Annotated in this window: 54 protein-coding genes, 1 tRNA gene and 1 pseudogene (2 of these 56 only partly in view); 27 read left to right on the plus strand and 29 right to left on the minus strand. The window is 63.3% G+C overall.

Going from position 1 to position 56,081, the window contains the following annotated elements; all coding sequences use genetic code 11:
* The 5 genes in view from IVA88_RS11005 to IVA88_RS11025 are tightly spaced (at most 52 nt apart) and all read left to right on the plus strand, a layout consistent with a single transcriptional unit that may run on beyond the window.
* Positions 1-884: the 3' portion of an aminotransferase class V-fold PLP-dependent enzyme gene (locus tag IVA88_RS11005; RefSeq protein WP_247497310.1), read on the plus strand. 277 nt of this gene lie to the left of the window's left edge; only the last 884 of its 1,161 coding nucleotides appear in the window; the start codon falls outside the window, past its left edge; its stop codon occupies positions 882-884.
* Between the two features lie 29 nt (positions 885-913).
* Positions 914-1,810 carry an amino acid ABC transporter substrate-binding protein gene (locus IVA88_RS11010; protein ID WP_247497311.1) on the plus strand — a complete coding sequence of 299 codons (897 nt, stop codon included), beginning with the start codon at positions 914-916 and terminating at the stop codon, positions 1,808-1,810.
* A 52-nt stretch (positions 1,811-1,862) separates the two neighbouring features.
* Complete coding sequence (locus IVA88_RS11015) at positions 1,863-2,654, plus strand: amino acid ABC transporter permease (protein WP_247497312.1); 792 nt, start codon at positions 1,863-1,865, stop codon at positions 2,652-2,654.
* Positions 2,651-3,340 (plus strand): amino acid ABC transporter permease, encoded by a 690-nt coding sequence (locus IVA88_RS11020; protein ID WP_247497313.1) that lies wholly within the window; start codon positions 2,651-2,653, stop codon positions 3,338-3,340. The genes IVA88_RS11015 and IVA88_RS11020 overlap by 4 nt, the downstream gene beginning before the upstream one ends.
* A 27-nt stretch (positions 3,341-3,367) precedes the next feature.
* Positions 3,368-4,135 (plus strand): amino acid ABC transporter ATP-binding protein, encoded by a 768-nt coding sequence (locus IVA88_RS11025; RefSeq protein WP_276577889.1) that lies wholly within the window; start codon positions 3,368-3,370, stop codon positions 4,133-4,135.
* Positions 4,136-4,438: 303 nt separating this feature from the next.
* On the opposite strand, the gene IVA88_RS11030 is transcribed toward IVA88_RS11025, so the two are convergent.
* Genes IVA88_RS11030 through IVA88_RS11055 form a run of 6 tightly spaced genes read right to left on the minus strand, consistent with a single transcriptional unit; the run spans position 4,439 to position 9,356 of the window.
* Positions 4,439-5,449: an NAD(P)-dependent alcohol dehydrogenase gene (locus IVA88_RS11030; RefSeq protein WP_247497314.1), complete on the minus strand. Its 1,011-nt coding sequence runs from the start codon at positions 5,447-5,449 to the stop codon at positions 4,439-4,441.
* 23 nt (positions 5,450-5,472) lie between these two features.
* Positions 5,473-6,234 (minus strand): alpha/beta hydrolase, encoded by a 762-nt coding sequence (locus IVA88_RS11035; RefSeq protein WP_247497315.1) that lies wholly within the window; start codon positions 6,232-6,234, stop codon positions 5,473-5,475.
* Positions 6,235-6,243: 9 nt separating this feature from the next.
* Entirely contained in the window at positions 6,244-6,855 is a 612-nt protein-coding gene (locus IVA88_RS11040; protein ID WP_247497316.1) for a glutathione binding-like protein, read from the minus strand.
* 22 nt (positions 6,856-6,877) lie between these two features.
* Positions 6,878-7,654 carry an isocitrate lyase/phosphoenolpyruvate mutase family protein gene (locus IVA88_RS11045; protein ID WP_247497317.1) on the minus strand — a complete coding sequence of 259 codons (777 nt, stop codon included), beginning with the start codon at positions 7,652-7,654 and terminating at the stop codon, positions 6,878-6,880.
* 31 nt (positions 7,655-7,685) lie between these two features.
* On the minus strand, positions 7,686-8,357 hold the full coding sequence (locus IVA88_RS11050; RefSeq protein WP_247497318.1) for a TetR/AcrR family transcriptional regulator: 672 nt from the start codon (positions 8,355-8,357) through the stop codon (positions 7,686-7,688).
* 42 nt (positions 8,358-8,399) lie between these two features.
* Positions 8,400-9,356, minus strand: coding sequence for an NADP-dependent oxidoreductase (locus IVA88_RS11055; protein ID WP_247497319.1), 957 nt, complete (start codon positions 9,354-9,356; stop codon positions 8,400-8,402).
* 83 nt (positions 9,357-9,439) lie between these two features.
* On the opposite strand from IVA88_RS11055, the gene IVA88_RS11060 reads away from it, so the two are divergent.
* Positions 9,440-9,925 (plus strand): nuclear transport factor 2 family protein, encoded by a 486-nt coding sequence (locus IVA88_RS11060; protein WP_247497320.1) that lies wholly within the window; start codon positions 9,440-9,442, stop codon positions 9,923-9,925.
* A 104-nt stretch (positions 9,926-10,029) separates the two neighbouring features.
* Positions 10,030-10,602 (plus strand): TetR/AcrR family transcriptional regulator, encoded by a 573-nt coding sequence (locus IVA88_RS11065; protein WP_247497321.1) that lies wholly within the window; start codon positions 10,030-10,032, stop codon positions 10,600-10,602.
* A gap of 32 nt (positions 10,603-10,634) precedes the next feature.
* Here the strand turns inward: IVA88_RS11065 and IVA88_RS11070 are convergent, their stop codons facing one another.
* Positions 10,635-11,645: a saccharopine dehydrogenase NADP-binding domain-containing protein gene (locus IVA88_RS11070; RefSeq protein ID WP_247497322.1), complete on the minus strand. Its 1,011-nt coding sequence runs from the start codon at positions 11,643-11,645 to the stop codon at positions 10,635-10,637.
* Between the two features lie 52 nt (positions 11,646-11,697).
* On the opposite strand from IVA88_RS11070, the gene IVA88_RS11075 reads away from it, so the two are divergent.
* Both IVA88_RS11075 and IVA88_RS11080 read left to right on the plus strand, forming a co-directional pair.
* On the plus strand, positions 11,698-12,324 hold the full coding sequence (locus tag IVA88_RS11075) for a glutathione S-transferase N-terminal domain-containing protein (protein ID WP_247497324.1): 627 nt from the start codon (positions 11,698-11,700) through the stop codon (positions 12,322-12,324).
* Positions 12,315-12,390, plus strand: a tRNA-Ile gene (locus IVA88_RS11080). Before IVA88_RS11075 ends, IVA88_RS11080 begins: the two co-directional genes overlap by 10 nt.
* A 258-nt stretch (positions 12,391-12,648) precedes the next feature.
* Here the strand turns inward: IVA88_RS11080 and IVA88_RS11085 are convergent.
* Positions 12,649-13,344, minus strand: coding sequence for a TetR/AcrR family transcriptional regulator (locus IVA88_RS11085; protein ID WP_247497325.1), 696 nt, complete (start codon positions 13,342-13,344; stop codon positions 12,649-12,651).
* Positions 13,345-13,458: 114 nt separating this feature from the next.
* Between IVA88_RS11085 and IVA88_RS11090 the strand changes: the two genes are divergently transcribed.
* The 10 genes from IVA88_RS11090 (at position 13,459) to IVA88_RS11130 (ending at position 21,073) form a co-directional block, all read left to right on the plus strand.
* On the plus strand, positions 13,459-14,355 hold the full coding sequence (locus IVA88_RS11090; protein ID WP_247497326.1) for an NAD(P)/FAD-dependent oxidoreductase: 897 nt from the start codon (positions 13,459-13,461) through the stop codon (positions 14,353-14,355).
* Positions 14,356-14,387: 32 nt separating this feature from the next.
* On the plus strand, positions 14,388-15,143 hold the full coding sequence (locus IVA88_RS11095) for an alpha/beta fold hydrolase (protein WP_247497327.1): 756 nt from the start codon (positions 14,388-14,390) through the stop codon (positions 15,141-15,143).
* Positions 15,144-15,336: 193 nt separating this feature from the next.
* Positions 15,337-16,263, plus strand: a complete 927-nt coding sequence (locus IVA88_RS11100; protein ID WP_247497328.1) for an NmrA family NAD(P)-binding protein — start codon at positions 15,337-15,339, stop codon at positions 16,261-16,263.
* 93 nt (positions 16,264-16,356) lie between these two features.
* Positions 16,357-17,217, plus strand: a complete 861-nt coding sequence (locus IVA88_RS11105; protein WP_247497329.1) for a methyltransferase domain-containing protein — start codon at positions 16,357-16,359, stop codon at positions 17,215-17,217.
* Positions 17,218-17,366: 149 nt separating this feature from the next.
* A complete protein-coding gene (locus IVA88_RS11110; protein WP_247497330.1) occupies positions 17,367-19,133 on the plus strand; it encodes an amidohydrolase in 1,767 nt (588 codons plus the stop codon).
* Between the two features lie 166 nt (positions 19,134-19,299).
* Positions 19,300-19,428: a hypothetical protein gene (locus IVA88_RS32425; RefSeq protein WP_018455653.1), complete on the plus strand. Its 129-nt coding sequence runs from the start codon at positions 19,300-19,302 to the stop codon at positions 19,426-19,428.
* Between the two features lie 256 nt (positions 19,429-19,684).
* On the plus strand, positions 19,685-19,903 hold the full coding sequence (locus tag IVA88_RS11115; protein ID WP_247497399.1) for a hypothetical protein: 219 nt from the start codon (positions 19,685-19,687) through the stop codon (positions 19,901-19,903).
* 174 nt (positions 19,904-20,077) lie between these two features.
* Positions 20,078-20,257, plus strand: a complete 180-nt coding sequence (locus IVA88_RS11120; protein ID WP_247497331.1) for a hypothetical protein — start codon at positions 20,078-20,080, stop codon at positions 20,255-20,257.
* Between the two features lie 163 nt (positions 20,258-20,420).
* The gene (locus tag IVA88_RS11125) at positions 20,421-20,654 is read left to right on the plus strand and encodes a hypothetical protein (RefSeq protein ID WP_247497332.1); all 234 of its coding nucleotides are present in this window, start codon (positions 20,421-20,423) and stop codon (positions 20,652-20,654) included.
* Between the two features lie 122 nt (positions 20,655-20,776).
* Complete coding sequence (locus IVA88_RS11130; protein ID WP_247497333.1) at positions 20,777-21,073, plus strand: hypothetical protein; 297 nt, start codon at positions 20,777-20,779, stop codon at positions 21,071-21,073.
* Positions 21,074-21,190: 117 nt separating this feature from the next.
* On the opposite strand, the gene IVA88_RS11135 is transcribed toward IVA88_RS11130, so the two are convergent.
* From IVA88_RS11135 to IVA88_RS11170, 8 genes are all read right to left on the minus strand, one after another.
* Positions 21,191-21,469, minus strand: a complete 279-nt coding sequence (locus IVA88_RS11135; RefSeq protein ID WP_247497334.1) for a hypothetical protein — start codon at positions 21,467-21,469, stop codon at positions 21,191-21,193.
* 153 nt (positions 21,470-21,622) lie between these two features.
* On the minus strand, positions 21,623-23,458 hold the full coding sequence (ftsH, locus tag IVA88_RS11140; RefSeq protein ID WP_247497335.1) for an ATP-dependent zinc metalloprotease FtsH: 1,836 nt from the start codon (positions 23,456-23,458) through the stop codon (positions 21,623-21,625).
* A 37-nt stretch (positions 23,459-23,495) separates the two neighbouring features.
* Entirely contained in the window at positions 23,496-24,137 is a 642-nt protein-coding gene (locus IVA88_RS11145; protein ID WP_247497336.1) for an ETC complex I subunit, read from the minus strand.
* Between the two features lie 123 nt (positions 24,138-24,260).
* Positions 24,261-24,752 carry an Hsp20/alpha crystallin family protein gene (locus IVA88_RS11150; protein WP_247497337.1) on the minus strand — a complete coding sequence of 164 codons (492 nt, stop codon included), beginning with the start codon at positions 24,750-24,752 and terminating at the stop codon, positions 24,261-24,263.
* 100 nt (positions 24,753-24,852) lie between these two features.
* Positions 24,853-25,305 (minus strand): Hsp20 family protein, encoded by a 453-nt coding sequence (locus tag IVA88_RS11155; RefSeq protein ID WP_247497338.1) that lies wholly within the window; start codon positions 25,303-25,305, stop codon positions 24,853-24,855.
* 161 nt (positions 25,306-25,466) lie between these two features.
* Positions 25,467-26,438, minus strand: a complete 972-nt coding sequence (rpoH, locus tag IVA88_RS11160; protein WP_247497397.1) for an RNA polymerase sigma factor RpoH — start codon at positions 26,436-26,438, stop codon at positions 25,467-25,469.
* Positions 26,439-26,581: 143 nt separating this feature from the next.
* Positions 26,582-26,734: a hypothetical protein gene (locus IVA88_RS11165; RefSeq protein ID WP_247497339.1), complete on the minus strand. Its 153-nt coding sequence runs from the start codon at positions 26,732-26,734 to the stop codon at positions 26,582-26,584.
* 227 nt (positions 26,735-26,961) lie between these two features.
* On the minus strand, positions 26,962-27,513 hold the full coding sequence (locus IVA88_RS11170; protein WP_247497340.1) for a TetR/AcrR family transcriptional regulator: 552 nt from the start codon (positions 27,511-27,513) through the stop codon (positions 26,962-26,964).
* Between the two features lie 114 nt (positions 27,514-27,627).
* On the opposite strand from IVA88_RS11170, the gene IVA88_RS11175 reads away from it, so the two are divergent.
* The gene (locus IVA88_RS11175; protein WP_247497341.1) at positions 27,628-28,485 is read left to right on the plus strand and encodes an oxidoreductase; all 858 of its coding nucleotides are present in this window, start codon (positions 27,628-27,630) and stop codon (positions 28,483-28,485) included.
* Positions 28,486-28,871: 386 nt separating this feature from the next.
* On the opposite strand, the gene IVA88_RS11180 is transcribed toward IVA88_RS11175, so the two are convergent.
* Together IVA88_RS11180 and IVA88_RS11185 are read right to left on the minus strand one after the other, a co-directional pair.
* A complete protein-coding gene (locus IVA88_RS11180; protein WP_247497342.1) occupies positions 28,872-29,045 on the minus strand; it encodes a hypothetical protein in 174 nt (57 codons plus the stop codon).
* 187 nt (positions 29,046-29,232) lie between these two features.
* Positions 29,233-29,376: pseudogene (locus IVA88_RS11185) on the minus strand (adenylate/guanylate cyclase domain-containing protein); the annotation flags it as partial.
* A gap of 344 nt (positions 29,377-29,720) precedes the next feature.
* Between IVA88_RS11185 and IVA88_RS11190 the strand changes: the two are divergent.
* Positions 29,721-30,524 (plus strand): enoyl-CoA hydratase-related protein, encoded by an 804-nt coding sequence (locus tag IVA88_RS11190; protein ID WP_247497343.1) that lies wholly within the window; start codon positions 29,721-29,723, stop codon positions 30,522-30,524.
* A gap of 15 nt (positions 30,525-30,539) precedes the next feature.
* On the opposite strand, the gene IVA88_RS11195 is transcribed toward IVA88_RS11190, so the two are convergent.
* The 3 genes from IVA88_RS11195 to IVA88_RS11205 form a co-directional block, all read right to left on the minus strand.
* Entirely contained in the window at positions 30,540-31,337 is a 798-nt protein-coding gene (locus IVA88_RS11195; protein WP_247497344.1) for an adenylate/guanylate cyclase domain-containing protein, read from the minus strand.
* Between the two features lie 164 nt (positions 31,338-31,501).
* Positions 31,502-32,692: an adenylate/guanylate cyclase domain-containing protein gene (locus tag IVA88_RS11200; RefSeq protein WP_247497345.1), complete on the minus strand. Its 1,191-nt coding sequence runs from the start codon at positions 32,690-32,692 to the stop codon at positions 31,502-31,504.
* A 143-nt stretch (positions 32,693-32,835) separates the two neighbouring features.
* A complete protein-coding gene (locus tag IVA88_RS11205) occupies positions 32,836-33,420 on the minus strand; it encodes a HutD family protein (protein ID WP_247497346.1) in 585 nt (194 codons plus the stop codon).
* A gap of 285 nt (positions 33,421-33,705) precedes the next feature.
* Here IVA88_RS11205 and IVA88_RS11210 point away from each other — a divergent pair, with 285 nt between their 5' ends.
* Positions 33,706-34,518 carry a class I SAM-dependent methyltransferase gene (locus IVA88_RS11210; RefSeq protein WP_247497347.1) on the plus strand — a complete coding sequence of 271 codons (813 nt, stop codon included), beginning with the start codon at positions 33,706-33,708 and terminating at the stop codon, positions 34,516-34,518.
* A 24-nt stretch (positions 34,519-34,542) separates the two neighbouring features.
* Here the strand turns inward: IVA88_RS11210 and IVA88_RS11215 are convergent, their stop codons facing one another.
* Positions 34,543-36,099, minus strand: a complete 1,557-nt coding sequence (locus tag IVA88_RS11215; protein WP_247497348.1) for a L,D-transpeptidase — start codon at positions 36,097-36,099, stop codon at positions 34,543-34,545.
* A 280-nt stretch (positions 36,100-36,379) separates the two neighbouring features.
* On the minus strand, positions 36,380-37,816 hold the full coding sequence (locus IVA88_RS11220; RefSeq protein ID WP_247497349.1) for an oligosaccharide flippase family protein: 1,437 nt from the start codon (positions 37,814-37,816) through the stop codon (positions 36,380-36,382).
* Positions 37,817-38,119: 303 nt separating this feature from the next.
* Here IVA88_RS11220 and IVA88_RS11225 point away from each other — a divergent pair, with 303 nt between their 5' ends.
* Positions 38,120-39,187 carry an endo-1,4-beta-xylanase gene (locus IVA88_RS11225; RefSeq protein WP_247497350.1) on the plus strand — a complete coding sequence of 356 codons (1,068 nt, stop codon included), beginning with the start codon at positions 38,120-38,122 and terminating at the stop codon, positions 39,185-39,187.
* 16 nt (positions 39,188-39,203) lie between these two features.
* Here the strand turns inward: IVA88_RS11225 and IVA88_RS11230 are convergent.
* The 4 genes from IVA88_RS11230 to IVA88_RS11245 form a co-directional block, all read right to left on the minus strand.
* Positions 39,204-39,964 (minus strand): IS5 family transposase gene (locus tag IVA88_RS11230; protein WP_247497351.1). Its coding sequence is split into 2 segments (ribosomal slippage): positions 39,204-39,635 and positions 39,638-39,964, totalling 759 coding nucleotides; the frame shifts between segments, so codons are not numbered across the junction.
* A gap of 72 nt (positions 39,965-40,036) precedes the next feature.
* The gene (locus tag IVA88_RS11235; RefSeq protein WP_247497352.1) at positions 40,037-40,987 is read right to left on the minus strand and encodes a DUF6492 family protein; all 951 of its coding nucleotides are present in this window, start codon (positions 40,985-40,987) and stop codon (positions 40,037-40,039) included.
* Positions 40,988-41,082: 95 nt separating this feature from the next.
* Complete coding sequence (locus IVA88_RS11240; protein ID WP_247497353.1) at positions 41,083-41,877, minus strand: rRNA adenine N-6-methyltransferase family protein; 795 nt, start codon at positions 41,875-41,877, stop codon at positions 41,083-41,085.
* A 1-nt stretch (position 41,878) separates the two neighbouring features.
* The gene (locus IVA88_RS11245) at positions 41,879-45,343 is read right to left on the minus strand and encodes an AAA family ATPase (protein WP_247497354.1); all 3,465 of its coding nucleotides are present in this window, start codon (positions 45,341-45,343) and stop codon (positions 41,879-41,881) included.
* Between the two features lie 142 nt (positions 45,344-45,485).
* On the opposite strand from IVA88_RS11245, the gene IVA88_RS11250 reads away from it, so the two are divergent.
* From IVA88_RS11250 to IVA88_RS11265, 4 genes are all read left to right on the plus strand, one after another.
* Complete coding sequence (locus tag IVA88_RS11250) at positions 45,486-51,947, plus strand: non-ribosomal peptide synthetase (RefSeq protein WP_247497355.1); 6,462 nt, start codon at positions 45,486-45,488, stop codon at positions 51,945-51,947.
* A 142-nt stretch (positions 51,948-52,089) separates the two neighbouring features.
* Entirely contained in the window at positions 52,090-52,260 is a 171-nt protein-coding gene (locus tag IVA88_RS11255) for a hypothetical protein (RefSeq protein WP_247497356.1), read from the plus strand.
* Positions 52,261-52,503: 243 nt separating this feature from the next.
* Positions 52,504-53,235, plus strand: a complete 732-nt coding sequence (locus IVA88_RS11260; protein ID WP_247497357.1) for a 4'-phosphopantetheinyl transferase superfamily protein — start codon at positions 52,504-52,506, stop codon at positions 53,233-53,235.
* Positions 53,232-54,212: an LLM class flavin-dependent oxidoreductase gene (locus IVA88_RS11265; RefSeq protein ID WP_247497358.1), complete on the plus strand. Its 981-nt coding sequence runs from the start codon at positions 53,232-53,234 to the stop codon at positions 54,210-54,212. Before IVA88_RS11260 ends, IVA88_RS11265 begins: the two co-directional genes overlap by 4 nt.
* Positions 54,213-54,254: 42 nt before the next feature.
* Here the strand turns inward: IVA88_RS11265 and IVA88_RS11270 are convergent, their stop codons facing one another.
* Both IVA88_RS11270 and IVA88_RS11275 read right to left on the minus strand, forming a co-directional pair.
* Positions 54,255-55,280: a histone deacetylase family protein gene (locus IVA88_RS11270; protein WP_247497359.1), complete on the minus strand. Its 1,026-nt coding sequence runs from the start codon at positions 55,278-55,280 to the stop codon at positions 54,255-54,257.
* Between the two features lie 130 nt (positions 55,281-55,410).
* Positions 55,411-56,081, minus strand: the 3' portion of a protein-coding gene (locus IVA88_RS11275) for an SMP-30/gluconolactonase/LRE family protein (protein WP_247497360.1). The gene runs 271 nt beyond the window's last position; the window shows 671 of its 942 coding nt (coding positions 272-942); the start codon falls outside the window, past its right edge — the gene reads right to left on this strand; its stop codon occupies positions 55,411-55,413.

Raw genomic sequence — 56,081 nt, forward strand, 5'->3', positions numbered from 1 at the left:
ACGCTCTGCCGCTGAAGGCTGGCGACAACATTCTGATGATCCACGGCGATCATCCGAACAACGCATATGCCTTCCTCAACCTGCAACGCAAAGGCGTGGAAGTCCGATTCATTCCGATGACGGAAGTTGTCAACGCCGAAAGCTTTCGGCCGCTGATCGACGCGAGGACGCGCGCCATCTCGATGTCGCATGTGACCTTCCACGCGGGTCACCGGTTCGACATCGAAAGCGTCGGTGCGTTGTGCGCCGAGAAGAATCTCTATTTTGTCGTGGACGTCATGCAGGCGATCGGCGTGGTGCCGATTGACGCCAAGTCGATTGGGGCGAGTTTCATCGGTTCCGGAAGCCACAAAGGATTGCTCGTCCCGCAGGGGCTCGGGCTGCTTTACTGGGACAAATCCCTTAGCGAACTCGAACCGACCTATCTGGCGGCCGCCAGCCTTGCCGCAGTCCCGGGCGATCTCATCGCGCGTCCGGACCAAATGGATCCGTCTTCGGCAGCCAAGCGCTTCGAACTGGGTAACTTCAATCTGCCCGCCGTCCATGCGCTTGGCGCCTCGCTCGATATGATCGAGCAGATCGGGGTGCAAAACATCCAGAACCATTGCTTCGATCTCGGCGATCACTTGATTGAGCGCCTGGTTGAACTGGGAGTACGCCTCGTTGGTCCGCGCGAGCGAAAGAACCGCGCCCCGCATATCTACGTCATCGCTTTACCCGCGTCGGACTGGCTCGGCCATTTTGAGGAGAATGGTGTGCGTGTTTCGCCCGAACGTGATGGCATTCGCGTTTCGCTCGGCATGTTCAACACCGCCACCGATATCGATCGCCTGATCGATGTCATTCGCCGGCGAGGGCACAGGCGCCCCTCGGTCGCAGCCTGAATTCGACAATTAACGGGAAGGGATGAATCATGAAAAAGCTTGTGCAGTTGCTCGGAGTTCTCCCGACGCTTCTGGCCGTCAGCGCCAGTCCGTCCACGGCCGCCGATAGCCCGACGCTGGATAAGATCAAATCCAGTGGCGCGATTACGATCGGTTACCGCGAAGCGTCGATTCCGTTTTCCTATCTCGGGGCCGACCAGAAGCCGGTCGGCTTCTCACTCGATCTTTGCGGCGCCATCGTCGATCGCATCAAGGAAGACCTCAAGCTGCCTAGTCTGAAGATCAACTATACGCCGGTAAATTCATCGAACCGCATTCCCCTGATCCAAAGCGGAACGGTCGATATTGAATGTGGCGGTACTGCCAATGACAAGAAGCGGCAGGAACAAGTGTCCTTCTCAGTGGCGACGTTCGTCAGTCAGCCGCGGTGGCTGGTCAAGACGGATAGCGGCGTGAAGTCTGCCTCCGATCTCAAGGGCAAGACGATCGTGGTGACCCAGGGCTCAAATGCGATCGGCTTCGCGCAGGGCGTGAATGCAAAGGAACAACTCGGCCTCCGCATCGTCCAGGCCAAGGATCACGCCGAGTCATTCCTGATGCTCAATACCGGACGTGCGGCCGCATTCATGGAAGATGACATTCTGCTGGCGGGCCTCAAGGCGGCGGCGCCGAACCCGAACGCCGTGGCGTTCCTGCCTGAAGGATATTCTAAGATCTATTACGGGCTGATGTTTACGAAGGGCGACGCCGGGTTCAAGACCCTTGTCGATGACGTCCTCTCCAAGCAGATGGCATCGGGTCAGTTCGAAAAGACCTATGCGAAATGGTTCAACAGCCCGATTCCGCCGAAGAGCGAAAATCTTGCGTTCCCGCTCTCCGACGCGCTGAAGGATCGGATTGTCCACCCCAGCGATGCCGTCGATTGATGGACGGAGCTGATTGTCTCGCTCGTTCGCACCTGCAACCTGGGGGCTCGCGATGTTCGGAGTACTTTTTGAACAAACGGCAGACGGCCAGCGCTATATCGACTGGCTTCTGTCGGGCCTCGGCTGGACCCTGGCGTTGGCTTTCTTCGGCTGGTGGATAGCTTTTGGCATCGGAGTCGTCGTCGGCGTCGGTCGCACGGTCAAAAATCGCCTGTTCTCGACGCTCGCCCGGCTCTACGTCGAGATATTTCGAAACATCCCCGTCCTGGTGCAGATGTTCCTCTGGTACTTCGTTTTCCCGGAGGTGGTGCCGAGCGCCATTGGAAATGCGATCAAGGAGATGCCGCCGCCCTGGGCCTCTTTCTTCCCGGCACTGCTTTGCCTTGGGCTCTACACGGCCTCCCGAATCGCCGAGCAGGTTCGGGCCGGAATCGAAGCCCTTCCGCGGGGACAGGTTGAGGCTGCCAATGCGCTCGGCCTCGGGGGGTACCCTACCTATCGATACATCGTCGTCCCGCAGGCTTTGCGCCTCATTTTGCCGAGCCTGACCAGCGAGGTGATGGGCATCTACAAGAACACCTCTGTTGCCCTCACCATCGGTTTGATGGAGCTGACCGCACAGGCGCGTCAAATCAGCGAAGCGACGTTCCAGACCTTCTCCGCATTTGGAGCAGCGACAATTGCCTATCTCTGTCTCGCGCTGATTGCGTATCGGGGCATGACGCTGATCGACCGAGCCGTCCGCATCCCCGGCACCACGCCTGCCAAGCTGGCTGTCGATCCGGAACTCGCCGATGTCCAGCAAGCAGGCGCGTTGCCTGGCGCCATGGAGGCCGTGAAATGAATGCGCTCGATTTTTCGATCATTGCACAGTCCTGGCCGTACCTTTGGTCGGGCTTGCTGTTCTCGCTGTCGCTGACCGCGGCGGCCTTCGCGATCGGCATGGTTCTCGGGACCTGTCTTGCTTTGGTGCAGCATTTCGAGCTTCCGGGTCTGGCCCAGGTCGTGCGCGCCTACGTCGCGTTGATCCGCTCGATCCCGCTGATACTCGTGCTGTTCTGGTTCTTCTTCCTGGTGCCGATCGTCCTTGGTCATCTCAGCGGGAGCGGCCGACCGATTCCGATCAGCGCTACCTACACGGCCTTCATTACGTTCGGGTTGTTCGAGGCCGCTTACTACTCCGAGATTATCCGTGTCGGGTTGCGCGCGGTGAACAAAGGGCAATTCGAAGCATGTCAGGCGCTCGCTCTGTCCACCTATTACACCTACCGCCAAATCGTGCTGCCGCAGGTGTTCCGCGTGGCCAGCCCGATCATCCTGAGCCAGACCATTATCCTGTTCCAGGACACGTCGCTGGTCTACGTGCTTTCGCTCACGGATCTATTGGGGGCCGCGTCCAAACTCGCGCAGCTCAATGGTCGCCTTGTCGAAATGTATCTGTTCGTGGCGGTGGTCTATCTGGTCATCAGCTCTGCCGGCTCGCAATGCGTCGCGAGCCTCCGCAAGCGATACTCACTTGCCAGCCGATAATCATCTTTCAGGAATTGGGAGACGAGCATGCCTCATGAGAATGCCAGCAACGCCGGCCAGTCTGCGGCAATCATCGTCGTCGAGAATATGGTCAAGCGATTCGGCAGCTTCACCGCGCTCAATAACATCAATCTTGAGGTCGGGCGGGGCGAGAAGATCGTGCTTTGCGGACCTTCCGGCTCAGGAAAATCGACGTTGATCCGGTGCATCAACCATATCGAGAAGCACGACGGAGGCAGAATAGTCGTCGACGGCGTCGAGTTGACCAATCGTGTTGCCGATATCAACGGTGTGCGCTGTGAAGTCGGGATGGTGTTTCAGAACTTCAACCTGTTTCCGCACCTTACGGTAGCCGAGAATTGCATGCTGGCCCCGATGAAGGTTCGCGGCATTTCACACTCCGAGGCACGTGATCGGGCGCTTGGTCTGCTCAACAAGGTCCGTATTCAGGATCAGGCAGACAAATATCCCGCACAACTTTCCGGTGGCCAGCAGCAACGTGTTGCGATCGCGCGTGCGCTGTGCATGCAGCCCAAGATCATGCTGTTCGACGAACCTACCTCCGCGCTTGATCCCGAAATGGTCAAGGAGGTGCTGGAGACCATGGTCGATCTCGCGAGGGAAGGCATGACGATGGTGTGCGTAACCCACGAAATGGGTTTTGCGCGCCAGGTCGCCGATCGCGTCATTTTCATGGATCGGGGAAGCATCGTGGAAGAAGCCGCGCCGGAACCGTTCTTCCGAGCTCCACGCACGGAGCGAGCAAGGAGCTTTCTAAACCAGATCATCCACTAGAATATCTGGGTCGGACCCACTCGCCGACACAGGGCTCGACTAACGCTTGCTAGGGTTTCGCTAATTCAATTTGCCAAGCCATCGATTTCGCGCCACCAGAAATCCGGCAGAAACCCCGTGAACAAACGCGCACAAACGTGAATGATCTTGATCGGGAGCCACTGATTTTGCTCGAGTTTCCCGCCAGGTTGCCGCGCTCATAACGGTCTGGTTGCAGGTTCGAGTCCTGCCGGGCCCACTAGCGATTACAGGGGTGCAAGCAGTCGACCGCATCTCGAAACTGCATCTCGCTCCTGCTGATAATCAATCAAACGCTAGGACCAGTTTTCCCAGGTGCCCACCCCGCCGCAAGCTCTCCATCGCCTTTCGATAGTCTCTGACCGGAAAGCGCTCTGCGACCAAAGGACGTAACCCTTCCAGTTCAAACAGGCGGGCGAGTTGCTCGAAGCTCTCCCGGCTTCCGGCCGCCGCGACCAGGAATTTCGCGGCCCTGCGAATCGCCTCGAACATGTCGAAGACGACCATCCGTCCCGACGCATAGCCCACGAGGTGAATTGTGGCTCCTCCTGATGCAGCAAGCAGGCTGCTGGCTACTGTTTCGCCTCCCGCAACATTGACAATCACGTGGGCGCCGGCACCGCGCGTGAGTTCAAACAATTGCTGATGCCAGGAATGATCATCCGACACCAGAACGTCCGAAGCGCCGAGGCGGCGGAGGCTTTCCCGGTGTCGGTCAGTTCGAACCAGCGAAATGACCTTCGCCCCTGCCGACCGTGCAAGCTGGACCGCCGCGATCGAAACGCCGCCGGTTCCCTGCACCAGCACGTTATCACCGGGGTTCAAGCTCCCATTAACGAATAGGGACTGCCACGCCGTTACAGATGCAATCGGCAGCGTTGCCGCTTCTTCGAACGTAAGGTGCCGAGGAGCCATCACGAAGTCCTCTTCGGACGCGCACATTAGCTCGCGCAACACGCCGTTGCTTGGTCCACCCAAGCGACGAGCCGCTACCTCTCGGCGAATCGGGCCATACTTCCAGTCCGGAAGGTACACGGCACATACCCGGTCTCCGACACGAAAGCGTCGAACGGATTTGCCTGTGGCGACCACTTCGCCTGCACCATCCGAGATTGGTATCAGCGGCGGTCGGACCTCGATGTGATAGTCGCCATCGGCGATGGCGAGATCGCGGTAATTCAAGGCCACAGCCTTCATCGCCACCACAACGTCGTGGTCGCCCGGCGTGGGATCCGGCAGATCGATCTCGACCAGACTATCGAGCGCAATACGCTCGACATAGGCGTAAGCCTTCATCGTTCACCCCGTATCCTGCCGAACTAGGCGTTAGCGGCTTCGAGCAGCAGGTCCGCCGTCTCCTTCGGACTTACCACCATGGTGTCGTGGCCGCAGGGAATTGACCGGAATCGCCATTCGCCGCCGCGCTTGGCACGCTCAGCCTGTTTCGGGTAACCCATGATATCGGCAGGAGGGTTGGTCGCCAGGATATAGGTCTTCGGTAGTCCCGCAGCCCCTCCATTCACCAGTCGCAGGGGCTGCAGAAAGGTCTGAACCGGATGAGGGGTCATCATTCGCTTCAACCATTCGACGTCCGACGGCTCGCTCACCCCGATGAGCCCGGGGTCCGGCGCGCCGATCCACTCGCCGTCCTTGGCAAGGGAACGGAACCAGTCGCGCTTTTTCGCCGCCTCTTCCGCTGTGGTGCCGGGTGCATGCGACGCAAAATCGTCGCCGTCGCCGGGGACCGCCGCATCGAGATAGACGATGTGCTTCAGGCGCGAACGCAGGCGGTCGGCAACGCCGGTAACCACCATGCCACCGTAGGAGTGGCCGACCAGGATGACGTCGCGCAAATCGTTATATGTGATCACGCGAACAATATCCTCGATGTGGGTATCGAGCGAAGGCGGCGGCGACCGCAAATGTCCGCGCTCGCCCAAACCAGTCAGCGTCGGCGCGAACACCGCAATCTCGTTCCGCGGGTTCAGACAGGACGCCACCCGGCTCCAACACCAGCCGCCGTTCCAGGCGCCATGAACAAGGACAAAATTCAACCTACTCACCGTTTCCTCCTGCTGCATGTCTGTGACTCAATTTGCTTCGATGACCATTGCCGAGCGCATCGCCGGCAAGGCGGCGACACGATCGTGAAAGTCGTTCAGGACCGGGCTGAGAGGGATGCGAAGCATCCCGAGCCATCTCGTGAAAACAAAAAGGTAGAAGTCGATGCCCGTCCTGCGTCCGAGAACCCAGCCGCGGGCCGCCAGTTGCTTCTCGGCCACCGAGAGCGCGCGCAGAAGATATCGCGCCGTGTGCAGGCGGGCATTCTTCTGGTCCTGCTCTTCCTTTCCAACAAAACGCTCGGGCCGGAACAGTATCCTGAACAGCGGATGGACGGTCCCGCCCAGGAAACCGATCCAGTGCGATACGGCGACCCGCTCCTCGGCGCTTTTCGCGAAGCAATCCATTCGCTCATGCCTGAGGGAAAGATATTCGAAGATTGCGCCGGTCTCCCGCAGGACGATCGAACCGGCGTGGAGAACCGGCACCTGCCGAAGGGGACTGAGAGCGGCAAAGCTCTCGTCCCCTGCGCCCTCCGGGGTCATCTCCAGTCGGACGGGCTCAATCGGATGCTCGCACTCGACCAGCAATGCCAGAGAGGCGATCGAGCACGAAAATCTGGTGAAGTAGAACTTGTCCATTGGGTATGTCCCGACATGCCGATCAGGAGAAAAAGACGTCGGAGCGCGTTGCGAATTCCTCGACAGTTCGCCGAAACGATCGACTTAGATACTCGAATGGCCAAGGGCCGAGGCTCACGCGCGATACACCCGCGGAGGCAAGCTCCGCGACGGAGGGGCCGCCCGGCATCATCATGATGTTCAGCGGAAGATCGATCGAACGACTTAATCTTCCGATCAACGGCAGTTCGGTCAGACCGGGGACGAACAGCCCGCTGGCGCCGGCTGCGCGATAAAGAGCGCCGCGCCTGATCGCCTCATCGACGAGAGTGTCAGTTTGTTTCTTTTCGAGAAGGACCCCGTCAAATCGGGCATTGATGAAGAGAGGAACATCTCTCTGGGCGGCCACGGCGCGAGCGCGCGCGATCTTCTCGCAATGCTGCTCGGCTTCGACGAGAAGCCGCTCGCCTCGCGAGAGTCCGTCCTCGAGGTTGATACCGACCGCTCCGGCGACAATCACTCGGTCAACGGCATCGGCAACCTGCTGCGGAGAATCGCCGAAGCCCGCTTCGAAATCAACGGTCAGCGGCACGGACACCGAACGGCTGATGCTTTCGACTGCCGCAAGCAGCAAATGAAGCGGTACCTTCTGGCCGTCGTTAAATCCGACCGACTCGGCAAGCGAGTGGCTGCTGGTCGCAACCGCCGGGTGGCCGGCGGCCTCGCAGACCTTCGCTGACCAGGCATCCCATATGTTGACCAGGACCACCGGATTATGCTGCTGGTGAAGGCCCGCGAACCTGTCTGCCAGACTTTTCATGTTTATCTTTCTCATGTCTCACCTTGCCACTTCATGCATGCCCGCCGGTCTCCACAGGACAACTCGTCGAACATTTACCGGCTCCACTGCATTGGCCGATGAACTGCGCAAACAGGTCAGCAGCCCTGTTCAGAGTCTCGCGCGACGCGCCCCCGCGTGCCTCGACGGACAGCCAGAAAATCATGCCGAGACAGACCTGCGTAAGCGTCGCCGCTGACGCTTCCGACGTCGCAGCACGGACGCGATGCGCCACCGCCCGGGAGATCTCCATGCGCACATTTGCGATTGCAGCGCTCACGGCCGGCTGTCGATCGCGAGACGGCATCAGCGTGAGCAGCACACAACCGCGCTCCGCCGGCGGCTCGGGTGAATAGATCATCACGAGCCGTCGGAGCATGGCCTTTATCGAGTCTTCGAGCGAGGCTCTACAGAGCTCCTGCAATGCCGCACGGATCTCACACCCGTGGCGCTCGACCGCGGCGCAAATGATGCTTTCCCTGTCTCCGAAAGCAAGCCGTAAACTCGGCCGATTGATGCCCGCTCCCTGGCTGAGTTCGTCCATGGTAGCGCCTTCAAGACCGCGTGCCAGGAGCACATCTATGATGCCGTCCAGAGCCTTCGCACGATCGAACTTGCGCGGTCGGCCACGCAGTCGCCTTTCGGCACGCTCGTCGACGTTAAAGCTGTTTGATCCCTTGGGCATCGTTCGCTCGCGCGTTCGGCTGTCGATGTTCAGGAGCGCCTCTCAGACGGTCAGCACGACCTTTCCCACCGAGCGGCGCTCCGCAACTTTCCCCAAGGCCTCGGCCGCCTTTTCCAACGGATAGCTCGCCGTCACCTCGATCTTCAGCAAACCATCATCCACCATCCGAGCCAGTGCCTCCAAACCGGTGTGGTTGGGCTCGACAAGATACCAGGACGTCCTGACCCCGAGCTTCTCCCCTTCACTCCTCAGCTGGGGTGCCCAAGCGGCCTGCGCACTGATAAGAAGGCCGCCGCGACGAAGCGTCCTGAGCATCTGAAGACAGACCTCACCGCCGACGAGCTCGATCACAACGTCGACGTCTGCAATCTGATCTTCGACGGCGCAGATCGTGTAATCGATCGTCACGTCGGCACCTAGCTCCTCAAGGAACCGGCGCTTGGCGCCGCTTGCGACGGCGACAACGTAAGCGCCTCGCGCCTTGGCAATCTGGACGGCGAGGTGTCCGACGCCGCCCGCGGCGCCGTTGATCAGGACCCTGTCACGAGGCCCGACCTTGGCGATGTCGACCAGCATTTCCCAGGCTGTGAGTCCTGCAAGCGGGAGTGCGGCAGCTTGTTCGAAGCTCAGGCTCCTTGGCTTGAGGGCAAGGTGGCGCGCCGGCGCCACCAGATACTCCGCATAGGCATTTGCAGCACGGGGAAACCAAGGCATTCCGAACACCTCGTCCCCAACCCGGAAGCGCGTCGTACCATAGCCCACTTGCTCGACGATGCCGGAGACATCCCAGCCGGGGACGTAGGGTAGGCTGAGGGCTCGCATGTATGCCTTCCCTTGCGCTGTATAGACATCCACCGGGTTGATACCTGCGGCCTTGACCCTGACCAGCACTTCGGTCGGCAACGGCGTCGGCCGAGCAATCTGCACAAGCTGCAATCGATCCGGACCTCCCCACTCATTTTGCTGAATGGCGCGCATTAGGGATTCAGGATTGGGCAAGGCACTGCTCCACGTTTCGAATGTTGACAACGCTACGGACAGGTCCGTATCTTTGTCAAGTACCAAACCTCGGAGGATTGCACATGTTGATGACGATACCGCAAACGACCGGCCGGCTTGACGGCAGCGCCGACATCCTGACCACCGCTGAGATGAAGCAGATCGTCTCGGAGCTAGCCCGCGTGAAAAGCGAGCAAGACATCGAGGCGGCGCTGGCGATTTACCATCCAGAAGGCGTTCTGCAGTCGCCGCCGATGGGGGCGCGCTCGCAAGGAGCGGATGAACTCCGCCGCGGCCTTGAGATATTTTTCAGGTTCGCGCCGGACTATTCGGTGCAGCTCACCGGACAAGCGGCGGACGGTGACACCCTCTGCAGCTGGGGCACGATCAGCTTTACGCCCGCCTACAGCTTTCACGGAGCAAAGCCGAACGGCGCGCGCGTGACGACCCCGGTTTTCATCCTGTTCCGGTTCAAGGACCGCAAGATTGTGTGGGAATCCTTCCACTTCGACCTCGCCGACGTTGCTCACCAAGCCGGTGTGCCTGCCGAAGCTTATCGGCGGTCATGAGCGAATGGCGGCAAGTCGACGATGCTTGCCGCCAGCCGCCCTTGGTATTGCAGGGAACAAGCCGAGCAGCTAACACAGCCCTGCAGAATGACGGATTGGACAAAATGTCGTCTCCCCAGAAGCGTGGCCTTGCGGTTCGAGATAAGATCCTGAACACCGCGGACGAGTTGTTCTACCGCGACGGCATTCGCGCGATCGGCGTCGACACGATCGTCGAGAAATCCGGCGTTGCGAAGACGAGCCTCTACCGCTGGTTCCCCACCAAGGACGATCTGATCGCGGCCTTCCTGCAGCGGCGAGATATGTTGTTCTGGCAACAATGGGACAAGATCGCGGACAAGCATAAAGAGGATCCCACCGCTGAACTGCTGGCGCAGCTCCGCTGGATCAGTCAGTACGTGGCGAGCCCCGAATACCGCGGCTGCCCGTTCCAGATTGCCGCGACAGAATTCCCCGACCTTGGCCATTCCAGCCGGGCGATTTGCATCGGAAACAAGCAGGAGCTGCGACGACGTCTGCTCGACCTTGCTCGGAAGATCGGCGTCGATGAACCTGCTGTGATTGCCGATCAGCTTCTCTTGCTGATCGATGGTGCTTTCATCAATACCCTGCTCTTCGCCAAGTCGGGTCCGGCGAAACAGCTGGCCAAGGCCGGCGCTCAGTTGATTGGCGCATAATCGCAGCTTGCGGCCCTACCCTCCGCCTGATGCTACTTCCGCCCCGGGATTTTCAGGCGCGTGAGGCGATCGGCGATTGCATTCAGGAAATCCGCGGCTTCAAAGACCTGCGCGGGCGTCGCGACACCGCCGCCTCCAGCGTCGTGGCAAAGCAAACGTTGCGTCGTTTCTGCGACGATGGGAGCCGTGATGCCGTAAATGTCACGGCCGGTTACCACGGACTGCGCCCGGCCTGCGTGGCCCACGGCCTCAACTTCGATCATGAACTCGGTGCTGTCGAGCCCGCCGGCTTGCGCCGCGCCGGCAAACGTTGCAACGCTCATCACGGCCTCGACGTTCGGCACGCCCGAATGCCGCGGCAAGAGGATGATTTCGGGGGCGGGATAACAATCGATCACATCGGCCCCGCCTATCGGCGCCGGGAAATGATGACGGGATATCAGCGGGGCGCCTTCGGTCTTTACGAGGCTGCCGTTCTGATGCCGGAATTGCCTTCCCCGCAACCCGGAAGCGGCGAGCGCAGAGCCTCGCGTCATCCTCCACGAACTCAGATAGTATGCAATGCGGACCCGATTTGCCCCAGGCACCGCTCCAAGCGCAGCAGTCGCAAGGAGGTCGGAAAGCGCTCCGAAGAATCCGGTTGCCGGAAGGATGTAGCGATTGGCTGCAACGGCGGCCTCGTGCAATTCGCCACACAAGTGCTCTACCACCGGTGGCTCGCCCGTGATGTCGATGTAGTGAACTCCGCGTTCGACAGCCGCTTTGGCCAGCAAGGGGGCCGTGGCGCCGAACGGCCCGGCACAGTTCAGGACGACGGCGACACCTTGCAGGAAGCCGTTCAGCGCGGTTTCGTTCGACAGATCGAGCTCGGCAAACTCGTAGCCCAGTTCGCTTGCGAGTCGGGCGGCCGTCGTATTCCGCGCGCCCAATCGCGCCTCGATCCCACGTCTTCGCAGCTCACGGGCTATCAAATTCGCCGTGTGACCGGAAGCTCCATAGATGGCGACAGACGGTTCTCTCACGTGGAGATCTCCAGTAGACATGGACCCTCTACGACGCTACAGACCTGTCCGTCTCTTTGTCAAGGATGCCGCGATGAGCAGTCTTACCCTCTACTCCCACCCGCAATCCGGTCATGCTCACAGGGTCGAACTGCTTCTTTCCCTGCTTGAGTTGAGTTACCGGCGGCTTGACGTGGATCTGGCCAAGCGGGCCAATCGAGCGCCCGAATTCCTGCGGTTGAATCCTTTGGGCGAAGTGCCACTGTTGATGGACGGCGAGCGCCGGATTGCGGAGTCCAACGCAATACTCGTCTACCTGGCACGACGAGAAAACAGGACTGATTGGCTCCCCCTCAACGCTGCCGGCCTGGCAAACGTCGAGACCTGGCTCAGCCGCGCAGCCGACAAGCTGTCGTACGGTATCGCGAAAGCTCGCTTGATCAAATTATTCGGGCTGAAAGGCGATCTTCAGGAAGCCCAAGCGCGCGGTGTCCGGCTCCTTCGCGCTGCCGAGGAGCATCTGGGCGCACAACCCTATCTGGTCGGGCACCGTCCCACCATCGCCGACCTCGCCATCTATAGCTACGCGGCTCTTGCGGAGGAGGCCGGGATCGATATGAGCAAATTCCGCCAGGTCGCGGCTTGGATAGGGACAATTGAGAGCTTGCCAAAGTTCGTTCCGCTGCGCCGGGTAGGCACAACCCCGCCGCCGGGCCTGTAGCTCAATGGTTAGTGCCGGCCGCTCATAACGGTCTGGTTGCAGGTTCGAGTCCTGCCGGGCCCACCAGCCTTCGCTCGCTTCGCGAGCTTCGGCTCGGCAAGCCAGCGCTACGAACTCCCAGCGAAGCGAACGAAGGCTGTCACGTCGAAGCCCGCAGGGCGAAGGGGACTGACTGGTCGGAGTGCGTTGCCGAGGGTCCCGCTTCCGCGCGACGATAAGCTTTGTGCACTGTCACCGTAATCCGTATTTTTCCGCGATCTTGTCGCCAAATGAAAGCTCATCAGCCTCCATGATTATCAAACCGGTGTCTTTTGACAGCATCCGTCACGCACGATTCAAATCTTGTTTTTTTGACCTTGGGGCAGGCAAACATCCGCCCACGTGGTCGTTGCCACCGTGCGCGGCGATGAACATGGCGACGGCCGACCGGCAATAGGATTCGATTTCGTTGTCGTCCTCTGCTCTCGCCTGATCGAAGCGTGCGATCATCAGGAGATCGGATCCTTTGAAAAGCGCGGCAAACAAGCGGGCGGACCGGAGAGGATCGGGCACGTTCAGAACCGCCCTCGCGTGCAACTGACGCAACATGGCCTCGATTTGGGCGATGACATGGGCGGGGCCGGCTTCGTAATGGAGCTTGCTTAACGACTTTTGATTTGTCTTGTCGGCCATGACCATGGCTTCGACACTGCGGACGTCTGATCTCAACAGCGTGCGAAGCAGGGATGATCCCACCGCCATGAGCTGATCTTCGACCGAACCGTCGACGCCTCCAAGAAGGGCCTGTGGTGCAAACAACTGATGGCAGCCGGCCGCGAGGGCCGCGCTGAACAGCGCCTCCTTGTTCTCGAAGTGCCTGTAGATGCTGAGCTTGGATATCTTCGCGCGCTGGGCGACCTTGTCCAAGGTCGTCGCTTGAAAACCCAATTCCACAAAGAGTTCGCTCGCGGCGTCGACTATCGTTTGGCCAAGCGCCTCGTTGGCGGGCCGGCCGCGCCGGCCCTGGCTTTTTTCGATCACGACAATTCCAGTACTTGACAGTATCATATTTCTTGCATTACGATACCACATAGTATCTGAAATGTGCAAGCCAATGGGTAGGTTTTAACCTGTCCTCCCACGGAGCCCATCACCATGGATGACGTCATCATCATCGGCGGCAGCTTTGCCGGTCTCGCCGGCGCCCTGCAGCTCGGCCGTGCCCGCCGCAAGGTCACCGTTCTCGATACCGGCCTGCCGCGCAACCGCTTCGCCGGCCACTCGCATGGCCTGCTCGGCCACGATCACAAGCCGCCGATGGACATCCTGGCCGAGGCGCGGCAGCAGCTGGCGCGTTATCCCACGATCAAGCTGGTCAGTGCCCGGGCCGAAAGCGTTTCCGGCGCGATCGACGATTTCAACGTCCTCACTTCCGATGGCGAAAGCTTTGGGGCGCGGCGCCTGATCCTGAGCTATGGCGTCGTCGACCAGATGCCTGATGTTCCGGGCTTTGCCGAAGGCTGGGGCACCTCCATCGTCCCCTGCCCCTATTGCGACGGCTTTGAAGTCGCCGGCCAGCATTGGGGCCTCGTCTGGTCCGGCCCGCAGTCGCACAATCAGGTCAGGCTGTTCCACGATTGGACCGACAGGTTGACGCTCTTCGCCGATGGTCACGACATTCCGCCCGATATCCGGGCCGATCTGGCGCGCCGCAACATACCTGTCGTCGATGGCCGGATCACCGGGATCGCCCAACGCGGGGCCCATAACGCCACCGTCAGACTCGATACCGGCCCCGATGTCGCGGTCGACATCCTGTTCGCGCATCCGCGCAACAAGCCGTCCGCAAGCCTGCATGAAACACTGGGCCTCGCCACGGTCAAAACACCCCTCGGCATTATACTCAAGGTCGACGAGCGCCGCGAAACCAGCATGCCCGGCATCTACGCCGCCGGCGACCTCGCCAATCCCATCACGCCTCCATCGGTCACTCTGGCATCATCGCACGGCGCGATGGCGGGTATCTTCGCCCAGCAGTCGATGCTGGTTTGAGTGCAGGCGCCACTCCGAAGTCAGGATCTCCGATGACCGACGACCTTCCCATTGTGCTCCTCCACGGCTCCGCCACCGGCTCCCACTCCTGGGCCGCGGTCCGCACGGGTCTTGAGGCGCACGGCGCCAGGGTGTTGGCACCCGACATGCTCGGCTACGGACGGTCGCCGACACCGAGCGAGGCGTGGCAGCCAAAGGACGAGGTGGCCCACCTGCGCAGCTGGCTCGACATGCAGGGCGTCGGCGCGTTCCACCTCGTCACCCACTCGCTCGGGGCATTTTTCGGACTTCACCTGCGGCTGGCCGTCGGATCCCGCGTGGCGCGGCTCACGTTGATCGATCCTGTCGTCGTCAGCGTGCTGCGCGCGCCGGAGGAGGAAGACGCCCTGCGCGAGGTGCAGACCCTCTACGATCGGTTCATGCGCGCGTTGCCGGATCACGGTGCGGCCGCCTGCCTGTTGATGGAGCACTGGAGCGGCGCCGGCGCGTGGAACGCGCTGGGCGAGAAGGGGCGTGCGCTGGTTGCACGGCTCGCACCGCGGCTACGGCTCGAGATGATCGCCAGCGAAGCCGACCGGACCACGCTCGCCGAGTTCACCTCGACCGCGGTGCCGACCTCGGTGCTCGTCGGCGAACGAACGTCGGCCGCTCCGCGGTCGGTGAGCCGTCTGCTCGCGGGAGCGTTCGACGCCCGCACGGTCGTTGTCCCCGGGGCTGCACACATGATCCCGCTGACCCACCCGGCCGCGGTCGTCGAGGCGATTCACGCCGACATGGTGGCGTCGTGAGCCGCGCCGAGCAGAAACGGCACAGTCGAGACGCGATCGTTACATCCGCGGGCACTTCTCGATCCTAGTCGGTCGGCCTCGAACAGCCCCGTCAACCAATTAAACTCCAATTCCAGGAGTCGCCAGTGAAGTTGTTCGGTCACACCACTCTCATTACCGGCGGGAGCGCCGGTATCGCTCTGGAAACCTTGACATGAAACACTCCTATCCCATCCTTGTCACCGGTGCCGCCGGCCAAGTTGGAGCGATCGGACCGAGCGTAACGAAGTCTCTGCTGGAGCGCGGGCTGAAGGTGCGCGCCATGGTCCGCCAGGATGACGGCCGGGCGGAATCGCTGAGGGCACTTGGTGCCGAGGTGATCGTCGGAGATCTGTTCGACCTGGACGCGGTGCACCGCGCCGTGGATGGCTGCAAGCGCCTGTACTTCAGCATGTCGGTCAACGAGAAGTATCTCGAGGCTACGACGAACGTGGCGGTGGTTGCCCGGCACCATGGCGTCGAAGCATTCGTCAACATGTCGCAGATGACGGTCTCGGAGATGAGCATCCGCGAGACCGCGCGCAGCCCGCAGCACAAGCAGCACTGGCTGGCCGAGCAGGTCTTGCGGTGGAGCGGCTTGCCGGTGGTCACGATGCGTCCCACCGCCTTCATGGACGCGTTCTTCTGGCGATTTGCCGTTCCGACGGTCACCGCTCAGGACGCGCTGATGTTGCCCTTCGGAGAGGCAAAGACGTCGCCAATCGCCGCCCACGATGTTGCGCGGTGCGTGACAGAGGTGTTGGCGAATCCCGAGTCTCACCTTGGAAAGGTTTACGAGCTGACGGGTCCCCGTGCGGAGACTCTTCGCGAGGTCGCCGAAGATTTCACGAGAGTCTTGGGGCGCCCAATCACCTACATGAACATTCCGTTGGAACCGTGGCTGGAGAGCCTGCGATCCTTTGGCGCATCCGCACACGTGGTCGCGCACCTGGAGTCGATGGCATTGCTGCACCGGGACGGCCGATACGACCGATCCTCGGACGATGTGAACCTGCTGACCGGTGTGTCGCCGATGTCGATCGAGGACTTCGTGCGCGCGCATCAGGACGACTTTCGGAAGACAGACGCGCGCAAGCCGTAATCTTTCGCTTATAGGCCGGATGAACTGCATCGTCTCGGAAGCCCCCGGCGGTCGCCACTGCGCCCAGTGACCGGGCCAGAACAAGGATATGTCATGGCACAGCACAATGCCGGTCAGGTCGCCGACTGGAATGGCCAAAGCGGGGAGCGTTGGGTCGCTAACCAGGCCCGGCTCGACGCCATGGCGGCGATGTTCGGCCAGGCCGCGATCGAAGCCGCCGCGCCCGCGACGGGCGAGCGCGTGTTGGACATCGGCTGCGGCGCGGGCGCGTCGAGCCTGGCTCTGGCCGCCCGCGTCGGCGCGGGGGGCCATGTGCTGGGCGTGGACATATCCGAACCGCTGATCGGCAGAGCGCGCGCGCTTGCGCCACAGGATATACCGGTCCAGTTCCGGGTGGCCGACGCTGGCAGCGCCGAGCTGCCCGAGGGCGCGTTCGACATCCTGTTCTCGCGCTTCGGGGTAATGTTCTTTGACGATCCTACGGCGGCGTTCGCTCATATGCGCCGGGCGCTCAAGCCGGGCGCGCGGGTCGCTTTCGTCTGCTGGCGCGGCATGGCCGAGAACGATTGGGTGCGATTGCCGATGGACGCGATCAAAGGCATCGTCCCGCCGACGGCGCCCGATCCCGAAGCGCCCGGTCCATTCTCGTTCGGCGACCGGGGGCGGGTGGGTCGGATCCTGACGGCGGCCGGGTTCACCAATATCGCTATCGCGCCCTTCGATGCTTCCGTCCCGTTTGGCGAGGGCGCGACGCGGGACGCGGCGATCGACGACGCGGTGAAGATGACGTTCGAGGTCGGCCCGCTGTCGCGCGTGCTCGCTGATCAGCCCGACGACATCCGCGCCCGCGCCTCGGCCGCAGTTCGTGCCGCCTTCGCGGGCCGCGCCGGCGAGCGGTCGGTGATGATCGACAGAGCGACGTGGATCGTCACGGCGCGCAATCCCGCAAGCTGACAGGGATTAGCAGGGGAGACGCCCCGCTCGGTGCAAAGCGAGTGACGCTGCCGCGCGGAAGCCCATCGGGCGAAGGCGGGCTGCAACATCAATTGCTTGAGCCGTTACCGAACTTTCCGGTGGACTGGCTGATTTTGTTGGTGCCAGACATGGTCAGGATCACGACACTCCCGCTTGCGACACGCGATGTCCGCGAGCGCATCCAGCGGCGGATGTGCGGCGCCGCCCTGCTTCTCATTCCTGCCTCTCTCATTTCGGGACTGAACATGCGCAAGCTTCTGGCGATTTTGGTGATCTCGTGCTGGGCCACCTTGGCTGACGCACAAAAGGCCGACCTCATTGTCACGAATGCAAAAATCGTGACGCTGGATCCTGCATCGACGATCGCGCAGGCACTCGCAGTCCGCGAAGGCAAGATCGTTGCAGTTGCCGGCAACGATGCCATGGAAGGCCTGATCGGGTCCGCAACGCGCCGCATCGACGCCGGCGGACGCACGATCATCCCCGGATTGATCGATTCCCATATTCACGCCGTGCGCGCCGGATTGACCTACGCAACCGAGGTCAACTGGATCGGCGCGAAGACCATCGGCGAGGCCATGGAACGCCTGCAACAGGCGGCCAAAGCGCGCCCGGCGTCCTGGATCATCGTGGCCGGCGGCTGGAGCGAATTGCAATTTGCGGAGAAGCGGCGGCCAACGCTCGCCGAGGTGATGTCGGCCGTTCCTGACAATCCGGCTTACATCCAGCTGTTCTATTCGGCGGTGCTGATGACGCCGAAAGCGCAGCAAACGCTCGGGATTTCCACGGATCAGTTGCCGGGCGGTATCACGGCCGAACGCGCCGCATCGGGCGACCCCACGGGCTGGTTCAACGGGTCCATTGTCAGCATCTCCGCACTGTTCGATCGCCTGCCGAGGCCGAATTTCGAAGAGAATGTCGCAGGCACAAGGCAGTTCTTCACGGAGCTCAATCGTCTTGGAATTACCGGGATCGTGGATCCCGGCGGCTTCAGCATCTATCCCAGCCACTATGCCGCCCTGCAAAAGCTCTGGCGTGATAAATCACTTTCGGTGCGGGTCGCCTTCAGCCTATTCGCCCAGAATGTCGGCGCGGAATTCGACGAGTACAAGGCTCTCACGCCGTTCCTGCCGATGGGATTCGGCGACGACATGCTGCGATTCAACGGAATCGGCGAGCGGATCACCGGCGCCATGTACAACAACAACGCGCCCGACGCGGCCGCCAAGGACAAGTTCCGCGAGATCGTTCGCTGGGCCGCCAAACAAGGGCTGACGGTCACCATTCACTGGCAGGAAGACAAATCCGTCCATCACCTCCTGGACCTCTATGACGAGGTCAACAAGGAGACGCCGCTTGCCCCGTTGCGCTGGTCCATCGCCCATCTCGACAACACCTCGCCCCAAACGCTGGCGCGCATGAAAGCCCTTGGTGTCGGCTGGACCATGCAGGACGCGATGTACCTTGGAGGCGACCATATCGTGGCGCAGGCCGGAGAAGCCGCGCGCCAGATGCCGCCCATCGTCACGGCGTTGCGCACGGGCGTCCATGTCGGAGCCGGCACTGATGCGCATCGGGTCGCATCCTACAATCCGTTCGTTGCGCTGCAATGGATGCTCGACGGCAAGACCGTCGGCGGACTATCGACGCGCGGCCCGGACGAAACACCCAGCCGCGAAGATGCCTTGCGCCTGTACACCGTGGGAAGCGCCTGGTTCTGCTTCGACGAGACGCGACGCGGCACGCTCGAAATCGGCAAGCTTGCCGACTTCGCGATTCTCGATCAGGATTTCATGTCCGTCCCCGTCGAGCAAATCGGCGCCACGGCGTCTCTGCTGACGTTCGTCGGCGGCAAGGTCGTTTACGCAGCGGATGCTTTCTCGATCGCAAAATAGGAGCTGGAGGACCGCCGCGCCGCTCTCACGAAATCTCGGGCTGTTGTCCAATGCAGCAATAAATGGCAACGCAGTTGTCGTCCGTTTGTATTCTTGATTATCGCCCTGGCCAAACCCCCGCCGTATAAGGCGACAGTCGACCACTCTCTCACGGCAGGAGAATTTCATGACCAATGAAAAAGGCCCGAACATCAAGAAGAAGCAGAAATGCAAAAATTGCGAGGGCAAAGGTTTGCTCAAGAAGGGCGACAAGGTGGTGAAGTGCCAGCGCTGCAAGGGCACGGGGGTGCGGTGACGTTGAGGTGATGGCCTCTCTCTAGCCAGGTAAAGGCATGGCGCTGCCATGCAAGACCTGGACGACCAGCATCCCGTCTCGGCGGGCCCTCAAATTCTCCGCCAGGGTACACCGCCATCGCCCTGGCGCACTACGGGTGTGCGTTGAACCGCGTCGATGGGTGAAACGATGGCGGCCGGTCGTGGACCGAGGTGCGAATCCCGCCATTGGCACTTCCTGCGCCATTGCGCGTTGCGGTCTTTTCGAGGAGGTGCAGATGACCCGGACCAAAGCTTCCGACGCGCAAAGCGCACAGACCGGAGCGCAGCCAGCCAGCCCGGCGACGCTCAATCCCGGCGATGAAGCCGCGCCGGGAACACCCGGCACCGGCGAGGATGTCTGTCCTGACTGTCACGGCAAGGGGCAAATCGACGGCGCGAGCTGCGCGACTTGCGGTGGGAGCGGGACCGTCATTCGGGCGGTCGGGGGCGCCTGACGCAAAAGCTCGTGTTGAACCGCCGGCGATACGGGCCGCCTGTCTTGCCAGGCGGCGGTGCGGTTCGGTGCGCCCCAAACAATGCGCAGTCACTCTGCGGATGAGACTTCCTGCTTCCTAGCAACAATCAGCCTTCGGCCGTGTTCTCCGAAAAAGGAAACATGGAGGCGCGCCATGAGCAAGGATTCCGGACTGAAGCCTGACGACTTCCCGATCGAAGCCGACAAAAACGAACTGAAAACCCACAAGGGCGAGCCGGTGGCCTCGGCCGAGTCGGAAAAGATCGCGGATCAGATCGCGGAACGGCTGAACGAGCATGCTCACCAGGAAGAGCAGGATCGTTGGTCGGCCTAGGCACCTCGCCGCGTAGGAACGACCTTGGGCCGTTGCGTATTGGGCCGCGCCGGGTCCTTACCATTCCGGCAATGGCGGCCTCGGCTCCAAGCCCCGCCCCCGGGCCACAAGCCGGGGCCGCCTGACGGGGATCGGCCCGTCATGGAGGACTGCGTTAGAGACCATGGAGGCGCCCACACCAGGGATGCAAAACCCGCTTCGACAGGCACGGCTCTACGGCTACCTGATCGAACGCGAGGGCGCGCTGTTTCATCCCGGCGGCAATCACCCGCTGTGCGGAGCAAGCATGGCGCGACGAATGATCGCGGCGGGCTTGCTGGTGAAAGCCGGCGATCGCTACGAGCTGACGTCCAAAGCGCAGGAACGGATCGCCTCGAGCGCGATGAGTTCGGGATGAGCCATCGTTGCATTTGCGGGATTTCCGCTCCCGCACAGGAACACGTGCGTCCCGAGATCTTTGCCTAACCGTAGCGGTCCGATCGGCACGGGCATGTGACGACGTCAAGCAAAGGAGCGGACATGAAAGCGTTAGTTCTCGCAGGGCTCGTTGCGGCCCTCGCATCCTCCCCTTCCGCATTCGCGCAAGGCGGCGCGGGTGCGTCCAGAACCGGGTCGAGCATCGACTCCTCGGGCACCGGCGGCACGACGGGAGCGGGAGCCTCCAGCCTCAACACGTCATCGGACAATAATGGCGGCGGCGCCAACGCACCGGCCAAGTCGACGACAACGCGGCCAGGCGACAACGACACAAGGCAAACCCAGGGAGGCCAGCAGGCCATGCCGGGCTCCGGCTCCACGGGAGCGAACCGCAAATAGGCGCGCCGCGAACGCCTGGACCATCCCGAAATGGACAGCGCTCGAGAAGACTCCGCGCATCATCCAGCGGATAGCCCTCATGAAAAAGGCCCGGATGATCTTCCGGGCCTTGTCTCGTCACCACCAGGGATCCCAGTAGGGCGGCGGAGCGTAGGCGTAGGGCACATAATACGCCCGCCGCACGACGCGCGGTCCGTAGTAGGCGTAGGGCGGGCCATAGTAGCGTGGGCCATAATAGGCATCGGCCGCCAGCCCGGCCGCAAGCGCACCGGCAACAAGACCGAAGCCGATACCGGGGCCTCCCCAATGGCCGCGCCAGCCATGAGCTTCCGCCGGCGAGGCTGCCGCCACGAACAGCGCCGAGATCATCGTCAGGACCAAAGCAAGTTTCTTCATGTGCGACTCCCAGAACTTGGACACAGAGCTTGGACACAGAACTTGGAACCGAGCAAAGAACGCCAGACCGAAATCGAAGTTTCCGAAAGTTCGAAAAATTTTGCGGCAAGCGGCTAGATGCGAATGCGCCCGCCGGCAGGTGTTTGGGGCGGCCTATTCTGCGGCCTCTGCCTTCGGCTTTTGCGCCGACGCCCACAGCTCGGCGATTTCGGCCTCTTCCAGGGTCTCCTTTTCGAGAAGCCGTTTGGCGCTCCGCTCCAGCACGGGCCGGAGTTCGCGCAGGATTTGCAGCGTGCGCTCGAACGTCGCCTGCACGATGGTCCGCACCTCTTCATCGATCGACGCCGCGGTCTGCTCGGCGAAATCGCGGTCCCGGTACGCTTGGGCCGGACCGACAAAGCCGGGAGTTTCACGGTCGTAGGCGACATTGCCAAGTTTCTGCGACATGCCGTATCGCGTGACCATGCTGCGCGCAATGTCGGTGACACGCCTGAGATCGTCTGCGGCGCCGGTCGAAACATGATCGAACACGATCAGTTCTGCCGCGCGGCCGCCAAGCAGCACCGCCATCTTGTTCTGTAGTTCTTCCCGCGTCATCAGAAAGCGGTCTTCGGTTGGCCGCTGGATGGTGTAGCCGAGCGCCCCCAGGCCGCGGGGTATGATCGATATCTTGTGAACCGGATCTGCCCCGGGAAGTGCCAACGCCACCAGAGCGTGACCCATTTCATGGTAGGCTACGATTTCGCGCTCCCGCGGGTTGAGAAGCCGGTTTCTCTTTTCAAGCCCGGCGACGATTCGTTCCACGGCATTGCCAAAGTCCGCCATCGACACCGCGCCGGCGCGCCGCCGCGTTGCCAGGAGCGCTGCTTCGTTCACGAGATTGGCGAGGTCGGCACCGGTGAAGCCCGGCGTCAGCGCGGCGACCTTTTCCGCATCGACATCGGGGGCGGTTGTCACCTTCTTCATGTGAACGTTCAGAACCTGAATGCGGCCTTTCTTGTCGGGACGATCGACCAGGACCTGCCGGTCGAACCGGCCTGCCCTCAGCAGCGCCGGATCGAGAATCTCGGGACGATTCGTCGCGGCCAAAATCACCAGTCCCGAGCGCGAATCGAAGCCGTCGAGTTCGACCAGCAATTGGTTGAGAGTTTGCTCCTTTTCGTCGTGGCCTCCCGCGAAGGGAGCCACGCCGCGCGCGCGGCCGAGCGCATCGATCTCGTCAATGAAAATGATCGCCGGCGCCTTCTGGTGCGCCTGCTGAAACAGATCGCGCACCCGCGCGGCGCCGACCCCGACGAACATCTCGACGAACTCCGATCCCGAAATCGAAAAGAACGGAACCCTGGCCTCGCCGGCGACCGCCTTCGCCAGCAACGTCTTGCCGGTGCCGGGCGGCCCGACCAGCAGCACACCCTTCGGCATCCGCCCGCCGAGCCGGCCGTAGTCGCCCGGATTTTTGAGAAAATCGACGACTTCGCGCAGTTCGTCCTTGGCCTCGTCAACGCCGGCGACGTCTTCGAAGGTCACCCCGGTGTCGGATTCCACGTACACCTTGGCCTTGCTCTTGCCGATCGCCATCAGTCCGCCGCCCACGCCCGCAGCGTCCGCCATGCGCCGGCCGATATACCACCACAGCGCCGCCAGCAGCAGCACCGGCATGACCCACGACAGAATGTCGCGCAGCAGCGTGCTTTCGATCTGGCCGGTGTAGCGGACGCCGTATTTGTCGAGCTCCTGCGCGAACTCCTGATCGAGCCTGGTCGTGAAGAACTGGCGTTGCCCGCCCGGCAACGGCTGCTTCAGAGTGCCCTGAATGAAGCGGTCCGAAACCGCCAGCGAATCTATCTTGCCCTGATGCAGCAGGCTACGAAATTCGCTGTAGGGCAACGGCGCGATCTGGTTGGCGGTGGAAACCACGTATTGCAGCAGCGCCATTATAAAAAGGGCCGCGGCCGCATATCCGAGATTGAAGCGGGTCTGTTTGGTCATGGTGCGAACGGTTTGCGATTGGTTCAACGGCTTGACGTCATCCCGCCTTTCTCGCGGCGTGCTGGAATGAGGCCGGCGTGATGTGCGCTTCCTCGAGGTTAAGCAGCGCGTCGATCACCTCCTCCAGCCGGGACGGTTGATCCAGCGACTTGCCTTTCGAATGCTCGATCTCGATCTGATAGGCGTCCAGAGCCCAGCGCCGCAACATTTCGCGCTTGCGTTCCGGCGTCAGACCGTCGTCGCGCAGCACGTCCTGCGGGTCCGGGTAGCTCGCCGCCGGACCAATTCCCGGACCCGGCGCGCGGCGCAGCATCTCCGGTCCAAGCGTCCGCTCGACCCATTCCAGCCGGCGTTGCCGGCCGGCGGCTCGCCGGGCGTCGGGATTATCAGAGATCAGGCGCGGCCTGGAGCCCTGCTCCGGCCCAGCTTGAACCGTATATTGCAGCCCTTGGCGGCGCGCGTAGGCGATCGCGGACTCCATCGCGGGAAATGAGAGCTCGACCTGCGCGAGCGTGTCGTCGCCGCCGGTCCAACCCATCAGCGGCTCGATATAGGCGGGCGAGCGGCGCTCGAAACGCAGCTTCCATTGCTGCGCGTGCGCCCGGCCCGACGTCATCGCCGAGGGAGCCGGCTTGTAGATCACCGCCCGCGCATCCTCCGGAAATACCGATTTCGTCACGGGCGATACGGATGCCGATTGGCGCGGCGCAAAGTCCGAATGACGATCTAAAGGCACAACTTCCATTGCAGCCTCCACGAAAACGGAAGCGGGCGAGAGCGGCGGCTCCCGCCCGCCCCATGCTTACTTGCCGTTGATCGCGATCCGCTTCACCTTCTGCTGTGCCGCCGGCGACTTCGGCAGGGTGACGGTGAGAACGCCGTTCGCGAACGAAGCCGCGACTTTATCCTGGTCGACGTCGTCGACCGGAATGCGCCGCTCGAATCGGCCATAGTAACGCTCGCTGAAGAGACGTTGCTTGTCCTCCGTTTCGCTCTTCTTCTCGCCGCTGATCGTCAGCACGCCGTTTGCAAGCTCGACGTTGACGTCCTTCTGTTCGAGACCGGGAAGCTCGGCAACAACCTTGACCTCCTTGTCGCTCTCGTCGAGTTCGACGTTGGGCCAGCCGATCGCCGTCGCAGAGCCGAACGGACCAAGATCAAAGCTGCGGAAGGCATCGTCGAACAGCCGGTTCATCTCGCGATGAAGCGCAAGAAGCGGGTTGCCGGCGTCGCCGCGCTGAACGGCCACGTTGCGTGAGCCGTTGTTCCACGGGATCAGATCGCGTAGTGCCATTGTCGTTTCTCCTTTTCTCTTGTCTTCATTGTCGATTGGCGTAGCTCAGCGCGCGGCAAGGGCCACGCACCGGTGCTGCACAGCCCGGACGATGAGCTCGTCAGGCCGCCTGCTTGTGCTCGATGGTCCGGTTGGCCTTGCCGGCAGCGTCGATCGCGATGCGACGCGGCTTCATCGCCTCCGGCACCTCCCGAACCAGGACGATCCTGAGCATGCCGTTCTCGAACGTCGCGTCCCTTACCTGGATGTATTCGGCCAGGCTGAAGACGCGGCGGAACGGCCGCATCGAGATTCCCTGATACAGGTAATTGTGGTCACCTTCATTGGCCTTGCGGCCCTCGACCGTGAGCCTGGAAGGCTCGGCGGTGATAGTGATCTCTTCGGGGGTGAAGCCGGCCAGCGCCAGGGAGATCTGGAACTGGTCTTCGCCGGTGCGCTCGACATCGTACAGCGGACCATCGTCGCTGCCGCCTTCCGGGTCATTCACTGAGTTCAGCAGGCGGTCGAATCCAATGGTCGAACGCCAGAGGGGAGACATATCGTAGGTTCTCATAACCACATCCTCCTTTGAGCAACATGGATTAAGAGCATCACCGGGGCGGACCCCGATGGCCTCGCCGGACCCTGCTTTGGCGTCCGGCACCGCACTCGCATGCGGTTGCCAAAAGAATTAGGAGGCGGCGATTTGGTTTCAAGAGCCGGGACGGCAACCCATCAGGACTTCGCCGTGGCCAGGCTTTGAAACACGCCGCCCTTGTCTCGCGCCCTGCGCTTTGGGCCACTTCGCCTCTCCTCGTCGGATCCGGACCCCGTGCGGCTTTTGGCTGCCAAGCGGGCGCTCGTGGCAGCCCGAACCTTTTCAAAGGCGCGCATTTCGATCTGCCGCACCCGCTCGCGTGAAACGCCGTACCGTGCCGCGAGTTGCTCAAGTCTCTGCGGCGGTTCGGAGAGCCAGCGCGCCTCGAGGATGCCGCGCTCGCGCGGATTGAGGACTTCCAGGGCGCCGGCAAGGGCTTCACGCCTCAGTCTGGCTTCTTCCTGCTCGGCATGTACAGCTTCAGGACTGGATGCGGGGTCGACGAGCCAGTCCTGGACTTCGCCGCCGTCGCTGTCGCGCACCAAGGCGTTGAGCGACAAATCGCCGCCAAGGCGCCGGTTCATTTCGATCACGTCGTTCTCCTGTACGCCGAGCCGCCGCGCGATCAGGCTGGCGTGCTCGGGCCGGAGATCGCCATCCTCCAGAGCGGAGATTTCCGCCTTGGTCCTGCGAAGCTTGAAGAACAGCTTCTTCTGCGCTCCGCTGTTGGCAATCTTGACCAGCGACCAGGAACGCAGGATGTATTCCTGTATCGACGCCTTGATCCACCACATCGCGTAGGTCGCAAGCCGAAAGCCGCGCTCCGGCTCGAAGCGCTTGACCGCGTGCATCAGGCCGACGTTTCCTTCGGAAATGATGTCCGCGACCGGCAGGCCGTAGCCCCGATATCCCATGGCAATCTTGGCGACGAGCCGCAGATGGCTGGTGACGAGATGATAGGCTGCTTCACGGTCGCCGTGCTCGCGCCATCGCTTCGCGTAGGCCATTTCCTGATCGGGCCGCAGCATCGGAAATCGTCGAATTTCCGCCAGGTAATGTGTCAGTCCGCCGTCAAGCGACAGCATCGGAACAGTTGCAGTGCTTCCCATTGCCCACCTCTTCAAGTTAGTCCGACGCAGCGACAGGCTTGGATGCCGGCTCGCGTCACATCGGCTATGCTCCAGAATCACAATGATAAAAATTGGTTTCCGCCGCGCCGAAAAATGCCCCCGGCCCGGCATCGTGCCAATTTCTATTGGATCGATGATGTCACGACCGGTGGAGCCGGCGCGTGAGTTTGCGGCGGCTCAGGTCGCGTCACGAGATAGAGCTCGCCCGCCACCAGCATGAAGGCAGCGACGGCCACAGCAAGCATGCCGAGCACCAGATCGCTGTAATCATCCATTGCGTTTCGAAATGTATGTCGATGTCGAGGATCGGCAGCCATCGCCTTTGGCTATCCGCGCGAGCGCTCGTGGTGAATAACGGCGGGTCCGTAGACCTTTGGCTATCCGCGACAGGCGCCGTTGTGAACGGCGGGCGATGGCTCCGCGACATCGAACGTCGTCAGCGGCATTTTGTTCCGGATTTTCCGGGTCGGCGACGGCGGCTACCGGTGAACCAGACGCGCGGTCAGCTCGATAGCGAATTCCTCGTCGCGCGCAGAATGTCATCCGACAGCTTGGGATCGTTCACGGCCCGGGCGAGCACCAGCGCGCCGACCAGGGAGGCGGCCGCCGCGAGCGCCTTGTCCTCGCGCTGGCGTGGTTTCAGGGTGGAGGCCATTCGGCTGCTCAGCAAGCCGATCACGCCCCGCACGCCGGCGGTGAAGCGCGCCCTCACGCCCGAGCTTTGGCGTGACACCTCACAAGCCAGCGCGGAAAAGGGGCAGCCGCTTGCCGGCGCGTCGCGATGCGCCGGCGAGAGGTATTCCGAAACATAGCCGTCGAGTTCAAACGCCTCCGGCAATTCCTGCCCTTTGGCCTTGATCGCATAGGCCACCGCTTCCTCGACCAGCCGCTCCTTGGAGCCGAACTGACTGTACAGGCTGCCGTGCGTCATCCCGGCCGCCTCGGCGAGAGCGTCGACACCGACGCCGGCGATGCCGCGCTCCCGCAGCAGGCGGGAGGCGGTCTCAAGAATATGCTCGCGATTTTTGGCGGCCTGTTCCTTCGAGACGCGCATGGGACCGATCCTTAGACACGGGGCTTGACTTTTATAATTACGATCGTCATGTATATCAATAGTTACGATCGTAATCAAATGGTTTCAGGCCCGGTGTGGCGTCGGAGAGGCATTATGAACAGGATTACACCGAAGATCGCGCTGGTGACCGGCGCGTCGTCAGGCATCGGCCAGGCCACGGCGGAGCGGCTCGCGAATGCCGGCTACAAGGTGTTTGGCACCAGCAGGCGGGGCGCGCAGGCGGGCAAGCAAGCGTTCGAGATGCTGTCCCTCGACGTCACCAGCGATGCATCGGTGGAAGCCGCCGTCGGCGAAGTGATACGGCGCGAGGGCCGCATCGACCTGCTCGTGAACAACGCCGGCTTCGGCGTCGCCCCTGCCGGCGCGGAAGAGAGCTCGATCGAGCAGGCGAGAGCGATCTTCGAGACGAACTTCTTCGGCCTGATCCGGATGACGCGCGCCGTCGTCCCGCACATGCGACGCCAGGGAAGTGGCCGCATCATCAACATCGGCTCCGTGCTCGGCTTTCTGCCGATGCCCTATGGCGCGCTCTATGCCGCGACCAAGCACGCGGTGGCAGGCTATTCGGAATCGCTCGACCATGAACTGCGCACGCGGGGCATCCGGGTCTCCGTGATCGAGCCCGCCTACACCAAGACGCCGTTCGATTCGAACTTCATGGAGCCCGACGCCACGCTCGACGAGTATCGCGAGGCGCGTGCGGGCGTGATCAAGCGGGTGAACGAGGTGATGGCGACAGCCGAACCACCCAGCGTCGTGGCCGAGACCGTGTTGAAAGCGGCGAGCGCGGCGCGCCCGCAACTCAAATACGCGGCCGGCAGCCTCGCCAAGCGGCTGCGATTCCTGCGCAGGTTTGCGCCTGCCGGTTTGGTGGATGCCGGGATTCGAAAAGACCTGCGGCTCGACACGGCGGCAGCGTCGCAGCCCACCCGCACCGCGCGGGCTTTCTGACGGCGTGCGACCGGCCGCAAGCCGCGGATTCTCTACTCTGCCATTGAAGATCATTCGCCTCGCCGGCAAAATCGGCGCGGAATATTCATTCCTGTTCGTGCATCTCGACGGCAAGCAGCTCGCCGAGATCGGCGAGCTGCTTGCCTGATTAACGGCCGGGACAGCGGCGGCATGTTTTCTGGCGCCATGCAACGATCGTGGCGCACTTTGGCGCCGTGCGAGAGGCCCATTGACCCGCCGGGGTCCGGCGGCTGCCGACACCGCCGCCATGTCAGCGGCTTGTTGCGCGCCGTCGACCACGACCTGGAGATTTCCATGCGATCGCAAGCTTTGCAGACAAAGGATGCCCGCAAGGGCGCAAGCCGCAGGTCCCGATCGGGCGCCGGTCATACCGGCAACGGGATTTTGCATCCGGTGATGATGGTCTGGGCATCGGCGCGATCTTCGGCGTGCCCGTCACATGGTGGCAGCGGTCTCGTTTCAGGGCAGAGCTGCGTGAGGATCTCAGAGATAAGCCCGAGTTTCTCCGCGACATCGGCGTCTATCTGCACGAAGCGCAAGCCGAAGCTTCCCGGTTTTTCTGGGAAGCGTTGATACTCAAGCGCCCATAGCCCCTACCTCGGCAATCACCGGATCGCGGTGAATGCATACGACCCCGCTTGCGCGGGTTCGATGGCGCGTGGCTAAAGCGCATAGTCACTTTGACATTGCGGGGCCCGCCGGATCGGAACGCGGGCTGGCCTCCCCTCAAGGCTCCACCCGGTACAGCCGCCACCGCTCCGGCACGCCCTTGAGCTGGTGCACGCCGTGATGCCTGGAGCAGATTTGCGATTGCGACATAAGCAGTTCCTTGACCGCATCGGAGACCAAAGCTTCGCCGGCGCGCGCCTTGTCCTCGCGCTCGCGTGGCTTCAGCGTGGAGGCCATTCGGATCGTCGTTTCGAAAACGCAGGTCAGATGTCCGCGCGTTTTCGGATACGCACGATCGACCGTGTCGTGCCTGATGCAATCTCCTGCACGATACGACATCCTCGTTGCAGCGCTCTCATCATTCAGGTGATCGTATCAAACGGCCCGCGCCGGGATGTTTCACTCGATTGGATGCAGACGCCCGGTTCACGCCGGAACGAAATCATCGGCGTCGGTAGTGGCCGTTCTTTCCAGACCGGTCGCGTTGCAGGCCCAAGCACTGGAAGACGGAATCTATGACGTCACAACCTGAAGAGACCGCGCCGATGGCGGACATTCCGTACGGTGAGCGGACAAAGATCACCATCGAGCGCAAAGGCCACATCGTGCTGATCGGCATCAACCGGCCCGACATCGACAACCGGCTGGATCCGGAGGCGACAGAAAGCCTGGCGAGAGCCTACTACCAGTACGATAGGGATCCCTCGCTTCGTGCGGCGGTTCTGTTCGGCTACGGCGAACGCTTCTCCAGAGGTGTCGATGTCGACGCCTACAAGGCATTTGCCCAATCGGGGAAGACGATGATGGAGGGGCCCGGGTTCATCGACCCTCTCGGGCGGACCAAACCGGCGCTCACCAAGCCGCTGATCGTCGCGGTGCATGGCGACACCTGGAATATGGCGCACGAGATCTTCCTCGTTGCGGACATACGCATAGCATCAGAAGACACGGATTTCGGCCAGGACGAGAACACGCACGGCCGCTTTCCCGGTGGCGGCTCAACCATTCGCTTCCCCCGAGAAGCCGGTTGGGGAAATGCCATGCGGTTCATTCTGACAGGCGATCATTGGGGTGCGAAGGAAGCCCTCCGGATGGGAACGGTTCAGGACGTGGCATCAAACCGAGACGCCGCTCTCGCGAAGGCCGTCGAGATCGCCGAGAAGATCGCCGCATGCGCTCCCCTTGGCATCAAGACCTCCATGGCCTCCTCCCATCTTGCGCTCGAAGACCCCGGGACCGCGCTTGCCAAGCTTGGCGACCAGTATCGTGCGCTGCTCACGACCAGGGATTTCCAGGAAGGGCGGGATGCCGAGGCACAGAAGCGTCCACCCGTTTACGAGGGACGGTGAGAGCCTCACCATCTCTCACCCCTCCACCCTATAGAGCCTCCACCTTTCCGGCACGCCCTTGAGCCGGTGTACGCCGTGATCTTTCAGGCTGATCGCCGACTGCGTCGTTATCAGCTCCTTCACCGCGCTCGACACCAGCACCTCGCCGGCGCGCGCCTTTGCGGCGACGCGGGTGCCGATGTGGAAGGCGAGGCCGACCATCTCGCCGCCGCTGATAGTGTATTCGCCGGCGTGCAGGCCGACCCTGATCTCGAGGCCCAGCGTGCGCATGGCTTTCTGGATCGCGGTCGCGCAAGAGATGCCAGCGGCGGGCTTCTTGAACGTCGCCAGCACGCCGTCGCCCGTGGTCACGACTTCCTTGCCGCGCGATGCCTTCAGCTCCTTGCGGACCGCCGCGTAGTAATGGCCCATGACCTTGGTCCAGCGGGCATCGCCGAGCTTTGCGGCTTTTGCGGTGGAGCCGACGATATCGACGATCAGGATGGTGGCGAGAGCTTGCTTGAGTTCGGTGTTGCCTCCGGCCGGCCGGCGCCGGAGCAAGATCGCGCCGGCCAGCGGTTCATAGCGATGGTTGCGGCGCCGCGCGATCGCGGCCTTGGCATAGTCCTGGGCACGCTGCGCGCTGCCGCAGCGAATTGTCTTCTCCTGCGGCAGGCGGGTCCAGTAGACCTTCCGTCCGTCACCCGCGCCCTCGACCTCCACGGCGCCCCATTTCAGCAGGATCGCCGTGCCAGCGCGTCGGATACACCACGCCTTCGACGTGTAACCCGAGACGTTCGAGTGATGGATTCCGATGCGGAGGAATTTTGGCATGAACATGCGGCCGATCGATGAAACGCTTGGGCGGGCCTGGCGCCAAACGTAGTCACACAATCCAGCGTTGGCAACAGGACACGAAGATTGCCCATGCTCTCGCGCAAGGCCGGACACGTAGCGCCTGCGTTCGATTGAGAAGGCTGCGTGGCCGCGAGTGTCCCTCAGCCGCGATACGCAAACAGCTCGATCGGCTCGCTGAAGCCGCGCACCCCGTGCTCGCCAACGCGCTCCAGATCGAACTGGCGGCCGACGAGATCGGCGAATTCGCGTGAGAGCAGCACCGTCTTTCCCAATTGCTTGGTCAACGCTTCGAGGCGCGAAGCCATGTTGACGGCGGGACCGATCACGGTGAAGTCGAGCCGGGTCGACGAACCGATATTGCCGTACATGACGTCGCCGACATGGACGCCGATGCCGTAGTTCAGCGGCGCGCGGCCGGTGCCGTCGTTGCGCTCGTTCAAGGCGATCATGGCCTGGCGGGCTTCGGTCACGGCATGCAGCAGGTTTGCGCAGGCATTGGGCTCGCTCAGCGGGAAGATGGCGAGCAGGCCGTCACCGATGAATTTCAAGATCTCGCCACCATGCCGCGCGATCGGCTCCGACATCGCGTCGAAATAGTCGTTCAGCAAATCGATGACGTCGTCGCGCGGCCAGTTGTCGGAAATTTTGGTGAAGTCGCGCAGATCGCAGATCATGATCGCGGCGCGGACCGTCGTGCCGGTGCCGCGCCGCGTGGCGCCGGCCAGGATGAGCTCGCTGGCGTGGGAGCCGACATAGGTCTCGAGCAGCGTCCGTGCCAGCCGGTTCTTGATGCGGATCTCGCTGACCAGCGCCAGCACAGGCAGTATGTTCTTGAGGGCAGCGACATGGGTCTCGTCGAAACCGCCGGGCCGGTCGGTCGCGAAGGTGACGAGATGGCGCTTGCCGAGCGTGTGATAGAGCGGCCAGGCCACATAGTCGGTCAGGCCTTTCGCGCGCATCTCGTCGTACAGCGCGTGCTTGCGGCCGAGCGAGGGGTCCCGTTCGAGATTTTCGCGCACCTCGGGTGCACCGTCGAACAGTTCGTTGGCAGGACTGCCGATGTATTCGGATCGCTCGCGGACATCGTAGTCGACCCGCGCGAGCTCCGCCTCGCGCATGCCGTCGGACCACAAGAAGCGGCCCCCAAGCCATTGCGGGTGCTGGATCAGCACGTGAAGCGTCGACCGCGCCAGCGGAATGCCGGCCTGCTGAAGCCGGATGCACATCTCGGCAAAAATGTTGTCGAGGAAGCGTTCGTCGCGCGTGCCGTTGGTCAGCCAGGCGACGACGCCGTCCGACAGCGTGGCGGATCTTTGGTCTGGCGCGGTCATATCTGCCCGTTCATATCGTGGCCGTCCATCTCGTGCTTTGGGCGGCACTCTGCATCAGGGCAGATATCGTGCTCCGGCGCCGCGGCGTCAACCTAGCCATTTGCACGGATTGTACGCAGCGCTCCGGTGGGCGGGGAGGCTGTTCAGTCCACGATCTGGATAGACCCCAGCACGGCCAGCCCCGCGATGAGCGCAAGCGTCGACGCCGCGGTCAATTCGACCCTCAACGTGTTTTCGTGCGAAATCGCAAAATCCGCGCCGTCGAGACGGATGCTGCAGTCGCCGCGCGCCGCATAGACCAGATGCGTGCCGGCGGGCAATCGCCGCTCACCGGGCTCCCTGAGCGCTTCGAGCTCAATGGTGATCGCACCGCGCCGGCCCATCAGATTCACGACCTCGACGGGTCCTTCCTCGAGCTCGGTCACGATCTCGAGCTCGCCGGTGAAGCGCACGGTGGTGAACGGCTCGCGCTCGTCGAATTCCTGCGTGGGCGCCTTCAGCACCAGCCCGCGTCCGCCGACAACCATCTGCAAGCGGTCGATGCCAGGCATATGGGAGAAGGGACCGGGCGCCACGATCGAGGTCGATGCAAAGCGCCACAGCAGGCTGTCCCAATCCCTGGTCCGCGCATCGGCACGATGGGCATCCGCGATATCGGTGAAAACGCCGCCGCCGTTCTTCCAGGGCGAGCGGGCGTAGTCTTGGGATTTCAGCAGTGTGGTTTTCATGTCTAGAAGCCGTTCGCGAGACAGGTGGGCGGACGTCAGTTGCGTATCATCCAGACAGGATCGTAGCCTGCATGGAGCGAAGTGCAATCCGGACCTCTCGCGCGTGTAGCTGACACAGCCCTCGTCGCCGAAGCCGATCGCGGTGAGGAGCACGCGCTACGAGCCGATGACGCTGGAGGCCCGCAAGGCGATGCAGGAACCGGCCGGGTTCACCGCGCTGCTGGCGCGGTAGACTGAAATCCATGGTAGCGTGTGCCTCGTGTCCGAACCTTCAGCGAGGCAAGCATGTCCAGCACCGACAAGGTTTTCGCAGGCTCGATCCCAAAACTCTATGACGAATATCTGGTGCCGATGATCTTCGCCGTTTACGCCGACGACATCGCAAGACGTGTCGCGGCCCTCTCTCCCTCGGTGCTGCTTGAGATCGCGGCAGGCACGGGCGCAGTGACGCGCGCCGTGGCGGCGGCCTTGCCGCGCGGCGTCCGTTATGTCGCGACCGACCTCAACGAGCCGATGCTCTCCGTCGCGGCGCAGCGTCAGGCAGATGACGATCGCATCTCGTGGCGCCAGGCCGACGCATCGGCCCTGCCCTTCGACTATGCCGCCTTCGACGTGGTCTGCTGCCAGTTCGGCGCCATGTTCTTTCCGGACCGTGTCAAGGCGTACGGCGAAGTGAAGCGCGTCCTGAAGGGCGATGGCACGTTCGTATTCAACGTCTGGGACCGCATCGAGGACAATGTGCTGACGCATGAAGCAACGGTCGCGCTCGAAAAGCTGTTCCCCGATGACCCGCCCCGGTTCATGGTGCGGACGCCGCACGGCTATTACGACAAGGTCGTCATCAGAACCGACCTCGAACGCGCGGGCTTCCGTGACATATCGATTGAAACGCGATCTGAAATAAGCCGCGCGCCGTCGCCCGAATACGTCGCGATCGCGCTCTGCCAGGGCACGCCGCTGCGCAGCGAGATCGAGGCAAGGGACGCCGGCAAGCTTCAGGCTGCAACCGACATCGTGGCCGAGGCGATCCGAACGCGCCATGGGTCCGGACCGGTCGATGGCAAGATCCAGGCGCTGGTCATCGAGGCGCGGCGGTAGTGACGTGCTTCGATCTGCCCGCCCCTACCAGAAGCCCCGCTGCATCGGCTGTGCCGGCTGATAATACTGATACTGGCCGCGCCGGCGCGGATTGACAGGCTGCGGGTTCGGATCGCGCTGGAAGAAGAAACCAAAACCGTTGCCGCCATTGTCCCAGCCGTCATCGCTCGCCATCGCCATCGGAGGCGCGGTCGGCTTGCGCGTGATGAAACCACCCTGGGGTTGGTTGCTCAGCACCGCGACGAACTCGGTGCGGTAGTTGGTTTCGGCACTCAGCGGCTCGTCCGAGATCACGATCGAGGAGCGCGGCAGCGCAGTCGGCCCGATGCGATCCCACACCTCCTGAGGGATCGTGATGCGATCGAGCGCGTCCTTGGCGTTGTCGCCGTCTTCGATCGTGACCACGCTCCAGCGCAGGCCGGTGTTGTTCTTCGCCATCGCCGTGAAGATATGCGTGCCGAGCGGTTGATCCGGATTGCGGATCGTGACGGGAACCTCGATGCTGGTGTCGAACACCTCGCCGCCGCCGTCCGGTGCCGGCTTGTGCGTGTTCCGCCGCACGTAGAGCTTCTGCGTCGCGCGGCTGATGTAGACCGAAACCGGCTCGAGCGCGAGCTTCGCGTCAGTCGCAGCCTTCACGGCGTCGGCCTTTTTGGTCGCCGCCGCCTTGGCGGCCTCTTTCGTGGCAGCCACCGCATCGCGCTTCGGCTGCGCGGCGGCCTTGGCGGCATCGAGCTGCGTCGCCGCATCGGCGGCCCTGGTGGCGGCCTTCTGCTGCAGCTCCTCGGCCTTGGCGCGGGCCTGATCGGTCTTGGCGGCCGCGAGCTGCTTGTCGGCGAAGGCGAGCTCGGCGTCAGCCCGGGTCTTCTGCTGGTCCAGCTTGCGCAGCGAAGCGGGGAGCGAAGCGGCCTCTTTCGCCGCCATTGCCGCGGCCTTCTTGGTCTCGTCGGCCGCGCGGGTGGCCTCCTCCGCCTCGCCGGAGAGCCTGTCGATACGGTGCGGCGCTGCCTCAATGGCCTCCCGCTTCGGCATGAACAGCGCCGGATGGGAGAAATCGACCGGCGCCGCATCGTTCGGCGAGATGATCACCCGCATCCCGATGTTCGTCTTGTCGAACAGGCCCTCCGCAAAGCCGAACGGCATCCGCACGCAACCATGCGAAGCGGCATAGCCGGGCAGTGGCCCGCCATGCAGCGCGATGCCGTTCCAGGTGATGCGCTGCATGTTCGGCATCCAGGCATCGTCATACATGGTCGAGCGGTGGTCCTTGTCCTTCTCGACGATGGCGAAGACGCCGGCCGGCGTCTCGCGTCCCGTGGTGCCGGTGGAGACCGGCGCGCGAAAAATCCAGCCGTCGGCATCGTAGAAGGTGACTTGCTGGCTCTTGATCGACACGATCGCCATGATCGGCTCGCCGGCCTCGCGTGGTGCCACCGCCTCGGCCGGCTGGCGCGCCTGCTTGGCCGCATTGGCCGGGGCCGCCACCGCCAATGCGACAATCGCCGCCAAGGTCACAATTCCGGGAGGCCCCCAACGCCGCATCGTCATGGTGGATTGCGCCGTTGTCAGTCGGTTTTTCATGCCATCCTCGGTCGAAATGCCAGTCCGCTTGTGCCGGTCACGGGTCAGATTGCGATCTTTGAATTAAGAAATCGCAGCCGCCTTACGTTCCGTCTGTGGCGACATTCGGCACGTTCCGGCGACAAATCTCTCATATACGACGGCTGGCGCAGGCGGAAGGGCGGCATGCGGCCGAAGCTGGCCCGAAGCTGGTGGCAGATCGCTGCGGCAGAATGTCCGGGGGTCAGTGATACAGCTGCCAGGGTCTGACGTCGGACAGTGAGGCCACGCCTAACGGACGCTAAACGCCCAGCGCCTTCCGGTTGAATGTCCGCAGGAAACGCAGCGACAGCGTCCGGAGATTTGCGACGTTCAGCAACCACGCGGCGGCGGCATAAGCGAGCCCGCCGGCGAGGCTCACGACGATAAGCGGGACGGGGCCGGTGCCATTGAGCTGCGATCGTGCAACGAGGATGGCAGCCGCCATCGCCGCGGCCGAGACGGCAACGCTGGCAAGGCGTTGGAGGTCGAACGGGACCGGATGGGCGCGATGCATCAGGACGACGGCCACGAGGAAGCCGATCGCCTCGGTCGCAAGCGTCGCCAGCGCCGCGCCGTAGAGGCCGTAGCCGGCCACCAGCATGAACATCAACGCCACGCTGACGACCAGCGTCAGGAACGATTGAGCTGCCAGCATGAACGGGCGCTCGGCGAGTTGGAAGCTGATCTGCACGTAGAACTGATTGGCGATGCCGAAGAAGCGGGCGAGCACCAGGATCGGCAGCAGCGCCGAAACGCCGGCGCGGAAGTCGACGCCGACGAGCGTGCCGGCGACCTGATCCGCTGCGAGCGCGAGCCAGACGGCCACGGGCGCGACCACGACGAGCAGAAGTTCGAGGCTCTCGGTCAGCCGCTCCCGCGTAGTCTCGTTGTTTTTCTCCGACAATGACCGGAACACCAGGGGCACGGTCGCGGCGGCGACGCTGGAGGCGATCATCACCATGAACTGCCGCGGCAGATCGGCAGCGACGCCAAAGATGCCGGCGGCGTCTTTGCCGAGCAGATAAGCGACGATGAGGCGGTCGCAGGCCGAATAGACCGCAACGGACAATCCGGCCAGCGTCAGCGGCAGGCCGTAGCGCGCGAGCTGCATGAACTGGCTGCGCTGAAAGCGTGCGATCCTGGTGCGGTCGCCGAGGAGGTTCAGGATGATCCCGGTGAGCGAACCCAGGCCGAATGCGGCGAGCAGTCCCAATCCACCCCAGCCGAGCCAGATGCCGAGCAGGCCAAAACCGACGCTCGACACGCTGCGCACGATCGAGATCGCCGCGAATCTGTAAGGGCGCAATTTGGCGCGCTCAAACTCCTGGCCGACATCGACGGCATTCGCCATGATCGCGACGAACATGCTGGCAAGCAGCAGCCCAACGCTGAGATCGCTGCGGAACAGGAAGATCAGCGGGGTGGTGGCGCAGAGGACAGCAACGGTGAGCGCGAACGCGACCATCGCCGTGCCGCGGAAATCCACCTCGGCCGACATCGCCTGATAGCGCGACACCGAAAGCTTGATCCAGGCGAAGAAGATCGCGCCCAGAATGCCGGCCAGGCTGATGCCGACGACATAGACGCCGTACTCCGCCGGCGTCAGCAGCCGCGTATAGGCCGTAACGGCGAAGAAGCCCACCGCCGCAGGCAGGATGTAGGCGACGAGATAAATCGAGAAATGGCGGTTCAGCATGCGAGCACGGGACCGGCAACATTGTTGCGAGTGTGACGGCCGTTCATCAATTGGACCATGGCGGGGCGAATGAATTGCGCCGCAGCATCCCGGAAGAGTGTCACATAAGTCTGGAGATCGGGCGGTGAATGCAGCTTTGAGGCCGCTTTCGCGCGTTAGCGTTAAATTTGCCCTTCCCGATGGGAGAGCACGATCACGGCAAGGAACCATGGTCGCGGATGGCAAGTTAACCCAACCACGGAAAACCCCGGCATTGCAGGGCATCGGTTGGTACGATGTCGCCTTGGCTCGATAAGGAATGCCGTGACCAGGCTCGACAGACGCGAATTTCTCCTCGGCAGCGCCGCAGCACTCGCGGCGGGCACATCGGCGTCCGCAGCGCCGGCGTCAAAACTCGCCCAGCGCCGTCAGGGATTTGGTGCCGCGGCCACGCTCTGGGATCTGCAAGCCGATCCCAGGCTTGGCGAAGCCATCAGCAACTATTGCACGCAGGTGGTGCCGGTGCTCGAGCTGAAATGGCCGATGCTACGGCCGGACGCGCACACCTTTGCCTTCGAACGTGCCGACGCGATCCTGGATTTCGCCCGGCAGAACGACCTGACGATGCGCGGCCATGCGCTCGCCTGGTATCACGACATTCCGGACTGGACCAAGCAGATCAAGGATGCCAAAGGCGTCGAGCGCGCCTACGTCGACCACATCGGCACCGTCGTCTCTTATTACAAGGACAAGCTGACGTCGTGGGACGTCGTCAACGAGCCGATCCCGGACAATCCGCGCAGTCCAAAAGACCGGCGCGACTCGTTCTGGACGCAGCACCTGGGCAACGGCTGGATCCCGCTGGCGTTCCGTACGGCATCCGCGGCCGACCCCTTCGTCAAGCTCGCGATCAACGAATACGACATCGAGTCGGCGAAGGACACGTTCATTGCGAAGCGCGCGGCCTACCGCAATCTCATCATGGACCTGCTCGACCGGGGCGTGCCGTTGCACGCCGTGGGTCTGCAATCGCATCTGCATGCCGAGCTCGAGATCGACACCCATGGGCTCGCCGAATTCGTCACCGAGCTGCGCGCCTGGGGCCTTGAGGTGCTCGTCACCGAGCTCGACGTCGACGATCAGAAGCTGACGGGCACCCCGGCAGAGCGCGACGCCGTGGTCGCCAAGCGCGTCGAAGATCTCTTGACCGCGATCTCGACCAGCGGACCGGTGCGCTCGATCCTGACCTGGGGCCTCTCGGATCGCTATAGCTGGATCAACGGCACCTTTGCCCGCGCCGACAAGCAGCCGAACCGTCCCCTGCCGCTCGACGGCGAGTTCAAGCCGAAGCCGTTCATGAACGTGCTCAGCAAGTTCACGAGAGACGTATAAGGACTAGGGTCCGGACTCAATTAGCCCACCACGAGATTGCAGCTGCGAGCAAGATTGCAGACAGGAAGATGTCTGCGCGCTTGTCATATCGAGTTGCGATACGGCGGAAGTCCTTGAGCCGGCAGAACATGCGCTCGATGACGTTTCGACCTTTATATGCTGCTTTGTCGTAGCGATGCGGATGCTTGCGGGTCGGATTTGGCGGGATCACGGCCTTGATACGGCGTGCGGCCAGTTCATCGCGTAAGCTCTTGGCGTCGTAGGCTCGATCGGCCAGCAAGCGGCGCGGATTGCGGATCCTGCCGATCAGGTCGCGTGCACCGACCAGGTCGTGGGTGTTGCCCGGGGTAATCAGGAAGGCCAAGGGACGGCCGATATCATCAGTCAGCGCGTGGATTTTGGTGGTCTGCCCGCCCCGCGAGCGGCCGATTGCATTGTTGAAGGCCCCCCTTTTGCGCCAGCTGCGGAGCGATGGGCTTTGATGTAGGTCGAGGCCACCGAGATCGATCCGTACATGCCGGTCGATCCGGTCAGCGCGTAAAAGATGCCCGTCCAAATGCCCTGCCGGCTCCAGCGGTTGAAGCGGTTATAAACCGTCGTGTAGGGGCCATAGACTTCTGGGCAATCGCGCCAGCGCGAACCAGATTTCAGCATGTGTATGATGCCGCTGATGACGCGCCGATCATCCACCCGGTGCGCCCCTTTACGTCCCCGAGGCAACAATGGCTCAATCCGCCGCCATTCCACATCGCTGAGCCAGTAGACCTGCTTTGCCATTCAAGCCTCCCTTCCGCGGAGATGCTTGAATCACAATCCAATTTCGAATGGAATCCCTATTGAGTACAGACCCTAGCGCGCTTTCGGCACTTCGAACTGAGCCTCGTCGTCCATGTGATCGGGCGAAAGGCTCGGACTGCGACGATCGCGCGAGCTGAGGCGGAAGACGTCGCGGATGTCGTCGATCGAGGTCGACGAATAGGACTGGATGCAGAGCGCGACCTGCTCGGGCGAAGCGGCGCGCATCATCGCTTCGATGGCCGGGCGGTCGAGGCGCGTGTCGTCCCAATGCGAAACCGCGATGCTATCTTCGGTGACTCGATGGGTGGCCAGATGCGCGGGCGAGCTCGCGACGAAATGGCCGTACATGAGATATTCCGAGAACCTCTTCTTCCGGCACAGGGCGAGAACCCAGTTCAATCCCGTTGCCGACTTGATGGCGTCGGTCATCGCGCGCGCGGTGTCCTTGTCCCAGACCAGCGCGTTGCCGACATAGTCGTCCGCAGGGAAGGACCGCTCCTTGATACCGAGGAGCTGATCGACGGTGCGGAGCCACAGGACATGCAAGGGGTGGGCGGCGTCGATCCCCTTGCGCGTGACGAACAGCGGCGTCTTCTCAGCGCCGGCATATTGACCGACGTCGAATTCGCGGAAGAACAGATTGTCCGAATCCAGAATGCAGACGCGCTGCTCGGGCGCGTTGAGGACGCCGGCGATCTTGAGGATCTGCTGGATGTGCCAGCCATGAACGGGCGACGACAGCAGCGAGAGCCAGACGCGTCGTTTGCTGATGAACTGGAGAGCCGGCGGCAGCGCCCAGAGCCATTTCGGCAAATAGCGCGAAGCCGGAATGATGACGCGCTTGTCGGAAGCGAACCGCGCGAACAGCGGCACATCCTCATCGTTAACGAGAACATAATGCCGCGTGTAGCCCGTCAACCAGGTGTCGATGCTCTCGCTGAGCAGCGAAAAGCGTTCAATATCCTTGGCGTAGCTGGCGGTCAGCAGGGCAACAGAATGCATGGCGCGCGCTCGTATGGCGATCAAGCCGCAGTCATAGCGGCGTCGAGACGCGTTGGATACTTACATTCGCAATCAAGGTAAAATGAAACGAAGCATTAGCTATCCGACGGCAGCCCCTGCTCGATGCCACGAAAGCGCAGCGGCGCCAGCGAGGAGGCGCGCTGCCACCAATCGGCGACGCGGTCGTCGAGCGCGGTCACACCTCGGCCCCGTCCGGGGAAGATCCGGATCTGCTGTACCGCCTCGGCTTCGAACCCCTTGCCCTTGCGGGTGATCTTGAGGGCAGTGCCTTCGCGGTCCCGCTGGGTCAGCGGCACCAGAAGGCGGCCGCGCGGACGAAGCGACCGAAGCCAGAGCGGATGCGGCTGCGAGAAACCGGCATGCACGATGATCACGTCGGCGGGTTCGCCGATGTCCTCGCATCCGTCACCATGGACGACCGCGACGTTGCGATAGGCGCGGAGAAAGGTCGCGGCGCGTGCCGCAAGCCGCTCGTCGCATTCGATTGCATGCACCCCGCCTTTTGGGCCCACGATCTTCGACAGCACGGCGGAGAAATAGCCGAGCCCACAGCCGATCTGAACCACACGGTCTTTTTCTCGGATGTCGAGCAAATCGATGAAGTGCGCCCACAGGCTCGGCAGTCCGGTATCGAGCTTGCGGCGGGCATCGATCGCGACCAGCACATTATCCTGGAGATGAACGGGATCGGCATCCGGCGTCAGCCGATAGCTGCGCGCCGCCTCGCTCTTGATACGCCAAGGCCCCTTCGCCAGAAAGTTTTCGCGCGGAACAGTGGCGAGGGCTTCGAGCAGGCGCGTTGAGGAGATCCGTTCGCGCTTTGCGATCAGCTCCACGTAGCGCGCACGCGCGGCGGCAAGGTCGCTCATCTCACGGGATAGCCTGTTCACGAGCAGGCGCGTCTGCGCCGAGCTCGTTGATCAGTTGCATCGCCTGGGTCAGGTCCGGCGTATAAAAGCCCTCACTGAACTTGCCGACGATCGGCGCGAGCAGGAGACTTGCGTGCTCGCGCTTGCCGGATTCGTGCGACAGGCGTGCGAGGCTGACGGCGGTGCGAAGCTCCCAGGACAGCGCGCCCTGCTTCCGCGCGATCTCCAGCGACAGGTTGAACAGCTCCTCGGCTTCCTGCACTGAGGCCGGATTCCCGTCCGACAGGGTGATCTCGCCTTGCAGGCGGTAGACTTCGGCGAGGTAGGAGTGATCGCCGGTCCGTCTCGCGGTCGCGAGCGCACCGTCCAGCGCGCGCAAGGCGGCGTCGCGCATTCCGACCTTGGCGTACGCCTCCGCGAGCAGACAGCGGAACCAGCAGCCGGCGAGCCAGGAATCCATCGCTTCGTATTCATCGAGGCCGAACCGCATCTGGCTGAGGCCTTCGTCGGCCTCGCCGAGCTGCGCCAGCGCCCAGCCGCGCAGGATCGCCGCCTGCTGCTTCCAGTGCAGGAAGTTGTGCTCGGTCGCGATGATCATGGCGCGGTTGGCGTGGTCGCGCGTGCCCTCGACATCGCGCAAATGCTGGCAAAGATAGGCGCCGAACACGAGCGCGAAGGCGAGCGTGAAGGGATGGCGGATCTTCTCGGCATTCGCGATCGCCTGCTCGCTGTGCTCACGCGCCGCGTCGGGCCGGCCGAGGAACCACAAGAGATAGCCGAGATAGGACAGCGAGACGATGCCGGGATCGGTGCCGTGCCGCTCCATCAGATCCGAGTGCAGGTCGGGGCTGTAGAGGTTGATGCAGCGATGCAAGTGGTGCTGGGACGCAGCAAAGCGCCCGCGATAGAGCATGGTCATCGCGATCGAGCGGTGCGCCTCGATCAGATAGCCGGTCTGCTGTGCCGGCTGCGTCCCCTCGTTCAGCCGCTCGCGCTTGGCGAACTTCAACAGCTCGACGCTGAGATCATGCGCACGGGTGAGATCGGCGCGGATGAAATGACAGACCCAGAGCCCGCGCGTGGCGGCGAAGGCCTTTTCGTCGTCCTCGAGCTGCTGGCCGAGTTCGAGGGCGCGGACGTAGTTCTCCTCGACCTCCTGCACGGCATAGCCCTTGGCGGCGATCAACGCGTTGCCGAGCGCAATGCGCAGCTCGAGCTCCATCTCGTCAGCGCCCTGCATGCGCGCATTGGCCTGCACAACGCTGAGGCCGCGGCGCAGATGGCCGATCGCCTCCAGATTGGCGCCGCTCTTGGCCGCCTGCTTGCCGGCCTTGAGCCAGAAGCTGGCGGCGCCCTCGCTCTGGCCGGATTCGGTCAAATGATGGGCCAGCAGTTCCGGTTCGCGCTCGGTCTTTTCCGGATACATCTCGGCGAGCACCTGGGCGATCCGGGAATGCAGCTTCCGCCGCTCGCTGTGCAACAGGCTCGCATGCGCGGCGTTCTGGATCATCACATGCTTGAAGGAGTAGAGCGCGTCGGGTGGATGGCCTCGGCGCATGATCAGCCCGGCCTCCTCCAGATGATTGAGCGCGGCCTCGATCTGTTCGGCGGGCGTGTTGGCGACCGCGTGCAGCGTCTCGTAGGAGAATTCGCGGCCGATGGTGGCGCCGATCTGCGCAATCCGCTTGAAAGGCCCCATCCGGTCCAGCCGCGCCATCAGCGAGTCCGTCAGCGTCGCCGGGATCGCGAGCTGCCGCCACGGGCCCGACAGCACGTAGCGCCCGTGCCGTTCGGTCAGAAGGTTGGATTCGAGAACCGTCTTGGTCAGCTCTTCCAGGAACAGCGGCACGCCGTCGGTCTTGACGATGATCTCCTCGACGACCTCCTTGGGAAGCTCGCGTCCCGCCACGCGCTCGACCAGCGTCGCGCGCAACTGCCGGCTCAACCGGTTCAGCACCAGCGTGGTGATATGCGAATGCGCGTTCCAGCTCGGCTGAAATTCAGATCGCGCCGTCATGACGACGAGGACCGGCCGGTTCTGTGCCCGGCCGACCAGGAGATCGATTACCTCGCGGGAGGTCGGGTCGATCCAGTGCAGATCCTCGAACGCGATCACCAGAGGCTGCTCGCGAGCAAGGCCGAGGAAATGATTGACCAGCGCCGCGACGGTCGCATCCTTTTGCTGCTGCGGCGATAGCTCCAGCGGCGGATAGCGATCACCGGTCGGAATGGACAACAGCGCGGCAAACAGCGGCGCAACCTGCTCGATCTCGCCATGAGCGGCGGCGATCGCGGTCTCGAGGCTCGCTAGCGACTGCGCGGACGCATCCTCGCGATCGAGACCGAGAGAGAATTTGAGCTGCTCGGCGAACGGATAGAACGCCGTGGAGGTGTAATAGGGCGAGCACTGGAACGAGACTTGTCCATGACGGTCGCCCGCGATCCGCTCGAAGATTTCCTGGATGATGCGCGACTTGCCGATGCCGGGCTCGCCGAACTTGACCACGACCTGACCGTCGCCCTCCTTGGCCTGCTGCCAGCGCCCCATCAGCAGCGCAATCTCCTCCTCGCGGTTGACGAGCGGGGTCAGCCGCGTGCCCATCGCGGCGGCGAAGCGGGTCTCCACCCGCGAGGCGCGCATCACATGCCAGGCCTGCGCTTTCTCGGAGATGCCCTTCAGCGCGTGGACGCCGAGATTGCGGTAGTCGAATTTCCCCTTCAGCAGCGACTGGGTCGAGGCGGAAATCACCACACCATTCGGGGGCGCCAAGCCTTGCAGGCGCGCGGCGAGATTGACGGTTTCTCCGACCGCGGAGTCGCGCTCCTCGGTGCCCTGTCCGACGAGGTCGCCAACCACGACGAGACCGGTCGCGATGCCGATGCGGACCGCGGGTGAGTGGCTGAGCGCACCACGCGGCTCGGTCGCGCGGGCGGTCGACAGCACCCGGACGATTTCCAGCCCCGCACGCACGGCGCGCTCGGCGTCGTCCTCATGTGCGGTCGGATAGCCGAAATAGACCAAAATACCGTCGCCGACGAAGCGGGCGGCAAAACCTTCATAGTGCTTCACCACGCGGACACAGGTTTCGCGGAAGCTCGCGATCATGTCGCGCACGTCTTCCGGATCGAACTGCACTGACAGCGAAGTAGAATCCACCATGTCGCAAAACATGGTGGTGAGCTGACGCCGCTCGGCGCCGACCTCCGTCCGGACTTGCGGGCGCGCCGTCGCGTCGGGGTTCTCCGCTGTTTCGGCCCGGAACAGCGCGGTCATGGCCCGCTGGAGCCGCTTCCGATCGCCGAGCGGCAATCCGAGCTCGACCAGATCGGATTCGGTCAGGTCCGCCATGACGTCGAGATCGAGACGGTGCTCTGCGAAGAGATCGGTATAGTGGCCGAGACCAACGCCTTCGAGCCAGCGCTTCAGCCCGCCTTCCGTTCCCGTGCCCAGCTCATTCTCCAGCATGGTGATTCTGCCCGACCAATCACTCCGTCGAAGCGCTTAGGACCCCTCAACCACAGATTTTGGGGTCAAAACTTCACCTCAGACTGGACGCGTTCCCATAGTTCTTGGAAGAATAGCCCAATCGGTTCAAAAGGGAACGGAATTGTCGGACGCCACACTTCCAGCGCCGCAGGGATCAGCCAGCGCAACGGCCGAAACGAAGATATTCGCGCATATCGGCGGCCTTCTCGAATTCCACGCCCGCAAGACGCCGGAGGCCCCCGCTCTCCTCGCCCCTGGCCGGCCGGTCCTCAACTACCGCGGGATTAGCGACCGGACGCAGGATCTCGTCCGCACGCTGCGCGGGCTCGGCATTGCCCCTGCCGACCGCATTGCGGTTGCGCTGCCGCGCGGTGCCGACAGCGCACTGGCCCTGATCGCGATCGCATCAAGCTGCGCCTGCGTTCCCGTCAATCCCGATCTGACGGCGGACGAGCTGCAACGCTATTTCAGCGAATTGAAGCTGACGGCGCTGGTCACCCGGGCCGACACGAACTCGGCGAGCCGCGATGTCGCCAAGGCGCTCGATATTGCTGTGATCGATTTCGTGCCGGGGCCGCAAGACGATCTCGGCGGCTGCACGTTTGCCGGACCGGCGGTTGGACCGGCGAGCAGCAGCGGCGCCTCGCGCGGCGACGACGACGCGTTCGTCCTGCTGACATCGGGCACGGCGGCGCGGCCGAAGATGGTGCCGCTGACGCATCGCAACGTCTGCCTTTCCGCCTATAATGCCGGACGCGTGCTGTCGCTCGCGTCGCACGATCGTCTGCTCAACGTTCTGCCGCTGTTTCACGCCCATGGTTTGATCTCCGGCCTGCTGACGGCGCTGGCCGCGGGCTCCAGCGTGATCTGCACCGACGGTTTCGACGCATCCTCCTTCTTCGGGTGGATGCGACAGCTGCAGCCGACCTGGTACACGGCGGTGCCGACCATCCATCGCGCGCTGCTGACGGCGGCGGAAGCGAGCCCGGACCTCGCCCGATCGTCGTCGCTGCGCGTCATTCGCTCCGCCTCGGCCTCGCTTGCGCCTACGATCCTCGACGGGCTGGAGGCGACGTTCGGCGTTCCCGTGCTCGAAACCTACGGCATGACGGAGGCGGCCTCGCAGATCGCGGCCAATGCGTTCGAGCTGCGCAAGATCGGATCGGTCGGCCGCGCCGCGGGTCCCGAGATCGCGATCATGGACGAGACGGGCCGCGCGCTCGCGAGCGGCGAGCACGGCGAGATCATGCTGCGCGGACGGAACATGAGCCGCGGCTACTATAATGACGAGGCGGCGACGCAGGCTGCCTTCCGCAATGGCTGGTTCCGGACCGGCGATCTCGGCTATCTCGACGACGACGGCTATCTCTTCATCGTCGGCCGTATCAAGGACGTCATCAACCGCGGCGGGCAGAAGATCTCGCCTCTCGAGGTGGAAGAGGTTCTGCTCAGCCATCCGGCGGTGCTGGAGGCCGGCGTGTTTGCCGTCCCGCACCAGAAGCTCGGCGAGAACGTCGCCGCCGTCGTGGTGCTGCGGCCGAATTCCGAGGCGACCTCCGACCAATTGCGCCAGTTCGCGCGGAAGCGGCTCGCCGCCTACAAGGTACCGAGCCTGATCCGCAGCGTCGCGACCCTGCCGAAAGGCGCCAGCGGCAAAGTCAAGCGCAATGCGCTCGCCCAGCTGATTGCAACTAAGGGCGGCGGCGAGGAGGAGGAGGCCCCTCTGCCACGCAACGCGCTGGAGACCCAGCTCGCAGGGATCTGGGCCAATTTGCTGGAGCTGCCGCAGGTCAGGAGCGATCACGACGTCTTTGCGCTCGGCGCTGACTCGCTCGCGGTGACGCAGATGCGCTCGCGCCTGCGCGACCTTCTCAACGTCGACTTCTCGTTCGAGGACATCTTTGATTGCGCCACGGCCTCAGCCCTGGCAGCCCGGGTCGAGACCGCCACAAGGCATCGCGAGACGATGCTGCCGGCCTGGCGCAAAGCCGCGGAAGCAGACACACCGTTGTCATTCCAGCAGCAGCGAATGTACGTGCTCTCGCGGCTCGACCCGACCCGCTACAATTATAACGTCGTCGAAGTCGCGCTCCTCAAGGGTCAGGTCGACGTCGCCGCGCTTTCTGCCGCTCTCGCCGCGGTCTCTGCCCGCCATGAGGCACTGCGGTCGGTCTTCGTCGAACGCGAGGGTGAGCCGGCGCAGCTTGTGCTGCAATCGCCGCCACGGTTCGAGCGGATCAAGCTCAAGCCCTGCCCTACGGACAAGTGGACCGCTGTTGTCAGGCGCGAGGCGCTCCGACTCGCGCAATATCCGTTCGACCTTGCGCACGAGGCGCCGCTGAAGGTCACGCTGCTGTCGTTCGACAAGAGCAGTCATGCGCTCGTCGTCAACGTCCATCACCTCGTCACCGACGGCTGGTCGCAGCGGCTGTTCTGGGAAGAACTCGCGGCCCATTATTCGGCGGCGCGCAAGAACGACGTGGCGGCACTGCCTTCGACCGCCTTCCAGTATCGGGACTTTGCGCTCTGGCAGCAGAACTGGGCGCAGACGCCGGCCGCCAAGGAGCAACTCGATTACTGGCGGGCGCAGCTCGACGGCGTCACCACGCTGCCGCTGCGGACCGACCGGCCAAGGCCGGAGGTCTGGAGCGGTCACGGTGCCCGTCGCTATCTCGAATTCTCCAGGACCCTGTCGGCAGACCTGCGCGCGCTGAGCCAGAACCGGGGCGTCACGCCCTTCATGACCCTGCTCGCAGTGTTCCAGTGCCTGCTGTTCCGTCACACCGGACACGAGGATGTCGCGACCGGTTCGCTGATCGCCAACCGCAACCAGATTGAGAGCGAGCGATTGATCGGGCTGTTCGCGAACACCCTGATCCTGCGCAACGATTTTGGCGGCGATCCGAACTTCAGCGACATGTTGCGCCGGGTGCGGCAGGTCACGCTCGATGCCTACCGCAATCAGGACCTTCCGATCGAAGAAGTCCTGCGCACTCTTCAGATCGCGCGCCGCGGCGACGGCAATCCGCTGTTTCGGATCATGTTCATCCTCCAGAACGCCTCGATCGAGACGGCATCTTTCTCCGGTCTGTCGACGCGGCGGATCGAGGTCGATCCAAAGGTGGCACGATTCGACGTTACGCTCGAACTGGTCGAGGCCGACGGACGTTTCACCGGCTTCTTCGAATACGCCACCGATCTATTCGACGCGGCGACGATCGAGGGCATGGCCGCTCAGTTCAAGACCCTGCTTAAATCCGTCATCGCCGATCCGGAGCAGCGCATCTCGCACCTGCCACTCCTGACCGAGGCCGAACGCCGGCAGCTGCTGGCGAAGGGCCGGGGTGTGCCGGCCAATTTCACTACGCGCGGCAATTTGAGCGAACGTTTCGACCGCCAAGCCAAGAAGACGCCGAACGCGATCGCGGTGTCGGACGGCCGCGCATCCCTGACCTATCGCGAGCTGGCGCGCCGCAGCCAGGCAGCCGCGCGCTGGCTGACCCGGGAAGGCGTCGGCGCCGAGGCCGTGGTCGCCTTGCTTGCGGAGCGCGGGCCCGACCTGCTCGCCGCGATGATCGCCGTGCAACGCGTGGGCGCTGCCTTCCTCAATCTCGATCCCGACCAGCCGCCGGCACGGCTCGCAACCATCCTCGGATCGAGCTGCGCCCGCGTGTTGCTGACCGGACGCGCGCAGTCATCCATCGTCGAGAGGCTGCGCGAACCGCTGGCCGAGCGCATCCGAATGGCCGAGCTCGAAGACGCGATCGCGCCAGGGGTGACCAAGCCGGCTCGCGCGGCGCGGCGCGCGGCTTCGAGCCTTGCCTATCTCGTCTATACCTCCGGCTCCTCCGGCGCGCCGAAGGGCGTCATGATCGAGCAGCGCGGACTTTCGAACCATCTGGCGTCGCTCATCTCCGAGTTGCACCTCTCGGCCAGGGACGTGATCGCGCAGACCGCGCCGCAGAGTTTTGTCATCTCGGTGTGGCAGTTCCTCGCAGGGCCCATGGTCGGCGCGCGCGTCCATGTCTGCGGCAGCGCGATCGTGCGGGACCCGATTTTGCTCGCGCGGGAGATCGAGCGCGAGGGCATCACGGTACTCGAGATCGTCCCATCGCTGCTGCGCGTGATCCTCGATCGCATGGACGAGGCACAGGTCCGACGCGCCTTTGCGAGGCTGCGCCTTCTGATCTCGACGGGCGAGCCGCTGCCCATCGATCTCTGCAAGTCCTGGTTCGCCCTCTGTCCGAAAGTGCCGCTGATCAATGCCTATGGTGCGTCGGAATGTTCCGACGACGTTTCGCTGCTTCGCTTGACCAGGGCGCCGGCGACCACGACGGGCAATGTCCCTGTCGGCGCGCCGCTGGCGAACACGCAGCTCTACGTGCTGGACGCAAGCCTGCAGCCGCAGCCGGTCGGCGTGACCGGCGAGCTCTGCATCGGCGGCGCCGGTGTAGGCCGCGGCTATGTCAACGATCCCGTGCAGAACCGGCAGCGCTTCCTGCCCGATCCGTTCTCGCGCCAGGCCGGCAGTCGGCTGTACCGGACCGGCGACCTCGCCCGCCGGCGTGCCGACGGCACGATCGAATGCCTCGGTCGCGCCGACCATCAGGTCAAGGTCCGCGGCTACCGAATCGAGCTCAAGGAGATCGAGAACGCGCTTGCCGACCATCCCAGTGTGCGCGCCGGCATCGTCGAACCGCGCCGCGAAGCAAGCGGCGATGTCAGGCTGATTGCCCATATCGTCGCAAGATCCGGCAGTTGCAGCAGCGCCAGCGAGCTGCGCGACTTCCTGAAGAGCCGACTGCCGGGCCATGCCATCCCGTCCGCGTTCCTGTTCCTGGACCAGGTGCCGCTCAATGCCCATGGCAAAATCGACCGGAGCGCGCTGCTGGCGCCGGCGCAGCAGGAAACCTCCGGACCGGATGCGACTGTGCCGGCGCGGCGCTTCACCGAAAAGGTGCTGTCCGACATCTGGATCGACCTGCTGAAGGTCGAGAGCCTCGGCGTCACCGACAATTTCTTCGACCTCGGCGGCCATTCGCTGCTGGCGGGCCAAGTCATGGCGGGCGTCGCCCGGGCGCTTGGCGTGTCGCTGCCGATCAAGACGATCTTCGAAGCACCGACGATCGACGAGCTTGCCCGGCGGGTCGACGAGGCCGTGGCGGCAAAGCCGCGCAAGCCGGCCGCAAGATTGACTGGAGCGAGCCTGGTCGAAAGCGGCCCTCCCACACTCTCCATCGCGCAGGACCAGATGCTGCGGATCGAGCAGAATCTTCCGGATCTGCCGCTGTTCAACCTGCCTTTCGCCTTCCGTCTTCAGGGACCGCTCAATCTGGCCGCCTTGGCGCAGGCGGTCGACGACGTCGTACGCCGGCACGAATCGCTCCGGACCCATTTCGGCTGGAGCGGTGAGGAGGCCACCAGCCACATCGCCGCGCCCGGCACCTTTGGACGTGTCCTTGGCCGTGTCCTGACCGTCGAGACGATCGGCGACGGTCAGCCCCACAACAACAAGCGGCGCAAGGCGCTGGAGCTCCGAAAGATCGATCTCCTGGTCGAACAGGAGACCTATGCCCCGATCGACACCACGCGCGCGCCGCTGCTGCGCGCCCGGCTGTTGCGGCTCCACGACGGCGATCATGTGTTGCTGCTGACGCTACACCATGCCGTCGTCGACGGCTGGTCGATCGGCGTGCTGTTCGAGGAACTGTCCAACCGCTATGCGGCGCTGGCCGGATTTCCGTCGGTGCCGCTGCCGAAGCTGCCGCCTGCCTTTTCGGACGTCGCGCGCTGGCAGCGCTGGTGGTGCGGCACCGATGCCGCCCGCCGCCAGGCGGCCGACTGGACGGAGAATTTGCGCGGGGCGGCACCCGCTTTCGGCGGCGAATCAAGCCCCGGCGCGTCCACGGGGCACCATCCGGTCAGCCTCGAGCGTGAGCTGATCGGCCGGCTCACGGCTTTTGCCGGCCAGCACAATTGCACGCTGTTCATGTGCCTGCTGACCGGTCTGAAAGCCCTGCTGCTGGCGCAGACCGGCCGCAACGACATCTCGGTTGCCACCGCCATGGCCAATCGCGCCCAGCCGGACACTGACCGGATCGTCGGCCCCTTCGAGAATACGGTGATCGTTCGCACCAAAATCACGCCGGAGCTGTCGTTCGTCCAGGCCATGGCCCGGGTCCGCCAGAGTGTGCTTGACGCGCATGCGCGCCAGGAGCTGCCGTTCAACATCCTCGCCGACCATCTGGAGCAGGAGGGATTAAATCCAGCCTCGCTGCTCCAAGTCTATTTCACCCTGCAAAATCCGCTGCGCCAGCCGCTCGATCTCCCTGACCTCACCACAAGGTCGATCGGCAACATCGCGCGCGAAGGCCAGCCGGTGCTGCCGATCGACCAGACCTGGCTGTCGCTGATGCTCAAGGAGCGGCCGACCGGAATCACCGGCTCATGCAAATACAAGAGCGAGCTGCTCGACGGCGTTACGGTCGGCCAGTGGATGGAGGATCTAGTCGCGCTGCTCGGGGCCGCCCTCGCCCAACCCAACGCGCCGCTCGGCCGATTGCTCAATCGCAGGGCGGCATGACGGGTCCTAAAGCACGGGCGAATACGGGTTCACTCGTCAAAGCTGTGAATGACCAAGTTGCATCTTGATTATTCGGCGCCATCGCGCAAGATTATTCTCGCGTTTTGATTTGGACGAGTATTTTCAACCGGGGGAGTACGTTATGGGTTTCATCAAATTTACGAAGGGCACCTCGTTGAGCGACAAGGACCGCAAGGCCCTGCAGAAGCTGCTCGGCGCCGAGAAGAAGAAGCTGCAGTCCGCGCTGAAGGACGTCGACGCCAGCATTTCGATGCTGGGCGGATCCAAGAAGGCCAAGAAGAAGAAGAAGTAAGACTCGTCGGTCGGGACGCCGCACGAATCTTCAGGCTTCTGTTTTCGGGCTTCAATTTTCAGATTTAGCCGCTCGCCTGCGAGTTGGGTCTCGCACAAGCTTGCGCCCGTAAACCGGCCAGCAATCGACAAGGATTCGCCCGAGTGGACCGCTAGAAGCGGTCCGCTCAGTTGATTCTTGCTCAGTTGATTCTTCCGTCACGGCAGGGGATTTGGCCTCCGCCTGACGCCATGGGCCCAATTGATGACAGACGACAGAATTGAACTGTTTGTCGGACTGATCGAGACTTTTGACGCGGCGGCTGCGATCGATACGTGCCGGCGCCTGCTCTCGGTCGACGAACGGGTACGCGCCGACCGCTTCAAGTTCGAGCGGCACCAGCGGCAATATATTTTCGCGCATGCGATGTTGCGCCTGGCGCTCTCGCACGTCGCGCCCAATGTCGCACCCACCGACTGGTCATTTGCGGCCGGCCGCTACGGGCGGCCGTTTGTCGCAGCGCCCATGACTTCAACCGCGCTGCATTTCAGCCTGTCCCATGCCGACGGTTGCGTTGCCTGCGTCGTATCCAGGCACGAAGCCGTCGGCGTCGACGTCGAGACCGTGTCGCGTCGGGTGGCGCCGCTGTCGACCGCGCTTCGGTTCTTCGCGCCGGAAGAGGTCGAAACGCTGCGCGGGCTGCCGGAGCCCGCCGCGATCGAGCGCTTCTTCGACTACTGGACGCTGAAAGAGGCCTATCTGAAGGCCAGGGGTTTCGGCCTCAATTTGCCGCTCGACGCCTTCGCGATGCAGGTGTCGCGCGAGGCTATCGAGATCAGCTTCAAGCCCGATATCGCCGACGATCCGCAAGGTTGGCGATTCCAGCTATTCTCGCCGTCACCCTCGCATCGTCTCGCGATTGCCGACGGCTCCCGCGCCACCGGCGGCCTTCCCATCACCCGCAATGCATGGCCGCTGCAGGAGGCGGCTGAATGACGCCGCCGCGGCTGCGCGTCTTTCCTGCAATTTCGCGCAACCGCGATCCCAAGAAATATGTCGGCGAGTTGATGCGGGTGGCGCAGTTCGCCGACCGCAACGGCTTCGAAGGCATCCTGCTGTTCGAAGGCAACGACGTGTTCGTCGAGCCCTGGGCGATGGCCCAGCACATCATTGCGGAGACGACGCGGAGTTCGCCGCTGATCGCGGTCAATCCGGTCTACATGCACCCGTTCACGGCGGCAAAATTCGTCTCGTCCTTTGCGCAGCTTCACGGCCGCAAGGTCTATCTCAACATGATCACGGGGACGGCAGTCAGCGATCTGCAGGGGCTGGGGGATGAGCAGTCGCATGCCGACCGCTATGTCCGGCTCGGCGAATTCGTCGCGCTGATGCGCCAGCTGCTGGCAAGCCCGCGGCCGACGACTTTCGCGGGCCGGTTCTACCGCGCAAGCAACCTGCAACTGCGGCCACGCCTGGCGCCGGAGCTGATGCCGGAATTCCTGGTCGCGGGCCAGTCCGAGCCGGCACGGCGCGTGGCGAAGGAGACCGGCTGCATCAAGATGCAGATGCTGCCGCCCGATCTGGACCGCGGCCTCGATGCATCAGGCCTGAATTTCGGCATCTTTGCCCGCGAGGGACGCGACGAAGCCCGGCAAGCGGCGAAGGCACGTTTCCGCGATAACGCCGACGATCGCGAGCTGCTCGCGCTCACTGTGGAAAATAGCGACTCCGTGTGGAAGCGGCGACTATATGAGGGCCAGAGCGGCGAGCTCGCGGACAATGGCTATTGGCTGCTGCCATTCCTGACCTTCCAGGCCGACTGCCCCTATCTCGTCGGCAGTTACGCGGAGATCGGCGCAAAGCTGAAGGAGTTTGCGGCGAAGGGGCTGACCACGGTCATGCTCGACATGGTCGCAGACGAGACCGAGATGCAGCACGTCTGCAAGGCGCTCGCGGCGAGCGGGTTGTTTTGAAGTCGCTATTTTTTCTCCCGTTCTTAGAGGGAGAAGCCAACATCACCGCGCCTCTTCGAATCCCGCCAGCACGGAGGTCAGGTTCGCCCCCAGAATATCCGAGAGATAACCGCCCTCCTGCACGAACACGGTCGGCAGGCCCATCCTCGCGATGGCCTGACCGATGCGGCGGAAGCCCGGCGTGGTGACGGCGAGGCCCTTCAGCGGGTCGTGCTCGGAGGCGTCGAGGCCGAGCGCGATGACGAGGGCACCGGGCGCAAAGGATTCGATCGCCTTGCGCGCAACGTCCATCGCCTGAATGTAGCCGTCGTCGCCGGTGCCGATCGCCAGGGGGATGTTGAGGTTGGCGCCGAGGCCAAGGCCTTCGCCGCGCTCATGCGCGTAGCCCCACACGTAAGGATAATACGCGACGGGATCGGCGTGGATCGACACCGTGTAGACGTCCGGTCGGGTGTAGAAGATGCCTTGCGTGCCGTTGCCATGATGGACGTCGACGTCGAGGATCACGACACGCTCGTGCCTCTGCCGCAGATGCGCTGCCGCGATCGCGCTGTTATTGAGGAAGCAGAAGCCGCCGGCCATGTCGCGATAGGCGTGATGGCCGGGCGGGCGGCAGAGCGCATAGGTCGCATCCTCGCCGTCCATCACCATCTGTGCCGCCGTGACCGCAACGTCGGTCGCAGCGCAGGCCGCGGCCCAGGTGCCGGGGCCGATCGGCGCCGCGGTATCGGCGGTGTGCCAGCCGAGCTTGCCGATGATATGGGTGGGATAGGTCGCGGCGTGGCGCACTGGATGGATGTTGCCGATCATCTCCGGACCGGAATCGCCGAGCGCGCTCCAGGCCTCCCAGGCTTCACTCAGGAACGACAGATATTCCGGGCTGTGAATGCGCGCGCGGGGCCCTTGTCCGAATGTGGTCGGCTCGACCAGCTGATGCCTGCCGTCCTTCAACCCTTTGAGCAGGCGGTCGGCACGTTCGGGCTGCTCGGTGGTGCGCTTGACGACACCGCGAACCAGGAAGAATTGCGGATCGTGGCTGCGATGCAGTTCGGTATGGACGGCTTTCACTCAAACACTCCGTGATCGCGTGCTATTTGACGGCCACGGATGTCTTGATCTCCGCAGCGGCGAGATGCAAGCAAGAAGAATGCCGACTCTGCCGCGGCGCCCTGCGCCGGGAGTAGATCGCCGGTTAATCTCAGCAGCGCCCGCGCTGGAGGCAGTGCTCGCGGCCCGGACGATCGGTGCGGAAGGACTCGACGAAGCCGCCCTGACGCTGGGTGACGAATATCGTCTTGCCGTCGCTGCCGCCGAAGGCGAGGTTGGTCGGCTCCTTGCCCCTCAGCGCGATCTCCCGCTCGACCGCTCCATTGGCCTTCATCACCGTGATCGTACCCTTGAGGATGCGCGCGACATAGAGGCGGCCGGCCATGTCGGTGCGCAGACCGTCGACGGTGTCGGGCTGAAACGCCTTGACGAGTTTTGGACTGGTGAGCTCGCTGCCGGCGATGGTGTAGGACCAGATCTGGCCGCTGCTGGATTCCCCGACATAAAGCGTCTTGTCGTCAGGGCTGAGATCGATGCCGTTGGTGGTACCCATCGCGCGCGGTGCCGACATGACCTGTCCCTGCACCGTTCCGTCGGCTGCCTTCGCGATGCGCCAGATGTGGCCTTCGCGACCTTTCCAGTTCGGATCACTTGCGTAGATCGTGCCGTCGCGACCGATGGTGATGTCGTTGGGCTGGTTCATCTCGTCGGAGTGAAACCAGATGGCGGGCTCGGTCGCGCCTTTCGGGATCGCGAAGATGTTGTGCTTCTTGTAATCGGCAATGAACATGGTGCCGTCGCGGGCGAAGCGAATGGCGTTGC

It is taken from the genome of Bradyrhizobium sp. 149 (assembly GCF_023073915.1).
Lineage (GTDB): Bacteria > Pseudomonadota > Alphaproteobacteria > Rhizobiales > Xanthobacteraceae > Bradyrhizobium.

Coding starts and splice junctions, on each gene's coding strand:
- IVA88_RS11010 (WP_247497311.1), top strand. CDS start 914: ATGAAAAAGCTTGTGCAGTTGCTCGGAGTTCTCCCGACGCTTCTGGCC.
- IVA88_RS11015 (WP_247497312.1), top strand. CDS start 1,863: ATGTTCGGAGTACTTTTTGAACAAACGGCAGACGGCCAGCGCTATATC.
- IVA88_RS11020 (WP_247497313.1), top strand. CDS start 2,651: ATGAATGCGCTCGATTTTTCGATCATTGCACAGTCCTGGCCGTACCTT.
- IVA88_RS11025 (WP_276577889.1), top strand. CDS start 3,368: ATGCCTCATGAGAATGCCAGCAACGCCGGCCAGTCTGCGGCAATCATC.
- IVA88_RS11030 (WP_247497314.1), bottom strand. CDS start 5,449: ATGAAGGCTTACGCCTATGTCGAGCGTATTGCGCTCGATAGTCTGGTC.
- IVA88_RS11035 (WP_247497315.1), bottom strand. CDS start 6,234: ATGCAGCAGGAGGAAACGGTGAGTAGGTTGAATTTTGTCCTTGTTCAT.
- IVA88_RS11040 (WP_247497316.1), bottom strand. CDS start 6,855: ATGGACAAGTTCTACTTCACCAGATTTTCGTGCTCGATCGCCTCTCTG.
- IVA88_RS11045 (WP_247497317.1), bottom strand. CDS start 7,654: ATGAAAAGTCTGGCAGACAGGTTCGCGGGCCTTCACCAGCAGCATAAT.
- IVA88_RS11050 (WP_247497318.1), bottom strand. CDS start 8,357: ATGCCCAAGGGATCAAACAGCTTTAACGTCGACGAGCGTGCCGAAAGG.
- IVA88_RS11060 (WP_247497320.1), top strand. CDS start 9,440: ATGTTGATGACGATACCGCAAACGACCGGCCGGCTTGACGGCAGCGCC.
- IVA88_RS11065 (WP_247497321.1), top strand. CDS start 10,030: ATGTCGTCTCCCCAGAAGCGTGGCCTTGCGGTTCGAGATAAGATCCTG.
- IVA88_RS11070 (WP_247497322.1), bottom strand. CDS start 11,645: ATGTCTACTGGAGATCTCCACGTGAGAGAACCGTCTGTCGCCATCTAT.
- IVA88_RS11075 (WP_247497324.1), top strand. CDS start 11,698: ATGAGCAGTCTTACCCTCTACTCCCACCCGCAATCCGGTCATGCTCAC.
- IVA88_RS11090 (WP_247497326.1), top strand. CDS start 13,459: ATGGATGACGTCATCATCATCGGCGGCAGCTTTGCCGGTCTCGCCGGC.
- IVA88_RS11095 (WP_247497327.1), top strand. CDS start 14,388: ATGACCGACGACCTTCCCATTGTGCTCCTCCACGGCTCCGCCACCGGC.
- IVA88_RS11100 (WP_247497328.1), top strand. CDS start 15,337: ATGAAACACTCCTATCCCATCCTTGTCACCGGTGCCGCCGGCCAAGTT.
- IVA88_RS11105 (WP_247497329.1), top strand. CDS start 16,357: ATGGCACAGCACAATGCCGGTCAGGTCGCCGACTGGAATGGCCAAAGC.
- IVA88_RS11110 (WP_247497330.1), top strand. CDS start 17,367: ATGGTCAGGATCACGACACTCCCGCTTGCGACACGCGATGTCCGCGAG.
- IVA88_RS32425 (WP_018455653.1), top strand. CDS start 19,300: ATGACCAATGAAAAAGGCCCGAACATCAAGAAGAAGCAGAAATGCAAA.
- IVA88_RS11115 (WP_247497399.1), top strand. CDS start 19,685: ATGACCCGGACCAAAGCTTCCGACGCGCAAAGCGCACAGACCGGAGCG.
- IVA88_RS11120 (WP_247497331.1), top strand. CDS start 20,078: ATGAGCAAGGATTCCGGACTGAAGCCTGACGACTTCCCGATCGAAGCC.
- IVA88_RS11125 (WP_247497332.1), top strand. CDS start 20,421: ATGGAGGCGCCCACACCAGGGATGCAAAACCCGCTTCGACAGGCACGG.
- IVA88_RS11130 (WP_247497333.1), top strand. CDS start 20,777: ATGAAAGCGTTAGTTCTCGCAGGGCTCGTTGCGGCCCTCGCATCCTCC.
- IVA88_RS11135 (WP_247497334.1), bottom strand. CDS start 21,469: ATGAAGAAACTTGCTTTGGTCCTGACGATGATCTCGGCGCTGTTCGTG.
- ftsH (WP_247497335.1), bottom strand. CDS start 23,458: ATGACCAAACAGACCCGCTTCAATCTCGGATATGCGGCCGCGGCCCTT.
- IVA88_RS11150 (WP_247497337.1), bottom strand. CDS start 24,752: ATGGCACTACGCGATCTGATCCCGTGGAACAACGGCTCACGCAACGTG.
- IVA88_RS11155 (WP_247497338.1), bottom strand. CDS start 25,305: ATGAGAACCTACGATATGTCTCCCCTCTGGCGTTCGACCATTGGATTC.
- rpoH (WP_247497397.1), bottom strand. CDS start 26,438: ATGGGAAGCACTGCAACTGTTCCGATGCTGTCGCTTGACGGCGGACTG.
- IVA88_RS11165 (WP_247497339.1), bottom strand. CDS start 26,734: ATGGATGATTACAGCGATCTGGTGCTCGGCATGCTTGCTGTGGCCGTC.
- IVA88_RS11170 (WP_247497340.1), bottom strand. CDS start 27,513: ATGCGCGTCTCGAAGGAACAGGCCGCCAAAAATCGCGAGCATATTCTT.
- IVA88_RS11175 (WP_247497341.1), top strand. CDS start 27,628: ATGAACAGGATTACACCGAAGATCGCGCTGGTGACCGGCGCGTCGTCA.
- IVA88_RS11190 (WP_247497343.1), top strand. CDS start 29,721: ATGGCGGACATTCCGTACGGTGAGCGGACAAAGATCACCATCGAGCGC.
- IVA88_RS11195 (WP_247497344.1), bottom strand. CDS start 31,337: ATGCCAAAATTCCTCCGCATCGGAATCCATCACTCGAACGTCTCGGGT.
- IVA88_RS11200 (WP_247497345.1), bottom strand. CDS start 32,692: ATGACCGCGCCAGACCAAAGATCCGCCACGCTGTCGGACGGCGTCGTC.
- IVA88_RS11205 (WP_247497346.1), bottom strand. CDS start 33,420: ATGAAAACCACACTGCTGAAATCCCAAGACTACGCCCGCTCGCCCTGG.
- IVA88_RS11210 (WP_247497347.1), top strand. CDS start 33,706: ATGTCCAGCACCGACAAGGTTTTCGCAGGCTCGATCCCAAAACTCTAT.
- IVA88_RS11215 (WP_247497348.1), bottom strand. CDS start 36,099: ATGAAAAACCGACTGACAACGGCGCAATCCACCATGACGATGCGGCGT.
- IVA88_RS11220 (WP_247497349.1), bottom strand. CDS start 37,816: ATGCTGAACCGCCATTTCTCGATTTATCTCGTCGCCTACATCCTGCCT.
- IVA88_RS11235 (WP_247497352.1), bottom strand. CDS start 40,987: ATGCATTCTGTTGCCCTGCTGACCGCCAGCTACGCCAAGGATATTGAA.
- IVA88_RS11240 (WP_247497353.1), bottom strand. CDS start 41,877: ATGAGCGACCTTGCCGCCGCGCGTGCGCGCTACGTGGAGCTGATCGCA.
- IVA88_RS11245 (WP_247497354.1), bottom strand. CDS start 45,343: ATGCTGGAGAATGAGCTGGGCACGGGAACGGAAGGCGGGCTGAAGCGC.
- IVA88_RS11255 (WP_247497356.1), top strand. CDS start 52,090: ATGGGTTTCATCAAATTTACGAAGGGCACCTCGTTGAGCGACAAGGAC.
- IVA88_RS11260 (WP_247497357.1), top strand. CDS start 52,504: ATGACAGACGACAGAATTGAACTGTTTGTCGGACTGATCGAGACTTTT.
- IVA88_RS11265 (WP_247497358.1), top strand. CDS start 53,232: ATGACGCCGCCGCGGCTGCGCGTCTTTCCTGCAATTTCGCGCAACCGC.